48 protein-coding genes are annotated in these 44,429 nt (G+C 65.6%); 22 read left to right on the top strand and 26 right to left on the bottom strand.

The annotated features are described in order from the left end of the window. Positions 1-290 precede the first annotated feature (290 nt). Together AB6M95_RS12100 and rnhB are read right to left on the bottom strand one after the other, a co-directional pair. The gene (locus AB6M95_RS12100) at positions 291-908 is read right to left on the bottom strand and encodes a hypothetical protein (RefSeq protein WP_371387013.1); all 618 of its coding nucleotides are present in this window, start codon (positions 906-908) and stop codon (positions 291-293) included. A 108-nt stretch (positions 909-1,016) separates the two neighbouring features. Beyond that, the gene (gene rnhB, locus AB6M95_RS12095; protein WP_371387012.1) at positions 1,017-1,658 is read right to left on the bottom strand and encodes a ribonuclease HII; all 642 of its coding nucleotides are present in this window, start codon (positions 1,656-1,658) and stop codon (positions 1,017-1,019) included. Between the two features lie 115 nt (positions 1,659-1,773). Between rnhB and AB6M95_RS12090 the strand changes: the two genes are divergently transcribed. Further along, complete coding sequence (locus tag AB6M95_RS12090; RefSeq protein WP_371387011.1) at positions 1,774-2,958, top strand: hypothetical protein; 1,185 nt, start codon at positions 1,774-1,776, stop codon at positions 2,956-2,958. 196 nt (positions 2,959-3,154) lie between these two features. Here the strand turns inward: AB6M95_RS12090 and rplS are convergent, their stop codons facing one another. The 6 genes from rplS to ffh form a co-directional block, all read right to left on the bottom strand. Beyond that, complete coding sequence (rplS, locus tag AB6M95_RS12085; RefSeq protein WP_371387010.1) at positions 3,155-3,505, bottom strand: 50S ribosomal protein L19; 351 nt, start codon at positions 3,503-3,505, stop codon at positions 3,155-3,157. A 58-nt stretch (positions 3,506-3,563) separates the two neighbouring features. Further along, positions 3,564-4,859 carry a tRNA (guanosine(37)-N1)-methyltransferase TrmD gene (trmD, locus tag AB6M95_RS12080; protein WP_371387009.1) on the bottom strand — a complete coding sequence of 432 codons (1,296 nt, stop codon included), beginning with the start codon at positions 4,857-4,859 and terminating at the stop codon, positions 3,564-3,566. Next, a complete protein-coding gene (gene rimM / locus AB6M95_RS12075; protein WP_371387008.1) occupies positions 4,856-5,443 on the bottom strand; it encodes a ribosome maturation factor RimM in 588 nt (195 codons plus the stop codon). The genes trmD and rimM overlap by 4 nt, the downstream gene beginning before the upstream one ends. 145 nt (positions 5,444-5,588) lie before the next feature. After that, positions 5,589-5,822, bottom strand: a complete 234-nt coding sequence (locus AB6M95_RS12070) for a KH domain-containing protein (protein ID WP_015414977.1) — start codon at positions 5,820-5,822, stop codon at positions 5,589-5,591. Between the two features lie 110 nt (positions 5,823-5,932). Beyond that, on the bottom strand, positions 5,933-6,172 hold the full coding sequence (gene rpsP, locus AB6M95_RS12065) for a 30S ribosomal protein S16 (protein ID WP_371387007.1): 240 nt from the start codon (positions 6,170-6,172) through the stop codon (positions 5,933-5,935). Positions 6,173-6,260: 88 nt separating this feature from the next. Further along, positions 6,261-7,778 (bottom strand): signal recognition particle protein, encoded by a 1,518-nt coding sequence (ffh, locus tag AB6M95_RS12060; RefSeq protein ID WP_371387006.1) that lies wholly within the window; start codon positions 7,776-7,778, stop codon positions 6,261-6,263. Positions 7,779-8,063: 285 nt separating this feature from the next. On the opposite strand from ffh, the gene AB6M95_RS12055 reads away from it, so the two are divergent. Both AB6M95_RS12055 and AB6M95_RS12050 read left to right on the top strand, forming a co-directional pair. Beyond that, positions 8,064-8,819 carry a potassium channel family protein gene (locus AB6M95_RS12055; protein WP_371387005.1) on the top strand — a complete coding sequence of 252 codons (756 nt, stop codon included), beginning with the start codon at positions 8,064-8,066 and terminating at the stop codon, positions 8,817-8,819. A gap of 81 nt (positions 8,820-8,900) precedes the next feature. Next, positions 8,901-9,875: a 4Fe-4S binding protein gene (locus tag AB6M95_RS12050; RefSeq protein WP_371387004.1), complete on the top strand. Its 975-nt coding sequence runs from the start codon at positions 8,901-8,903 to the stop codon at positions 9,873-9,875. Between the two features lie 3 nt (positions 9,876-9,878). Here the strand turns inward: AB6M95_RS12050 and AB6M95_RS12045 are convergent, their stop codons facing one another. Continuing rightward, positions 9,879-10,214 (bottom strand): TraR/DksA family transcriptional regulator, encoded by a 336-nt coding sequence (locus tag AB6M95_RS12045; RefSeq protein ID WP_371387003.1) that lies wholly within the window; start codon positions 10,212-10,214, stop codon positions 9,879-9,881. Beyond that, entirely contained in the window at positions 10,211-11,368 is a 1,158-nt protein-coding gene (locus AB6M95_RS12040) for a pyridoxal phosphate-dependent aminotransferase (protein ID WP_371387002.1), read from the bottom strand. Before AB6M95_RS12040 ends, AB6M95_RS12045 begins: the two co-directional genes overlap by 4 nt. A 53-nt stretch (positions 11,369-11,421) precedes the next feature. Between AB6M95_RS12040 and AB6M95_RS12035 the strand changes: the two genes are divergently transcribed. The 4 genes from AB6M95_RS12035 (at position 11,422) to AB6M95_RS12020 (ending at position 15,182) form a co-directional block, all read left to right on the top strand. Then, the gene (locus AB6M95_RS12035; protein WP_371387001.1) at positions 11,422-12,171 is read left to right on the top strand and encodes an SDR family NAD(P)-dependent oxidoreductase; all 750 of its coding nucleotides are present in this window, start codon (positions 11,422-11,424) and stop codon (positions 12,169-12,171) included. Positions 12,172-12,242: 71 nt separating this feature from the next. Continuing rightward, a complete protein-coding gene (locus tag AB6M95_RS12030) occupies positions 12,243-12,788 on the top strand; it encodes a hypothetical protein (protein WP_371387000.1) in 546 nt (181 codons plus the stop codon). 7 nt (positions 12,789-12,795) lie between these two features. Continuing rightward, entirely contained in the window at positions 12,796-13,737 is a 942-nt protein-coding gene (locus tag AB6M95_RS12025; protein WP_371386999.1) for a phosphotransferase enzyme family protein, read from the top strand. Beyond that, complete coding sequence (locus tag AB6M95_RS12020) at positions 13,737-15,182, top strand: protein adenylyltransferase SelO (protein WP_371386998.1); 1,446 nt, start codon at positions 13,737-13,739, stop codon at positions 15,180-15,182. The genes AB6M95_RS12025 and AB6M95_RS12020 overlap by 1 nt, the downstream gene beginning before the upstream one ends. Positions 15,183-15,238: 56 nt before the next feature. Here AB6M95_RS12020 and AB6M95_RS12015 read toward each other — a convergent pair whose 3' ends face one another. The 8 genes from AB6M95_RS12015 to AB6M95_RS11980 form a co-directional block, all read right to left on the bottom strand. Further along, positions 15,239-15,694: an iron-sulfur cluster assembly scaffold protein gene (locus tag AB6M95_RS12015; protein ID WP_371386997.1), complete on the bottom strand. Its 456-nt coding sequence runs from the start codon at positions 15,692-15,694 to the stop codon at positions 15,239-15,241. A 372-nt stretch (positions 15,695-16,066) separates the two neighbouring features. Next, positions 16,067-17,437 carry a hypothetical protein gene (locus AB6M95_RS12010; RefSeq protein ID WP_371386996.1) on the bottom strand — a complete coding sequence of 457 codons (1,371 nt, stop codon included), beginning with the start codon at positions 17,435-17,437 and terminating at the stop codon, positions 16,067-16,069. 69 nt (positions 17,438-17,506) lie between these two features. Continuing rightward, complete coding sequence (locus AB6M95_RS12005) at positions 17,507-17,911, bottom strand: cytochrome c3 family protein (protein ID WP_371386995.1); 405 nt, start codon at positions 17,909-17,911, stop codon at positions 17,507-17,509. Between the two features lie 167 nt (positions 17,912-18,078). After that, entirely contained in the window at positions 18,079-18,825 is a 747-nt protein-coding gene (gene cobJ / locus AB6M95_RS12000; RefSeq protein ID WP_371386994.1) for a precorrin-3B C(17)-methyltransferase, read from the bottom strand. Continuing rightward, on the bottom strand, positions 18,818-19,846 hold the full coding sequence (locus AB6M95_RS11995) for a cobalt-precorrin 5A hydrolase (RefSeq protein ID WP_371386993.1): 1,029 nt from the start codon (positions 19,844-19,846) through the stop codon (positions 18,818-18,820). Before AB6M95_RS11995 ends, cobJ begins: the two co-directional genes overlap by 8 nt. Before the next feature lie 149 nt (positions 19,847-19,995). Beyond that, on the bottom strand, positions 19,996-21,255 hold the full coding sequence (gene hemL / locus AB6M95_RS11990; RefSeq protein ID WP_371386992.1) for a glutamate-1-semialdehyde 2,1-aminomutase: 1,260 nt from the start codon (positions 21,253-21,255) through the stop codon (positions 19,996-19,998). Between the two features lie 10 nt (positions 21,256-21,265). Then, the gene (gene ahbB, locus AB6M95_RS11985; RefSeq protein ID WP_371386991.1) at positions 21,266-21,742 is read right to left on the bottom strand and encodes a siroheme decarboxylase subunit beta; all 477 of its coding nucleotides are present in this window, start codon (positions 21,740-21,742) and stop codon (positions 21,266-21,268) included. A 102-nt stretch (positions 21,743-21,844) separates the two neighbouring features. Further along, positions 21,845-23,788 (bottom strand): methyl-accepting chemotaxis protein, encoded by a 1,944-nt coding sequence (locus AB6M95_RS11980; RefSeq protein WP_371386990.1) that lies wholly within the window; start codon positions 23,786-23,788, stop codon positions 21,845-21,847. 265 nt (positions 23,789-24,053) lie between these two features. On the opposite strand from AB6M95_RS11980, the gene AB6M95_RS11975 reads away from it, so the two are divergent. Genes AB6M95_RS11975 through AB6M95_RS11955 form a run of 5 tightly spaced genes read left to right on the top strand, consistent with a single transcriptional unit; the run spans position 24,054 to position 28,825 of the window. Next, positions 24,054-25,046 (top strand): NAD(P)H-dependent glycerol-3-phosphate dehydrogenase, encoded by a 993-nt coding sequence (locus tag AB6M95_RS11975; RefSeq protein ID WP_371386989.1) that lies wholly within the window; start codon positions 24,054-24,056, stop codon positions 25,044-25,046. A 13-nt stretch (positions 25,047-25,059) separates the two neighbouring features. Beyond that, entirely contained in the window at positions 25,060-25,338 is a 279-nt protein-coding gene (locus AB6M95_RS11970) for a hypothetical protein (protein ID WP_371386988.1), read from the top strand. Positions 25,339-25,350: 12 nt separating this feature from the next. Further along, positions 25,351-26,847: an SDR family oxidoreductase gene (locus AB6M95_RS11965; RefSeq protein ID WP_371386987.1), complete on the top strand. Its 1,497-nt coding sequence runs from the start codon at positions 25,351-25,353 to the stop codon at positions 26,845-26,847. A 2-nt stretch (positions 26,848-26,849) separates the two neighbouring features. After that, the gene (cbiD, locus tag AB6M95_RS11960) at positions 26,850-27,926 is read left to right on the top strand and encodes a cobalt-precorrin-5B (C(1))-methyltransferase CbiD (protein WP_371386986.1); all 1,077 of its coding nucleotides are present in this window, start codon (positions 26,850-26,852) and stop codon (positions 27,924-27,926) included. Between the two features lie 59 nt (positions 27,927-27,985). Then, positions 27,986-28,825 carry a glycosyltransferase family 2 protein gene (locus AB6M95_RS11955; RefSeq protein ID WP_371386985.1) on the top strand — a complete coding sequence of 280 codons (840 nt, stop codon included), beginning with the start codon at positions 27,986-27,988 and terminating at the stop codon, positions 28,823-28,825. A 65-nt stretch (positions 28,826-28,890) separates the two neighbouring features. Here AB6M95_RS11955 and fsa read toward each other — a convergent pair whose 3' ends face one another. Then, a complete protein-coding gene (gene fsa / locus AB6M95_RS11950) occupies positions 28,891-29,541 on the bottom strand; it encodes a fructose-6-phosphate aldolase (protein WP_371386984.1) in 651 nt (216 codons plus the stop codon). A gap of 147 nt (positions 29,542-29,688) precedes the next feature. On the opposite strand from fsa, the gene cbiE reads away from it, so the two are divergent. Beyond that, a complete protein-coding gene (gene cbiE, locus AB6M95_RS11945) occupies positions 29,689-30,933 on the top strand; it encodes a precorrin-6y C5,15-methyltransferase (decarboxylating) subunit CbiE (protein ID WP_371386983.1) in 1,245 nt (414 codons plus the stop codon). On the opposite strand, the gene AB6M95_RS11940 is transcribed toward cbiE, so the two are convergent. Next, positions 30,930-31,739, bottom strand: a complete 810-nt coding sequence (locus AB6M95_RS11940; protein ID WP_371386982.1) for a substrate-binding periplasmic protein — start codon at positions 31,737-31,739, stop codon at positions 30,930-30,932. The two genes, cbiE and AB6M95_RS11940, sit on opposite strands and share 4 nt — an antisense overlap. 92 nt (positions 31,740-31,831) lie before the next feature. On the opposite strand from AB6M95_RS11940, the gene AB6M95_RS11935 reads away from it, so the two are divergent. The 5 genes from AB6M95_RS11935 to AB6M95_RS11915 all read left to right on the top strand — a co-directional run bounded on the left by AB6M95_RS11935 (position 31,832) and on the right by AB6M95_RS11915 (position 36,202). Continuing rightward, positions 31,832-33,133 carry an MFS transporter gene (locus AB6M95_RS11935; protein WP_371386981.1) on the top strand — a complete coding sequence of 434 codons (1,302 nt, stop codon included), beginning with the start codon at positions 31,832-31,834 and terminating at the stop codon, positions 33,131-33,133. 3 nt (positions 33,134-33,136) lie between these two features. Continuing rightward, positions 33,137-33,694 (top strand): AmmeMemoRadiSam system protein A, encoded by a 558-nt coding sequence (amrA, locus tag AB6M95_RS11930; protein ID WP_371386980.1) that lies wholly within the window; start codon positions 33,137-33,139, stop codon positions 33,692-33,694. Between the two features lie 127 nt (positions 33,695-33,821). Then, complete coding sequence (locus AB6M95_RS11925; protein ID WP_371386979.1) at positions 33,822-34,517, top strand: flagellar brake protein; 696 nt, start codon at positions 33,822-33,824, stop codon at positions 34,515-34,517. A 16-nt stretch (positions 34,518-34,533) separates the two neighbouring features. Then, positions 34,534-35,736, top strand: a complete 1,203-nt coding sequence (locus tag AB6M95_RS11920; RefSeq protein ID WP_371386978.1) for an HD-GYP domain-containing protein — start codon at positions 34,534-34,536, stop codon at positions 35,734-35,736. A 22-nt stretch (positions 35,737-35,758) separates the two neighbouring features. Continuing rightward, on the top strand, positions 35,759-36,202 hold the full coding sequence (locus tag AB6M95_RS11915; RefSeq protein WP_371386977.1) for a hypothetical protein: 444 nt from the start codon (positions 35,759-35,761) through the stop codon (positions 36,200-36,202). Between the two features lie 4 nt (positions 36,203-36,206). Here the strand turns inward: AB6M95_RS11915 and AB6M95_RS11910 are convergent, their stop codons facing one another. Next, on the bottom strand, positions 36,207-36,479 hold the full coding sequence (locus AB6M95_RS11910; RefSeq protein ID WP_371386976.1) for a cysteine-rich small domain-containing protein: 273 nt from the start codon (positions 36,477-36,479) through the stop codon (positions 36,207-36,209). A 1-nt stretch (position 36,480) separates the two neighbouring features. After that, positions 36,481-36,798, bottom strand: coding sequence for a DUF4389 domain-containing protein (locus AB6M95_RS11905; protein WP_371386975.1), 318 nt, complete (start codon positions 36,796-36,798; stop codon positions 36,481-36,483). A gap of 185 nt (positions 36,799-36,983) precedes the next feature. Between AB6M95_RS11905 and AB6M95_RS11900 the strand changes: the two genes are divergently transcribed. The 3 genes from AB6M95_RS11900 (at position 36,984) to AB6M95_RS11890 (ending at position 40,461) form a co-directional block, all read left to right on the top strand. After that, on the top strand, positions 36,984-37,184 hold the full coding sequence (locus tag AB6M95_RS11900; protein ID WP_371386974.1) for a hypothetical protein: 201 nt from the start codon (positions 36,984-36,986) through the stop codon (positions 37,182-37,184). A gap of 104 nt (positions 37,185-37,288) precedes the next feature. Further along, a complete protein-coding gene (locus tag AB6M95_RS11895; RefSeq protein ID WP_371386973.1) occupies positions 37,289-38,185 on the top strand; it encodes a mechanosensitive ion channel family protein in 897 nt (298 codons plus the stop codon). Positions 38,186-38,346: 161 nt separating this feature from the next. After that, a complete protein-coding gene (locus tag AB6M95_RS11890) occupies positions 38,347-40,461 on the top strand; it encodes a methyl-accepting chemotaxis protein (protein WP_371386972.1) in 2,115 nt (704 codons plus the stop codon). 102 nt (positions 40,462-40,563) lie between these two features. On the opposite strand, the gene AB6M95_RS11885 is transcribed toward AB6M95_RS11890, so the two are convergent. After that, entirely contained in the window at positions 40,564-40,959 is a 396-nt protein-coding gene (locus AB6M95_RS11885; RefSeq protein ID WP_371386971.1) for a secondary thiamine-phosphate synthase enzyme YjbQ, read from the bottom strand. Between the two features lie 173 nt (positions 40,960-41,132). Between AB6M95_RS11885 and AB6M95_RS11880 the strand changes: the two genes are divergently transcribed. Then, positions 41,133-41,876, top strand: coding sequence for a substrate-binding periplasmic protein (locus tag AB6M95_RS11880; RefSeq protein WP_371386970.1), 744 nt, complete (start codon positions 41,133-41,135; stop codon positions 41,874-41,876). A 91-nt stretch (positions 41,877-41,967) separates the two neighbouring features. On the opposite strand, the gene AB6M95_RS11875 is transcribed toward AB6M95_RS11880, so the two are convergent. The 3 genes from AB6M95_RS11875 to AB6M95_RS11865 form a co-directional block, all read right to left on the bottom strand. After that, positions 41,968-42,978, bottom strand: coding sequence for an endonuclease/exonuclease/phosphatase family protein (locus AB6M95_RS11875; protein WP_371386969.1), 1,011 nt, complete (start codon positions 42,976-42,978; stop codon positions 41,968-41,970). A 97-nt stretch (positions 42,979-43,075) separates the two neighbouring features. Continuing rightward, positions 43,076-43,837 carry a precorrin-4 C(11)-methyltransferase gene (gene cobM / locus AB6M95_RS11870; protein ID WP_371386968.1) on the bottom strand — a complete coding sequence of 254 codons (762 nt, stop codon included), beginning with the start codon at positions 43,835-43,837 and terminating at the stop codon, positions 43,076-43,078. Continuing rightward, positions 43,837-44,373: a 3'-5' exonuclease gene (locus AB6M95_RS11865; RefSeq protein ID WP_371386967.1), complete on the bottom strand. Its 537-nt coding sequence runs from the start codon at positions 44,371-44,373 to the stop codon at positions 43,837-43,839. Before AB6M95_RS11865 ends, cobM begins: the two co-directional genes overlap by 1 nt. Positions 44,374-44,429: the final 56 nt, after the last annotated feature.

Below are 44,429 nucleotides of genomic sequence, written 5' to 3'. Positions count from 1 at the left end.
CACGAACAACCATCGCTGATCCATAGGTTTGACCTCATTCCAGGGCATGGGCACCTCCAGGCTCTCATGCCCAAAGTGTTACCCATGTTCCCGGGCTAATGTGTTACCTATGTACCCGGGCTGTACCTTTTCCTTCCCCTTCCCCCCGGCCCCCCCATCCCCATCCTTTCCGAAACTTTTTGGATACGCATCCGCGTGATTGCGGGTTGCGGGCGGGCGCGCGATTTCGCCCAAGCGGGGTCGATGGCGGCAATGCGGCGGGAAAGGGGCTTTTGTGCCGGGTCCGGCCGCTATTGTCCGGCCTGACCGCCTGTGGCCGCACTGCGGCGGGGGCGGACCGCCCTTCTGGCCGGGCGCTTGCGGACCGTTGGCGCGGGCGTCCTGGGCGCGTCGCCGCGCCCGCTCTCGGCTTGGCTGGTCACGGACCGGATGACCTGGGGCACGAACCGCTCCGAGAACCCGGCCACGAAGCTCCAGAACATGACCTTGGCCATGTCCTGCCCGCTGACCGGGCTGGTGCGCTGCAGGAAGGCGGGCAGGTCCACGGCCCGGTCGTTGGTGAAGGCCGGGATGTAGAATTTGGGGAAGATCGGCAGGTCGAGGATGCCGGTCAGAAAGATGACGTAGAGCACCAGGGCGAAGATGCCGCCGAACAGGGGGATGATCAACACCGAGGCCCAGGACTTGGACAGGACGTCCAGTTCGTCGTCCTCGATGCTCCCCAACCGCTGCTGGATGGACACGAAGCCGCCCATGATCCCGCAGCCGAAGACCACGGCCGTGATGAACACATTTCGGCCAAACAACATCCCTCCCGCGAACAACAGCGAGGTCGCCCCCAGGGCTATCCCGGAATAGATCAGCAATTTCCGGGAGATGAGCATGATATCCTGTCTACGCTCATGCATGATTCCTCCTCACCCGCGCAAGGCCAAACGGCGCACGGATATACGTCACCGCTATCACGAAGAGAGAATCGAAACAACCGGGCCGCCGGAATCGGGCGGCAAGGGGAATCAGAACAGGCTGGCCTGCTGTTGCGGCTTGTCTTCGGGCCTGACCTTCTTAAAGGTCAGCCGGTGCATGCGGCAGGGGCCGAGCGCCCGGATGGCCTCCACGTGGAACTTGGTGCCGTAGCCCATGTGTTTGGACAGCCCGTAGCCGGGGTAGCGTTTGGCGAGACGGACCATGAGATGGTCGCGGAAGGTCTTGGCCAGGATGGAGGCGGCGGAGATGGCCGGGACCTTGCCGTCGCCCTGGATGACGTATTCCTGGGGGATGTCGCGCCCAAGCGCGTGGTTCGGGATGAGCTTGTCGCCGTCGATGCGCAGGAAGCGCGGCTCGCCCTTCATGGCCCGCACGGCCCGGCCCATGGCCCGGAAGGTGGCCTGCAAAATATTGATCTCGTCGATCTCCCACGGCCAGGCCACGCCCAGCCCCCAGGCCACGGCCTGCTCGCGGATGAGCGGATACAACGTCTCCCGTTTCGCGGCCGTCAGCTTCTTGGAGTCGTTCAGCCCAGGCAGGTCATACTCCGCCGGCAGAATGCACGCCCCGGCCACCACCGGCCCGGCCAGGCACCCCCGCCCGGCCTCGTCCACGCCCGCGATCTCGGCAGGGGAATACACTCCCTTCTTATACAACTCCACTCTACGCATGCGTCTCGTTTCCTCCGCCCCAGTTTGTGCCTCAAAGCCACATTTAAACAAAGCACAAAAACAACTCGGCATTTCATCAAGCAACATATACAACCTTTCGAACAAGGAGCGTTAGATGGAACAGCCACGACTCATTCGACTTATTGAAGAACACCTATTACCCATGTTAGGCGCTACAATAATTGGAAATTCAATTCCATCAACAAATCGCGAAAAGTGTGTTTCATTTCTAGATCCTTCTAAAATTGCGATTAAAGCAGATCGAAATGATGAATACAGGGTCGTGATTGCTAGAGGCCAGAACTTTGATACATTTGAAAAGACACTTGTTGATAAAATGGTTAATGAATTTCATTCAATACAACAAGTCGACAATTCATACCGAATAGAAATCGAATCCAACATTTCTAAACGAGTGATTGCATCCTATCTAGATAGTCGTGGCATCCTTGAAACAATTATTGACTCCTTTGAAGCGTGGGCTGCTCGAACATACGAAGGAGGTAGAATATCTGCTTCGGTAGGTATAACTAATAGAGAAAACCCAAGCTCTATAACCGCTATCCATGATTTTTTTAAAGAAGAATTCTCCCCTGTATTGTCAAACGGATACGACACAATTTTAGTATGCGACAGCAATGGAAAAATAGACAAATTTGAGTGCCTAGATGAACCTTTAGAAAGCCATTCTACTCCATACCGTTTAAATAAAATTGCAGGTTGGACTAGGGAAAACAAAATCGCTGTTGTGCTAAATCGACATGGTGAAATAATTATCTACAAAAACTGCAAGTTATTATTTGCAAAGAGGTCTGGGAATTGGGTTTTCTTTTCTCATGAATCTGTCATTAGAAGCATGAAATATCCTCAACATAGAGGACTAAGAAATGCCATCTATGAGTCCTGTTTAGACGTGTCTTTCGCCAGATCTGGTGGTTGCATTGCTGTTGTGCGCCATGATCGCTCAGACGATTTACAGAAGCACGTCAGCACAGATGATATTATTTCAAATCTTAAAAACAACAAAACCCGAGTACTAGCTCGGGCTATCGGTAGTAATTTTCAAAATCTAGATAGACGTATCAGACAAGAGCTACTCTCCCTTGATGGAGCTTTGATAATGAAACACACTGGTCAAATTATAGCGATTGGTGCCATTGTCGAAATCGCCTCTGGGAGTCGAGGAGGAGGTAGATATGCCGCTGCTAGAAGCCTGAGCTCATTAGGGCTTGGTGTTAAAATTTCTGAAGATGGCGGGATTATCGGATTTATGAATCAAATCGGAATATTCAAAATATAGCGTAGGTATGCTAACCCACAAAAGGCCGGAGTGTCGCTAGACACTCCGGGCATATATATCCATGTAACACCGGGTAATTTTTTGGAGAAGTGGGGGGCTGTGCCGACGGGAGGCGAATCCGGGCCCGAAGCGTATCCCAATACGCGAGGGGTTGGATTTGCCGAGCGGCGGTGCAGACGCCCGCTTCTCCGAAAAATTATTCCCAGATCTGCTTGGACTTGATGCGGGCGGCCTTACCGCGCAGATTGCGCAGGTAGTAGATGCGCGAGCGGCGAACCTTGCCCTCGGAGACCACTTCCACGCGGTCGATGAAGGGGGAGTTCATGGGGAACACGCGCTCCACGCCGATGCCGTCGGAAATCTTGCGGACGGTGAAGGTGGAGTTGGTGGTGCCGCGGCGGCGACGCAGGACGGCGCCCTGGAAAACCTGGATGCGCTCTTTCTCGCCCTCGATGATCCGGTAGTGCACCTTGACGGTGTCGCCGGCCTTGAACTCGGGGATATCCAAGCGGATGTGTTCGGCTTCGATTTTCTTGATGATGTCCATGGTATTCTCCTTAAAATTGCAGAGTGCTGGACGATGGGCCCACGGCCGTCATCCGCCTCTAGTACTCATCCGCGATCAGCCGGTCGACGATGATGGCAACCGCGCTTCTGACCGAAAGATGGTTGTAGTCATCCAAATACCTGAGCGGCCGTACAATGCCGTCCGTTTTGGAGAGGACTTCTTCCGCCAGACCGTGTCCGGTACCAAATATCAACAATACCGGAGAGTTGGCGAGCCAGCTTCGCACTTCGCCGAAGGTCAGGGCGGGCTGGGCTTGCTTGCGGCGATCCAGTCTTGCTGACGTGGCCGCGAGGCGGGGACATTGCCCTGTTTGGGCCTTGATGTCAAGGACCGCCCCTTCGATATCGTCAAAAACCTTGACCTTGGAAAAGGCCTCGGACCGGTCCGGGTTGGCCTTGGCCCCCGCGCCCTCGCGCCAGTGTCCGAGCAGCCGTTCGGCCAGGGCTTTCTGGTCCTCGATGGGCGTGGTGGCGTAGAACCCGCCGAGCCCGTAGCTGCGGGCCACGCGGGCCATGTCGTGCAGGTCCAGGTTGGTCACGGACACGGCCACCTTTTCCCCGAACTTGTTGACCACGGGGTAGTGGCACAGGGCGATGTACAGGTTGCGGCCCAGCCGCGTGCGCGGAAGGGTCCGCAGAAAGTCGATGTCCTCCACGGTCAGTCCGGCCGTGGGCAGGACGTCCGGCCTATCGCGCAGGGTGGCGGTCAGGGACTGCTCCCGCCGCCAGGCCGCGATCTTGCCATGGTCGCCGGAGCGCAGGACCTCGGGCACGACGAGCCCGTCGAAGTCCTCGGGCCGGGTGTAGTGCGGGTATTCGAGCAGCCCGGCGGTGAAGGATTCCTCCTCGCCGGAGTCCTCGTGGCCCATGAAGCCGGGCAGGAGCCGGGCCACGGACTCCACCAGGCAGACGGCCGCCGCCTCGCCGCCGTTGAGCACGAAGTCGCCCACCGAGACCAGCTCGATGGGATAGAGGTCGAGCAGCCGCTCGTCAATGCCCTCGTAGCGCCCGCAGATGAGGGTCACGTCGCTTTCGAGGGAGAGCTCGCGGGACAGGGCCTGGTTGAGCGGCTTGCCGCGCGGGGAGAGCATGAGGATGCGCCCCCTGGACTCGATGGAGTCCAGCGCCTTGATCATGGGGTCGAGCTTGAGGAGCATGCCGGGCCCGCCGCCGAAGGGGCGGTCGTCCACGGACTTGTGCACCCCGCCCGCGAACTGCCGGACGTCGACGTAATCCAGGCCGACCAGGCCGGTCTCCACGGCCTTGGACATGAGCCCGCTGCTCAGCGGGGACTCGAAGAATTGCGGGAAGATGGAGACAAGGTGGAAATTCATGAGGCCTGCTTCTCGGGGCGCGGGGGACGGCGCTTCTTCTTTTTGGGCGGCTCGGGGTTGAGGTAGAGGTCCAGCAGCCCCTCGGGCGGCTCGACGACGATGGTCTCCGTGTCCAGGTCCACGTCCAGGACGAACTCGGGCACGGCGGGCAGCAGGATTTCGACGCCCGCGCCGTTCTCGATGACCCAGGTGTCCTGCTCGCCGGTCTCGTAGAACCCCTTGAGCTCGCCCACCTCGGCGCCGTCCGCCAGGACCACCCGGCAGCCGATCATCTGGTAGAGGTAGTGCTCGTCGCCGTCGAGTTCGGGCAGGTCGGCCTCGCGGACCAGAATCTCCCGGCCGCGCAGGGCCTCGGCCTGGTCCCGGTCGGTGATCTGGGGTGAGGTCATCAGGATGAGGTCCTTGTGCTCGCGCCAGGAGGTCACTTCAAGGGGCTTGGGGCGTCCCTTGGGAGCGGACAGGTACAACGGCGCGTCGTCGAAAAGGGTCGGGGAGTCCGCATAACTCTTTATGCCGAACTCCCCTCGAATTCCGTGCGCCTTGACCACCCCGCCCACGGGGATGAAACCGGGCTCTTCTTTCATGGGCCACCGTTTAGTTGCTGCAAAAGACCGGGGCCGCCGCGCGGGGCTTGCCCGCACGCCGGTCCAGGATCGTTCGCGTCTCGCCGCGGGCCGCTTGGGCCCTTACGCGGACGTGCAAATGTCAGCCGTTCGCCAAAGGAGAAGGCTACTCGAGAATCTCCAGGACGGAGCGTTTCCGCGCCTTGGTGGAGGCGGCGCCGAGCAGCGTGCGCATGGCTCTCGCCGTGCGGCCCTGCTTGCCGATCACCTTGCCGAGGTCTTCCTTGGCCACCTTCAGTTCGATAACCGAGGTCTGCTCGCCTTCGACTTCAGAAACGTGCACTTCGTCCGGGTTGTCCACCAGGGACTTGGCAATGTACTCAATCATCTCTTTCAACATGACGTACCTCCGGTGCAGGCGCGTCGCCGCGCGCCATGAATATGAGCTGCCAAACGTGGTCCGGACCCTGCAGGCCGGGCCGACGAGACCCGCCTGTGAAAAAGCGCAAGCTACTTGCCGGCTTTCTTCAGCAGAGAACGAACCGTATTGCTGGGCTCAGCGCCCTTTTCCAGCCACTTCCCGATCTTCTCCATGTCCAGCGCGACTTCGGCCGGCTCGACCATGGGGTTGTAGTGCCCGAGGTATTCGACGGGGCGTCCATCACGGCGCACGGCGCTGTCGAGGGCCACCACGCGGTAGAAGGGACGCTTCTTGGAACCCATCCGGGTCAGTCTGATTTTCATAGCCATGGTTCTTATACTCCCAATAGTTGATTAATACGTTTTTGCCTACTTTATGGCAAGTTTTATCACTTGCAGGACATGAAGTCCCGGTCACTTACTTCTTCCGACTCTTCTTATTCTTCTTTTTGTTCAGCTTTTTCTTCTTGCGCTCTTTGAGCGTCTTCTTGGAGACGGTCCGCTGCGGGCCTTCCTCCTCCATGCCGGGCATACCGGGCATTCCCGGCATGCCGCCGCCCAGCGCGCTCATGTCGGGCATGCCGCCCCCGCCCAGGCCGGGCAGCTTGGGCAGGCCGAACTTGCCCTTCTTCTTGCCGCCGCCCATCATGGACTGCATGACCTTGCTCATCTGCTTGAAATTCTTGATGAGCACGTTGACGTCCGCGACCTTCACACCCGAGCCCCGGGCGATGCGGTCCTTGCGGCTCGCGTTCTTGAGCAGGTCGGGCTGGCGGCGCTCCTTCAGGGTCATGGCGGAGATGATCGCCTCGGTGCGCTTCATCTCGTCCTCGGGCAGGGCGTTGTCGCCGAGCTGCTTCATGATGTTGCCCATGCCGGGGATCATCTTGAGCAGCCCTTCCATGGACCCGAGCTTCTTGAGCTTGCGCATGTGGCCCAGGAAGTCCTCGAAATCGAACTCGGCCTTGGCCATCTTCTCGGCCATGGCCTTGGCCTCTTCCTCGTCGATCTGGCTCTGGGCCTTCTCGATGAGGGTCATCATGTCGCCCATGCCGAGGATGCGCGAGGCGATGCGGTCCGGGTGGAAAAGTTCCAGGTCGGACAGCTTCTCGCCCACTCCCACGAACTTGACCGAACGGCCGGTCACGGTCTTGATGGACAGGGCCGCGCCGCCCCGGGCGTCGCCGTCCATCTTGGTCAGGACCACGCCGGTGATGCCGAGCTTCTCGTTAAAGCTTTCGGCCACGGTCACGGCGTCCTGGCCGGTCATGGCGTCGGCCACGAACAAAATTTCCTGGGGCTCGCACTCGCGCTTGATGTTCTCAAGCTCGTCCATCAACGTCTCGTCGATGTGCAGGCGGCCCGCAGTGTCGAACAGGATCAGGTCGCAGCCGAGTTCCTCGGCCTTGACCAGGGCGTCCTTGCAGATGTCCACCGGGTTCATGTCCGTGGTGGACGGATAGACCGGCACGTCGAGCTGCCGGGCCAGGGTGTTCAACTGGTCGATGGCCGCCGGGCGGTAGACGTCGGCGGGCACCAGGTACGGCTTCTTGCCGTGCTGCTTGCGCAGAAACAGCGCGATCTTGCCCGAGGAGGTCGTCTTGCCCGAGCCCTGCAGGCCGACCATCATCAGCTTCAGCGGCCTGGCCTTGAGGTCCAGGTCCTGCTGCTCGCCGCCGAGCAGCTCGATGAGCTCCTCGTTGACGATCTTGATGAAGTGCTGGCCGGGTTCGAGCCCCTTGAGGACCTCGTCGCCGAGAGCGCGCTCCTTGACCTGGTCGACGAACTGCTTGACCACCTTGAAGTTGACGTCGGCCTCCAGAAGCGCGAGACGCACCTCTCTCAGACCCTCCTTGATATTGTTCTCATCAAGGGTCTTTTTGCCGCCCAACTTGGAGAAGGTGGCGCCGAGTCTTTCTTGCAGGCTCTCGAACAACTGATCAACTCCCTGGAATTACTAAATTTATTCTTTTTACCTGCGCGAAAACCACCGTCCATCGCGGGCAAAGAGGACGTTTGTTAAGCCAGATTCCCCGGATAGTCAAGGGCGGCGGGGGACGGCTCACGGCGGCAGCCCCCTCCCGCGGGGGCGGATTCGCCGCACATCGGGGCGCCGAGCATACCCTGTTGTGCCGCCTTACGCCACCCCGGCCGGATCGCCGGACGATTGTTGCACGCCGACCGGGAATGTGCGAACAATCCATGACAGATGGGAAAACTCATGGATTCGCTCTTCGTCCGGGTCTGGCTGACCCATTTCGTGCCCGCCTTCTTTGTCGGGGCCGTGTTCCTGCTGGCCTTCAAGGACCTGCCCGCGCCCCGGCTCATCCCGACGGGCGGGGCCGGGGATCTGGTCAAGGCCGTGCTCAACGGCGCCGTCGTGAGCCTTGCGGTCCTGCTCTTCCATCGCCTGCGGGACCGGCGCATGCGCCACCTGTGGCCGGACGCCTCGGCCGCCTATGCCGGGTCCCGGCTGCGCTGCGCCGTCCTGGTCGGCTTCCTGGCTGGGGCCGCCGACATCCTCCTGACCCTGAGCGAATGGGGCGTCCTCTTCCTGGCGCTCCTGATCCTGTTCGTCCTCCTCTGGAACCTGCGCGCCTTCACCCGGCGCAGCGTGGCCCTGCTCAGGCCCGGCAGCGAGATCTCCTGGGAAGACGTGAACGAGCTGCTGCGCATCTACCTGGCCACCCTGATCGGCTTCACCCTGGTCAACGCGGCCGTGGACGGGCTGCACGTCCTGGCCGGAAACACCCCGCCGTTCAACTTCACGTCCGGGGGCGGCGAGCCCTTTCTCAACGCCCTGTACTACACGGTGGTGACCATGACCACGCTCGGCTTTGGCGACATCGTGCCCCGCACCTGGGACGGCAAGGTCCTGCTGATCATCCAGAGCCTGACCAGCTATTTCATGTTCGCCTTCATGATCGGCATCATCACCCGGGGCGTGACCGGGGCCGGGAGCAGGGACAGGGGATAGCCCGCCTTGTGCATCCCCTGTGCAAGCGGTTGCCAGCCGCTCGCGATGGGTATAGGGACCCGCCAGACAAGAAAGGTTCCCATGAAAATCACTCCCGACCGTTTCCGGCTGGCCGTCCAGGCGGCCTTCACCCTCTTTTCCCTGTACGCGGGCTACCGCTTCATCCTTTTCCTGAACTGGGCCTCGGGCCGTTCGGAGACGTTCGCGCCCAAGCCCGGCGCGGTGGAGGGGTTCCTGCCCATCAGCGCGCTCCTCGGCTTCCGGCGGCTGTTCTCGTCCGGCTTCTGGGACCGCGCCCACCCGGCCGGGCTGACCATCTTCCTGGCCGCCCTGGTCATGGCCTTCCTGTTCCGCAAGGGGTTCTGCGGCTACGTCTGTCCGGTGGGCTTCCTGTCCGGGCTGCTGGAGCGCGTAGGGCGCAGGCTCGGCATGGCACGAATTCCGCCCCGCCGGGTCGACCTCGCCCTGCACGCCCTCAAATATCTGGGCATGGGCGGGTTCGTGTTCGCGGTCTTCGCCATGAGCCCGCGCTCGCTGGAGTTCTTCCTGCGCAGCCCGTTCAACATGACCTCGGACGCGCACATGCTCGACTTCTTCCTGCATCCGTCCGGCATGGCCCTGGCCGTGCTCGCGGCCCTGGCCCTGCTTAGCGTCATCGTACGCAACTTCTGGTGCCGGTACCTCTGCCCCTACGGCGCGCTGCTCGGGCTGTTCGCCTGGTTCGGGCCGGTCCGGGTGAAGCGCGACGCGGACGCCTGCGTCCACTGCGGCAAATGCTCGGCCAGCTGCCCCTCGGGCATTGCGGTGGAGAAGAAGGACGCGGTGCTCACCCCGGAGTGCATCGGCTGCGGCCAGTGCGTCGGGGCCTGCCCGGTCAAGGGGTGCCTCGGCTTCAAGGCGCTCGGCAGGCGCATCCCGTGGCAGACCGTGGCCGTGGGGGCCGTGCTGGTGCTGCTCATCGCCAGGGTCTGGGCCGGACACGCCGGGGTCTGGGACAACCCCCTGCCGCCGGAGATGCTCAAGCGTGTCTACCAGGCGGGCGCGGGGCTGATGTAGCGCCTACTCGGCGCACTCCACGCAATAGGCGGTCTCGGGCATGGCCTTGAGCCGGGCCATGGGAATGGGCTCGCCGCAGTCCAGGCACAGGCCGAAGTCCTCGTCCTGGTCCACCCTTTTCAGGGCCTCCTCCAGCCGGGCCAGCCGGACCCGGGCCTTGGACAGCTGGGCCTCGGCCACGGACTGGTTGACGATGGTGTCCATGCGCGAGATGCGCCCGATGGCGTTGTCCGGGGCCACGGGTCTGACCTGCTCCGCCAGCCGGGGAATCTCGGCCCGGAGCGCTTGCATTTCCTCTTCGGCGAACCGCTTGAATTCCTTTTTCTGCGCCTCGGTCACGCGAGCCTCCCCAGCCGTTGCATGGCGTCCTCGAGCACGTCCATCTCCTTGGCGAAGCAGAACCGCGCCAGGGTTTCGCCCACCGGGCCGGAATAGAAGGCCGAGCCCGGCACGCAGGCCACGCCGGTCTTTTCCAGCAGGAACAGGGCCCGCTCCTTGGCCGTTTCCCCGGGCAGCCGGGTCACGTCCGCCAGGGTGTAGTACGCCCCGGCCGGGACGTGCGGGGTCAGCCCCACCGAGCGCAGGACGCCGCAAAAGCGGTCCCGCTTCATCTGGTGGTCGTCGGACACGCCCTGGTAGTAGTCCGGGCCGAGTTCCTCCAGCCCCTTGGCCGCGCCGATCTGCAACGGCGCGGGGGCGCAGACGTAGACCAGGTCGCTGAAGTGGCCGATGGCCAGGGCCCACTCCGGGTCGCACAGGGCGTAGCCCAGCCGCCAGCCGGTCACGGCGAAGACCTTGGACAGCCCCGAGATGGTGATGGTCCGCCTGGCCATGCCCGGCAGGGTGGCCGGGGCGATGTGCTCCCGGCCGTCGAAGACGAAATGCTCGTAGATCTCGTCGGTGAAGACGAACAGGTCGTGGGACTGGGCGAAGTCGGCGATGAGCTCCAGCTCCCGGCGGTCGAAGACCTTGCCCGCCGGGTTGGACGGGGTGTTCAGGACGATGGCCCTGGTCCTTTTGGTCACGGCCCGCTCCAGGTCCTCGGCGGCGAAGCCCCACTCGGGCGGCTCCAGGGTGACGTAGACCGGCTTGATGCCCAGCGAGACCATGGTCACGATGTGGTAGCCGTAGTACGGCTCGAAGACCAGGACCTCGTCGCCCTCGTCGAGCAGCGCCAGGCAGGCGGCGTAGAACGCGCCCGTGGCCCCGCAGGACACGACCACCTGGTTGTCCGGGTCCAGGTCCATGCCGGTATACCTGCGCTGCTTGGCCGCGATGGCCCCGCGCAGCCTCGGCAGGCCGTCGAAGCGGGTGTAGATGTTGGTGCCCGCGCGCATGGCTTGCTCCGCGCCCTCGATAACCGGGCCGGGGACGGGCAGGTCGCACACGCCCTGGGCCAGGTTCACGCCGGAAACGCGGGCGCACTCCAGGGTCATGTTGCGGATTTCGGACTGGGCCACAAGCGGTCTGCGCTTGCTCACTTTCAGCGACATGGGGTACTCTCGGGGTGAAAAGGGTGAAACATGACAATAAGGACAGACCATATATGACTTTACTGAGGAATAAAACCCTGGTCCTGACCGGAGCGTCCATGGGCATCGGCGCGGCCCTGACCGAGGAGCTGGCCGGGGAGGGCGTGAACCTCGTTCTGGGAGCGCGCACCAGAGACAAACTGCTGGCGGTGCGCGACCGCTGCCGCGCCCTGGGCGTGCGCGCGGAATGCGTGGCCGGCGACGCGGCCGACGACGCTGTGGCGGCCCAGCTGGTGGACACGGCCAGAGGGTTGGGCGAATTCCACGGCTTCATCCACGTCGCCGGGGTGCTCGCGCCCGGACCGGCCGTGTGGGAGCTCTCCGCCGAGCGCTTCCGCGAGGTGGTGGACGGCTCCCTGATCGCGGCCCACCAGCTCATGCGCCACGCCGTGCCCCTGCTGCTCGAACGCGGCGAGGGGCTGATCGTGTTCTTCGGCTCCGGGGCGGCGGAACGCACCCAGACCGGCATCGGGGCGTACTGCGCGGCCAAGGCGGGCGAGGAGCACCTGGCCCGCCAACTGGCCAACGAGGCCCCGGCGATCACCACCGTTGTCTGGCGGCCCGGCGTGGTGGAGACCCGCATGCAGGCCGACGCCCGCACGGCCGTGGGCTCGGCCGCCGCGCCCCTGCGGGAGCTGTTCGCCTCCTGGTGCCGCGACGGCCTGCTCCTGACCCCGAAGCAGTCCGCGCGCGGCCTGGTGGACTTCCTCCAGTGCGACCCGCGCGCCTACCACGGCAAGGTCGCGGACATCCGGAAGATTTGAGCACAGGTTGACGATGGGCGCGCATCCTCCTATAGCCTGAAATACGGCAACCCCTTTTCAAGGAGAATCCCATGAAGGTCTTCGCTTCCGCTCTGCTGTCCCTGCTGGCCCTGGCCATGCTCGCCGCCTGCTCCGGCGACGACGTGGCCGACGATCCCAAGCTGTCCGACCAGGGCAAGGAGGTGGTCAAGGCCTTGGGCGGTCCCTTTACCGCCGACGAGTTCAGGAAATTTCTCGCCGACCTGCCGAAGATTCCCGGCCTGACCGCGAAGACCGCGCAGGACGCGAGCGACGCGCCGGGCGCGGCAGGGAGGGCCGAGGTCAAGAGCGCGATCAAGTCCCTCGGCTGGGACGAGGATCGTTTCCTGTACATCTACAGCCACGCCATGACCATGGCGAACCTGGACCAGATGCAGCGCATGACCGACCAGATGCGCGACCAGTTCAAGGACATGCCCGACGACCAGCGCAAGGCCATGGAGCAGATGCTGTCCCAACAGCTCGGCGGCCAGATGAGCGCCGTGCGCGCCGATGTGGACAAGCAGATTCCGGCCTCGGAACAGGCCATCGTCCGCGACCACATGGACGAGCTCATGAAGACCTTGGGCATGCGGTAGGCCGGTCATGACCGATCTGCTCTCGCTCTGGGGACTGACCACGGGCCGTCGGCGCACGGATATCGTCCTGCCCGGCAGCCCGGAACGTTGCCTGTCGCGCCGCGCCGAGGAGGACGGGCAGGGACGCGTCTGGATGCTCGAAACCCTGCGGCCGGGCCAGTTTGGACGGCGCGAGCGCATCGGCCGCGCCCTGGACCGGCTGTCCCGGGCCGGGCTGCCCGTGCCCGCCTATCTGGCCGGGCCGGACGGCCGCTATGTGGTCGAATCCGAGGGGCGGTATCTCCAGCTCTCCCCGTACATTCCCGGCGACCCCCTGCCCCAGCCCGAGTTCATCGAGGACGGGGCGCGCGGCGAAAGCCTGGGCAGATTCCTCTGCCGGTTGCGCGAGGTCGCGGGCACGGTCCACGAGTTCGACGACGAGCCGCCCTTCCTGCTGGAGGGCTACGTCAACGAGCTCATGACCGCCATGGCCGAGCGCCGTCCGGACCTGTACCGGGCCCTGGTCCCGGTCCTGCCCGCCCTGGCGCCGCTCTTCGAGGCCTGGGGGAGCCTGCCGTCCGCCTTCTGCCACGGCGACTTCCACCCCCTGAACGTCATCTGGCACGGCCGGTCCGCCGTGGCCGTCATCGACTGGGAGTTCGCGGGCGTCCGGCCCCGCCTGTTCGACGCGGCCAACTGCCTGGGCTGTGTGGGCATCGAGGACCCGCCCGCCCTGGTGCGCGGCCTGGCCCCGGCCCTGCTGCTGGCCCTGCGCCGGGGCATGTGCCTGGACAGGACCTCCCTAGAGCTGCTGCCCGAACTGATCCTCGGCCTGCGCTTCGCCTGGATGTCCGAGTGGCTCCGCCGCAAGGACGAGGAGATGGCCGGGATCGAGGTCAGCTACATGCGCCTGCTGGCCAACTCCCTGGACACCCTGCTCCCGGCCTGGGAAAAACTTCTCGGAGAGTGATGCGCTTCATCAATTCCTACGCCCGGTTGCCCGAGACCTTCTTCGAGCGGATCGCCCCGGAACCCGTGGCCGCCCCGGCCCTGATCCGCCTGAACCGCCCCTTGGCCGCGCGCCTGGAGCTCGACCCGCCGGACGACGATGCGGCGTTGGCCGGTATCTTCACCGGCAACCGGCTTCTGCCCGGCTCCGAGCCCATCGCCCAGGCCTACGCGGGCCACCAGTTCGGCCAGTTCGTGCCCCAGCTCGGCGACGGCCGAGCCCACCTGCTCGGCGAGGTGGAAAACGCGGCGGGCGAGCGCTTCGACATCCAGCTCAAGGGCTCGGGACGGACCCGGTTCTCGCGCGGCGGGGACGGCCGCGCCCCGCTCGGGCCGGTCATCCGCGAGTACGTGGTCAGCGAGGCCATGCACGCGCTGGGCGTGCCGACCACCCGCGCCCTGGCCATGGCCGCCACGGGTCAGCCCGTGTTCCGCGAGGACGAGTTGCCCGGCGCGGTGATCACCCGGGTGGCCTCGGGCTTCGTGCGCGTGGGCACCTTCGAGTATTTCGCGGCCCGGCGCATGGAAGACGAGCTGCGCACCCTGGCCGACCATGTCATCGAGCGCAACCACCCCGCTGCGCGCGAGGCCGACAACCCGTATCGGGCCCTGTTCGAATCCGTGTGCGCGGCCCAGGCCGGGCTGATGGCCCGCTGGCTCTGCCTGGGGTTCGTCCACGGGGTCATGAACACGGACAACACGAGCGTGAGCGGCGAGACCATCGACTACGGCCCGTGCGCCTTCCTGGACCACTACGACCCGGCCATGGTCTTCAGCTCCATCGACCCCATGGGGCGCTACGCCTTCAACCAGCAGCCGACCATCATGGCCTGGAACCTGGCCTGCCTGGGCGGCTGCCTCCTGCCCCTGCTCGACCCGGACGAGACCACGGCCCGCGCAGCGGGCGAGGCGGTCCTGGAGCGGTTCATCCCGGACTTCACCGAGCGGTACCGCGAAGGGCTGTGCCGCAAGATCGGCCTGCCCGGAGACGATGAATCCTTTTCCCTGGCCCGGCGACTGCTGGACCTCATGCGCCGCAGCCGGGCCGACTTCACCAACGCCTTCCGCGCCCTGTGCGACGCCCAGGCGGCCCCGGCCCCGTTCACCATCCAGTTCGCCACGGCCGAGAAGATCGCCACCTGGCTCAACGACTGGCTCGCGCTCCTGGACCGGACCGGCTCGGCCGCCACGGCCCGCGAGACCATGCGCGCGGCCAACCCGGCCTTTATCCCGCGCAACCACCGCATCGAGGCGGCCATCCAGGCGGCCATGGCCGGGGACTTCGCTCCGGCCGACCGGCTGATCGAGGTTCTCGCACGCCCCTTCGATGACCAGCCCGAACACGCCGAACTGGCCGAGCCGCCGCGCCCGGAGGAGCGGGTCACCCGGACCTTCTGCGGCACCTAGCCCGTGCGGGGTTGGTATATATCCGTGAAATTGCGCAAGAGGGGCTCACGGTGCCGTCAGTCCGCTTTGGACTGCGCCGCCATCTGCCTGTAGTAGCTGCCCACGGCCTCGAGCAGGGCGTTGGCGGCCAGCCAGGCGCAGTGCCGGTCGTCCTCGGGCATGCGGTCCGGCCCGCCCAGCCCTTCGAGCACGGCCTCCCCGGTGATGGCGGCCAGGTCCTCGCAGCGCTTGCCCACGGCCAGCTCGGCGGCCATGGAGCCGCTGATGGCGCTGGAGCCGCAACCGTCGGTGGCGAACCCCGCGTCCACCACCGTGTCTCCCTCTATCTGCAGGTAAATCCAGATGGTATCGCCGCACCCGCCGGTGGAAGAGCCCTCGTAGTCGGCCCCTGCGGGCTCCCCCCGATACGGCTGGTCCCGCCAGCGTTCGAATCCCGCCTGGCCGTAGGCCTCGACGGCCTCTTCGTTGATCTTGTCCTGCAGTTCACTCACGATGTCGTCAAAGCTGGGCATCATCCCGTCCATATGCTGAATGGTTGGCCCGCCGGTCCTATCCCAATCCCTCACGGAAACTGTTAACAGCCCGATTGCCATTCGACAACCGATAAGCCCAACCCACCCCCTCGACCCCCCGCGCAAAACGCCATAAAAAAAGACCCCACCAACCCGGTGAGGTCTCCACAAATTTCTTCACTCTCTGGAGCGACTCGGGTGCCAAGGGCACCCGACAGCGGTTCTCCCCCCGCCCCAGGAATAGGCTTGTGAGAGTGGGTCAGCTGTGCATTTTTCGAGGGGCCGTTTCACCGCAACGTAGTAAACCTACGTGAGGAGGAAACGGCCCCTCGAAAAATGTGCAGATGGCCCGCTATCGCAAGCCGCCCCCCGCTAGTCGTCCAGCTCAGCCGCCAAGGCGGCGATCTCCTCGCGGATAATCTTGGCCGCTTCGGCCGGGACGAGCTGGGCGATCTCTTCGCGCAGACGGCGCTCCAGCTCCTCGACGCGGCCTTCGAGCTGGCGGACCGTGGCCTGGAGCGCTTCCAGGGAGGGCTCCTCGCGGGTCTCGGCCAGGAGCAGGTCCACGTCGGCGTCCACGTCCATGCCCGCGTCGGGCGGCATGGCTTCGGCGGCCAGGACATCGTCCAAGGACCCTTCGTCCAGGTCCATGACCATGTCGTCCCCGAGGTCCGCATCCGATTCCTCGGCGTCCATCACCCCGGACACGTCCACCTCGACGTTGTCCAGCAGGCTGTCCACGTCCTCGATGTCGTCGTCCTCGAGCTGTTCCAGCCCGGTCAGTTCGGCGTCCACCGGGGCCTCGACCGCGTCGGTGAACAGGTTGCCCTCGACGATCGCGGCCTCATTGAGCTCGACGGCATCGGGCTCTTCGGCCTCGATTTCGAGCTCGGCTTCAAGCTCGATCTCGGGCTCAGCTTCGGGCTCGTCCATGATGGCCTCGATGTCCTCGGGGGCGACGGCTTCGTCCACCGGCACCTCGGGCGCGGGCTCCTCGGCCATGGCGGCGGCCAGCAGGTCGTCGGTCACGTCGACCGACAGCTCGTCCTCCGGTTCTTCGGCCGGTTCCTCGAGTTCGAGGGAAATTTCTTCTTCGGGTTCGGGGCCGGCCTCCTCCTCGATCAGATCGTCGAGGTCGAGGAGCATCTCGTCCTCGTCGTCGAGGGCTTCGGCCTCGGCCGGTTCCTCCTCCACGAGGTCGTCGAGATCGATGATCTCCTCGTCCTCGTCCAGCGAGTCGGCAAGGTTCTCCTCGGCGATGTCGTCCACCAGGGCCTCGGCCTCGGCGGCGCTTCTTGCCCCGGCTTTCGGGGCGGCGGCTCCGCCATCGGCCTCCTCGACCAGATCGACCACCTCGTCGAGCACGATCAGTTCCTCCCCGGCGGGCTCTTCGGCCAGGTCGTCCAGAATGAGAAGGTCCTCGTCGTCGGATTCGTCCGCGAAGTCATCCTCGGCGGGCTCCTCCACCACATCGTCCAGGAGCAGGAGTTCCTCTTCGGCCACCTCGTCCTCGGCGTCGTCTCCGGCGGGCTCGATCTGATCGTCGAGCACGATGGGGCCGCCGCTCTCGTCCACGACGGGAGCGTCCTCGAGATCGTCGGCGAACAAATCCTCGAGCTCCTGCTCGAAATCCGCGTCCACGGTGTCGGGGTCGAAGCCCTCGCTGTCCGCAACGGGTTCGTTCAGCACATCGCGCACGTCGGCGTCGTCATCTTTGGGAGGAGGCGGTGGAGCCGGGGTCATGGGTACCTCCGGAGAAGTTTAAAAAGGGGGGCCGTTCTGCACAGCCCCCCTTGAATTCACCCTAAAGGCTTATTTGTGGCATTCCTTGCAGCTGACCGGAACGGCCTTGCCGGCCTTCTTCTGCACCTTGTGGCAGCCGAGGCAGGAAGCCTGGGACTTCTTGCTATGGAAGGCGGAGTAGAAGCCGGTGGGCTCCTTCTTGGCGGCCTTGCTGGCGTCGGCGTGACAGCCTTCGGCGGCACAGCTCTTGGCTTCGGCCGGGGACTTGGCCTTGTGGTGACAGACCAGGCAATCCAGGCCGCTGTCCACGTGTTTCTTGTGCGGGAAAACCACGGCCGACTTGGTCGCTTTGGCGCCGGCGGGGACCTCCATGGTGATGCTGTCCGCAGGCGCGTTGGCCGCAATGACCACGGGCAGGCAGAACACGCACACCAGGGCGGCCACCATCAGGCTGATGATGAGAGATTTCTTCATTTACCTAGTTCCTCCTGTTGCATAAAAGATAAACAGTCACACTCTCTACTATGCGGGATAAATAAGTATCCACCCCCTGTCAAGCGGGGGCTGCCATCGTAGACCCTTGCTTTTACCCGATAAAGCCCCTTGAGCGCAAGGGGGGATTTGCACTTTGATCCAGCGGTTTACAGGGCGTATTTGTGGTGATAGCCGCGCGGAGTGAGCATGCGGCCGTCCACCAGGCGGGTGGCCGAGTTGCCGATGAGGAGCACGGTCTGCATGTCCACCTTCTCCACATCCACCCTGCTCAGCGGAACGGCCTCGACGAACTGGCCCACGCGGTAGGCCTTGCGCACGATGCCCACGGGCGTGCCCGGCCTGCGGAACCGGCCGACGATGTCCAGGGCCTCGCGCAGGTGGTCCGAGCGCTTCCGGGAGCGGGGGTTGTAGAGGGCGATGACGAAATCCGCGCTGGCCGCGGCCTGGAGCCGTTGTTCGATGCGCTCCCAGGGGGTCAGCAGGTCGCTCAGGGAGATGGACGCGAAGTCGTGCATGAGCGGCGCGCCGAGCAGGGCCGCCGCCGCGTTGAAGGCGGCCACGCCGGGGATGACCTCGAAGGGCACGGTCTGCAGCAACCCCTCGCTTTCCAGCACCTCCATGAGCAGCCCGGCCATGGCGTAGATGCCCGCGTCGCCCGAGCAGACCATGACGGTCCTGCGCCCGGCCCGGGCGTGCTCCACGGCCTGCCGGGCGCGGTCCAGCTCGCCCATCATGCCCGTGGAGACCACGATCTTGCCTTCGAGCATCTCCTCCGGGACCAGCTCGATATACGCCTTGTACCCGGCCACGACCTCGGCCTCCTCGATGGCCCAGCGGGCCGCCGGGGTGAGCAGGGACAGGTCGCCCGGTCCGAGACTGACCGCCTTAAGCACGGTTGCTCCGGGCCACGGCCAGGGTCACGGTGGGGGTCTTTTCCTTGGTCACGATCAGTTCTCCGCCGTGGGAGGCGAGCATGGCCGAGGCCTCGGCCACGCTGGGCACGCCCATGTGCGCCTGAACCCGGTCGGACGGCGTGGGCGCGTCCACGGCCGCGAGCTGGGTCGTGGAGTAGAAGACCGGATCCACGCCGAACTCCTCGGCCGCTTCCAGCAGCCCGGCCTCGTTGCGCTTGGCCTCCACCGAGCCCACCGAGGCGATGGATTCCATGGAAAAACCGTATTTCTTGAAGACCATGTAGACGTGGTCGAGAATCTCATAGGTGGTGATGTCCCGGCGGCAGCCGATGCCCAGGTGCAGCACCCTGGGGTGCAGGGCCAGGCTCCCTTCCGGGGCGTCGTTGTGCCAGGAGACCCAGATGCCGGGCTTGGAGTCGTTCCAGTCCCCGTACCCGACCTTGCCCTCGAAGCTGGAGTTCCAGGCCAGGCCGAGCCAGTCCTCGGGGTCGTAGAGCTGGACCACGCGGTCCTCGAGCAGGGCCATGTTCACGTCCTTGACCTTGCCGATGGTCCCGATGGCCAACCCCTTGGCCATGGCCAGGCTGTCGATGGACAGGACCCCGGCCGTGTCCGTGGCCGTGGTGATGACCGACTGCCCGCCCATGATGCGCGCGCAGCGGTCGGCGAGTTCGTTGGCCCCGCCCAGGTGCCCGGAGAGCAGGCTGATGGCGAACAGCCCGGTCTGGTCCATGCAGACCACGGCCGGGTCGGTCTCCTTGGATTGCAGGTGGGGCGCGATGCAGCGCACCACGATGCCCGCGGCGGCCACGAAGACGTGCCCGTCAAAGGCGTTGAAAGTGGCCGAGACGAGGTGCTTGAGGGACTCGAACGAGATGGCGTCCTCCGCCTCCAGGTTCTTGGAGGCGTACAGCGTCCCCGGCAGCCTGGCGGCCAACCGCTTGCCCACGGTCAGCCCCTGCGAGGTCAGTGTATAGATGGCGATTTTCTTGGCTGGCATTGCTATTATTTAGCAGCAACCGACCCTTGGGGAAAGAAAAAACCGCACGATGCGGGGTGTTTTTTCCCGGTCCGCCGCACGCTTCAAGAAAAACGGGCCGGGCCCCCGAAGGAATCCCGACCCGGTGCATACGCAGGTTCGACGCGGGACTAGAACTTCACGGAACGGGCCGCGTCCAGCGTCTTTTCGAAGTCCTCGTCCGAGTGGGCGAAGGAGGTGAAGGCGCACTCGAAGCCCGCCGGGGCCAGGTAGATTCCCTGGGCCATCATCTGCTTCCAGTAGACCGCGAAGGTCGCCTGGTCGCATTGGCCGGACTCGATCATGTTGGTCACGGGCCGGTCCGAAAAATACAGGGTGAAGGCCGAGCCCGCCTGGGCCACGTAGACCGGCTTGCCCTTGCCCTCCAGGATCGCGGCCAGTTCGCCGGTGAGCGCCTTGGTCCGGGCCTCCAGGGCCGGGTAGTCGCACTCCTGGAGGCGCTTGAGGGTGGCCAGCCCGGCGGCCATGGCCACGGGGTTGCCGGACAGGGTGCCCGCCTGGAACACGCCGCCCACCGGGGCCATGTGCTCCATGATCTCGCGTTTGCCGCCGTAGCAGCCCACCGGGAACCCGCCGCCGATGATCTTGCCGAGCGTGGTCAGGTCCGGGGTGATGCCGTAGCGCTCCTGTGCGCCGCCGGGGGCCAGCCGGAAGCCGGTGATGACCTCGTCGAAGATGAGCACCGCGCCGTATTCCGTGCACAGGTCGCGCAGCCCCTGGAGGAACCCCTCCTTGGGCAGGACCAGGCCCATGTTGCCCGCGCAGGGCTCGACGATGACGCAGGCGATCTGGTCGCCGGACTCCTCGAAATGCTTCTTCACGGCGTCGAGGTCGTTGTACTGGGCCAGCAGGGTGTGGCTGATGACCTCCTCGGGCACGCCGGGGGTGCCGGGCACGGTGCCCGCCGCCGAACCGGCCGCGGCCAGGAAGGCGTCGGCGTGGCCGTGGTAGTTGCCGATGAACTTCACGAACTTGTTGCGGCCGGTGTAGCCACGCGCCAGACGCAGGGCGGACATGGTCGCCTCGGTGCCGGACGAAACCATGCGCATCATCTCCATGGACGGGATGATCTTCTGGATCTCCTCGGCCAGCAGGACCTCGCCCAGGCAGGGCGCGCCGTAGCTGGAGCCGTGGTCCACGGCGTCGTGGGCGGCCGCGTTCACGACCGGGTCCTGGTGCCCCAGGAGCATGGGTCCCCAGGAGAAGACGTAGTCCACGTATTCCCGGCCCTCCACGTCGAAGAGGTGCGCCCCCTTGGCGTTCCGGATGAAGACCGGCTCGGAGTTGACGTACTTGCAGGCGCGCAGGGGCGAGTTGACGCCGCCGGGCATGAGGGTCTGGGCCTTGGCGAAAAGGGATTTCGAATCCATGTCGTGCTTCCTATTTGAAATAGACCATGGAGGTCTTCTTGAGTTCCTTGAGGGACTTGAGGGTGCAGTGGTCAGTGATGCCCACGGCCTCTTCCAGCTCGGCCACCACCTCGTCGGTCTGGCCGGGGCGCTCGCCGTGGATCATGGTGTAGAAATTGTAGGTCCACTCCGGGTAGGTGCGCCGGATATAGCAGTGGGATATCTCGGGCCGGGCCGAAAAGATGGCCCCGACTTCCTCGCTGCGCTCCACGGGCACCCGCCAGGCGACCATGGCGTTGTGGCTGTAGCCCGCCTTCTGGTGGCGCAGGGTGGCCCCGAAGCGGCGGATGATCCTGCGCTCCTTGAGGTCGCGGATGAGGCCGATGACCGTGTCCTCGTCCACGCCCACGGCGTCGGCTATGGTTTTGAACGGCTGCTCGGTATCCGGCAGGTCCCCGCCCGCCAGGGCGAGTATCCTCTCCTCGGTTTCGCTGAATTGTATTGCCATGGGGGGTCTATACCTTCCGCCGCCCCCGGATGCAACCGGCCCGGACGGGAAAGCCCCGTCCCGGATGGTCCGGGACGGGGCGCAACACACTGGGCCGCGAAGCTAGAAGCGCTCGAATTCTCCGGAGAGTTCCGACGAACGCCCTTCTCCCTTGCCCGGCGCCAGGCCCGGCAGCGGCTGCGCGCGGAATGAGGTTCCGTACCCGCCGCCGTTGTCGCTGTAGCGGAAGTACCCCACGATCTCGATCAATTGCTCGGCCTGGCCGGAGAACTCCTCCGAGGTGGAGGACATTTCCTCGGCGGACGCGGCATTGGCCTGGACCACCTGGTCGAGCTGGTTGACGGCCATCGAGATCTGGTCCGCATTCGAGGAGAGTTCGTCGTTGGCCGCCGCGATCTCGCGGATCATTTCGGATGTATGCCTGATGTCCGGGACCATCTCGCCGAGAAGGTTGCCCGCGTTTTCCGCCACGTCCACGCTGTTCTGGGAAAGGACGGATATCTCCTGGGCCGCTGCGCCGCTGCGTTCGGCCAGCTTGCGCACCTCGGCGGCGACCACGGCGAATCCCTTGCCGTGCTCCCCGGCCCTGGCGGCCTCGATCGCGGCGTTCAGGGCCAGCAGGTTGGTCTGCCGCGCGATTTCCTCGATGATCAATATCTTTTCGGCGATGTCCCGCATGGCCGTGACGGTCTGCTTCACCGCGGCTCCGCCCTTCTCGGCCCGCTGCGCCGTCCGGCCGGCGATCTCGTCGGTCTCCCGGGCGCTCTTCGCGTTGATCTTGAGCGCCTCGGCCATGGTTTCCATGGACGAGGATATCTCCTCCACGGACGCCGCCTGCTCCGTGGCCCCCTGGGACACGGCTTCCGAAGTGCCGGAAAGCTCCTCGCTGCCGCTGGACACGGCCGCAGCCCCTTCCTTGATGGACGCAGCCACCTCGCGCAACTTGTCCCGCATGAACAGCAGCCGTTCGGTCAGCCTTCCGATCTCGTCCCGGGAATCCACGGTCATCTCGGCATCCAGGTCGCCGGAGGCGATCCGGTCAGCAAAGGCCACCCCCTTGAGCAGGGCCCGGACAATGGCCCGGGAGAGAAGCACGAAGGCGGGGAGCAGCAGAACCAGGGCGGCCAGGAATACCCCTATGGAGACCCACAGGGAGCTGTGCAGCGCGGTCCGCATCCCGGAGGTGGCCTCGGCCGACTCCTGCCGGATGGAGTTGGCGATGGTGTCCAGCTCAGCGGTGATCACCTCCCCTTCGGCGTCCAGGGAATCGTCGATCGCGGTGAAAGCCTCTACCGTCTCCTTCTCGGCCTTTTCTCCTCTTTCGATCAGATCCTTGAGATCCACGCTCACCTTTTGTTCGAAACGGGGCAACGCCTCGGCGATTGCGGCCACCGCGTTCCGTTCCGCCGCAGTGGACGCCGAGGCTTCAAGCCCGGACAGATACCGCCGCATCGCCGAGGACTGGTCCGCGATGATCTTGAGCCGCTCGTCGGAGATATGCCCGTCAGCCCGGTCGATGATGGCGTCCATGGCCGCCAGGGTGAGCCTGGTCAGCGACAGCTCCGCCTTCAGGGCCTGCCCCGTAGCCTCCATCTCGCCCCGGCCGGAAAAGCTCCGTTCGAGTTCAACGAGATTCTTTTCCATCAGTTCCCCGGCCTGGTCCAGGACATCGTCCATCTCGGCGAACTCGGCGTCCATCTCCTCCTGGCGCCTGCCCGAGGTCTCAATCAAATTCCTGAGCCGCACCCGGACCGCGTCGGTAAAATGCTGCAGCGAAGCTTCAACCCTGCCGAGCGCCGCCTGCTCCTCGGGCGAATCCATCATCCGCTTCAGCGTCTGCCCATTGTTCAGCAAAAAATCGCTCGTTTCATCGATCTCCTTCATACGCTCCGGCTCGATGGTCCCCGAGTCCTTGTCGACAATGGAGTCCATGGCGGCCAGGAGCAATTTGGAATGGGCCAGGCGCATCGCCTCCACCGTGCTCAATTGCCCCTGGCGTTCGATCAGGAGGTCGGCCCCGCCGGAAACGACGCCGTTACTCCACATAATAACCGCTCCCAACAAAAGCAGCGCCAGGGTCACTCCCGACCCAAGGAAAGCCATTTTCCATTTCAAAGACATGTTTCCCTCACAAGGTTTAATTCAAACGTGTCATATCTTTATCCTAATCGTCACATTTATTTCAACTATTTAATATTATGTTCACGCAATCCACGTAAACGGATTCTCCCTGCCGCCTCCCCGCCCTTGCCTCCGCCGAACGGTACACGTATGCTCTTCCATTCGACAAATCACCCAAGGAGACCACTTGATGAAGATAGCCGTACTGGGCGCGGGCGCATGGGGCACCACGCTGGCCGACATGCTCGCCAAAAACGGACGGGACACCACCCTGTGGGCGCGCGAGCCCGAGGTGGCAGCAGACATCCGAAAACATCGGGAGAACCGGGTCTTCCTGCCCGGCGTGACCCTGTCCGAACACCTTGCGGTCGAGTCCGACCCGCAGACCGCCTTTGACGGGGCGGACTACTTCCTGGTGGTCATCCCCAGCCAGTTCATCCGCCCGGCCCTGGCCGGGTTCCGCGACCTGCTCCCGGAGCGGCCGGTGATCGTCAACGCCTCCAAGGGCATCGAGCTGTCCTCGCTGGCCCCGGTGTCCCGCGTGGTCGCCGAGGCGCTCCAGGGCAAGGCCCCGCGCTACGCGGCCCTGTCCGGCCCGTCCTTCGCCGCCGAGGTGTCCAGGGACATGCCCACCTCGGTCTCGCTGGGTTGCGAGGACCACGACCTGGGCCGCGAGCTCCAGGAGGCCTTCTCCACCCCGTATTTCCGCGTCTACTACACCCCGGACTTCCGGGGCGTGGAGCTGGGCGGCGCGGTCAAGAACGTCATCGCCATCGCGGCGGGCATCGCCGACGGGCTGGGCTTCGGCCACGACGCCAGGGCGGCCCTGATCACGCGCGGCCTGGCCGAGCTGAGCCGTCTGGGCGAGGCCATGGGCGGCCAGGAGCGGACCTTCATGGGTCTGTCCGGCATGGGCGACCTGGTCCTGACCTGCACCGGCGACCTGTCGCGCAACCGCCAGGTGGGCCTGAAGCTCGGCCAGGGCAAGAGCCTGGACGAGATCATCGGCGAGATGAAGGCCGTGGCCGAGGGCGTCAAGACCACCCAGTCCCTGCACGACCTGGCCGCCAAGCTCGAAGTGGAGTTGCCCATTACCGAACAGGTCTATAAGATACTCTATGAAGGCAAGGACCCGGCCGAGGCCACCACGGACCTGATGAGCCGGGATTTGAAGGATGAATAACCGGGGAGCCGCCATGCGGAACATTGTCACCGCCACCATTTTCGCCACGTTGTTCGCGGCCGCCCTGCTTCTCGGCGGCTGCTCCAAGCCCTGGACCCACCCCGACTATTCGGGCGCGACCCTGGACCGCATGTTCAAGGAGGACTCGGTCCGGTGCCAGGTCGTGGCGGGCGAGAAGTACCCGCTGGACAAGCACGGGCAGAACAGGGAATTCCTTCTGTGCATGGCCGACAAGGGCTGGAACTACCACCCGGACGGCGAGGGCATCACCTTCCAGACCAAGCCGCGCTAGGCGGGGGCCGCCATGGCTGACGGACCGATTCTCGTACTCGGCTCCACGGGCTACGTGGGCGGGCGGCTGGTGCCGCAGCTGCTGGCGCGCGGCCATCGCGTGCGGGCGGCGGGGCGCAGCGTGGACAAGATCCGCGCCCGCTCCTGGGGCGACAAGGTCGAGGCCGTGCGCGCGGACATGCACGACCCGGAAAGCCTGAAAAAGGCGGTCGAGGGGTGCAGCGCCTGTTTCTACCTGGTCCACTCCATGGCCCATCCGAACCGCGACTTCGCGGAGCAGGAGCGCGACGCGGCCTACAACATGGTCCAGGCCGCAGGGCACGCGAACCTGTCGAGGATCATCTACTTGGGCGGCCTGGGCGAGGACCGCGAGGACCATCCCCTTTCCAAGCACCTGCGCTCGCGGGCCGAGGTGGGCCGCATCCTGGCCCTGGGCCCGGCCAGGGTGACCATCCTGCGCGCGGCCCAGATCATCGGCTCGGGCTCGTCCTCCTTCGAGCTGGTCCGCTACCTGGCCGACCGGCTGCCGTTCATGATCACCCCGGCCTGGGTGCGCACCAGGACCCAGCCCATCGCCATCCGCAACGTCCTCGGCTACCTGACCGGGTGCCTGGAGAACGAGGCCACGGCCGGGCTGACGCTGGACATCGGCGGGCCGGACGTCATGTCCTACCAGGAACTTTTCCATCTCTACTCCGAGGTGGCGGACATCCCCCGACGGCGGCTGCTGCCCCTGCCCTTCGTCACCCCCCGGCTGTCCTCCTTCTGGGTCTCCCTGATCACCCCGGTGCCCATGGCCCTGTCCCGCGCGCTCATCGAGGGGCTCAGGAACGAGGTCGTCTGCCGGGACGACCGCATCCGCGAGCTCGTGCCCCAGGAGCTGCTCTCCTGCCGCGAGGCCATCCGCCGCGCCCTGGAAAAGACCAAACAACAGGCCGTGGAGACCTGCCTGTTCGACGTGGGCTCGGCCTGCATGCCCGAGTGGGCCTCGGCCGACGACCCGCTCTACGCGGGCGGCACCCGGTTCGAGATGGGCTACAGGGCCCGGCTCCAGGGCGACCCGGACAAGGTCTGGGAACAGGTGGCCCGCATCGGCGGGGAACAGGGCTGGTATTTCGGCGACCCGCTGTGGCGGCTGCGCGGCTTCATCGACCGGCTCCTGGCCGGGCCGGGCATGAAGCGGGGCCGCCCGCGCGGCGACGCGCCCCCGCGCGTGGGGGACGCCCTGGACTTCTGGCGGGTGCTGGCCTCGGACAAGGGACGGCGGCTCCTGCTCCTGGCCGAGATGCGCCTGCCCGGCGAGGCGCTCCTGGAATTCAAGATGGATGCGCAGTGGGAGAACGCCGTGGACCTGTCCATGACCGCCAAGTTCCTGCCGCGCGGCCTGACCGGCATCCTCTACTGGTACGCCATGTATCCCTTCCACGTGGTGCTCTTCAAGAACATCATCGAGAACATCTCCGACCTGGCGGGCACCACCCTGTACGAGCCCGCCCGGAGGGTGCGCTAGCTGTGACCAAACCGCTCAGAACGGGCCGGACCACCGGCTCCTGCGCCTCGGCCGCAGCCATGGCCGGGGTGCGCTTTCTGCTGACCGGCGAACGCCCGGAGACCGTGGACGTGCCCCTGCCGCCCGGCGGCGTCCTGGCCGTGCCCATCGAACGCTTCGAGCTCGAGGACGGCGGGGTGCGCGTGACCGTGGTCAAGGACGGCGGCGACGACCCGGACGTGACCCACGGCCACGACATCCAGGCCGTGGTCCGCCTGGAGCCCGGCGAGGCCGCCCCGCCCATCGTCGTCCTCGACGGCGGCCGGGGCGTGGGCCGCGTGACCCTGCCCGGCCTGCCCGTGGCCGTGGGCGAGCCCGCCATCAACCCCGAGCCGCGCAGGCAGATCGAAATGGCGGTCCGCCTGGCCGCCGGCGGATTTGCGGGCCGCATCCTGGTGACCGTCGAGGTTCCGGAGGGCGAGACCATCGCCCGGGCGACCATGAACCCACGCCTGGGCATCGTCGGCGGCATCTCCATCCTCGGCACCCAGGGCATCGTCAAGCCGTACTCCCACGACTCCTGGAAGGCGACCATCGAGGAGGGGTTGAGCGTGGCCCGCGCCCTGGGGCTCGACCGCGCGGTCTTCACCACGGGACGGCGCAGCGAGCGGTTCTACCTGGACAACTTTCCCGAAACCCCGGAGACGGCCCTGATCCAGGCCGCCGACTTTTTCGCCTTCTCCATGCGGGCCGCGGCACGGCACGGCTTCTCCGAGGTCGTCTGGGCCGTGTTCTTCGGCAAGCTGGTCAAGCAGGCCCAGGGGCTGGAATACACCCACGCCCGGACGCACCCCGTGGACTTCAACCTGCTGGCGAAACGGTGCCTGGAGGCCGGGATGGACCCGGCACGCGTCCCGGAGGTGCGCGGGGCCAACACGGCGGTCCAGGCGCTCGGCTCGCTGGAGGGCGATCCGGCCCGTGACAACCTCCTCAAGTTGCTGATAAGGGAAGCCGCAGGCCATGCCGAATGGTACGCAGGCAGGCATTGTACGGTTTCCTATACGGTGTTCGACTTCGACGGCCGCGCCCTTGGAGACTAGGCCCGGAGCACGGCTCATGCCGCGCCCGGCCGGAACCAAAACAGGATGAAGGGGCGCATATGCCGGTTCTTTCCGTCGTGATCCCGAGCCATGACTATGGCCGGTTCAGCGACAGGCTCTTCGGTTCCCTCGCGGCGCAGACCACGGGGCTGGGCGACGTGGAAATCATTTTCGTGGACGACGCGAGCGGCGACGACTCCGTGGCCCGGGCCGAGGGCTGGGCCGGGCGGCTCGACTGCGAGCGGTTCGTCGTCGAGCGGCTCGACCGCGTGGGCAGGCCCGGTCCGGTGCGCAACCACGGCCTGGCCCTGGCCCGGGGGCGCTACCTGTTCTGCCTGGACCCGGACGACGCCCTGCTGCCGGACTTCATGGCCCGGTGCATCAAGGCGCTCGACGCCAACCCCGGCATCTCCGGGGTCTATCCCGACTATTTCGAGTGCACCCCGGAGGAGCGGCGCGAGACGCGGCTGCCCGACTTCAACCAGGGGCTGCTGCGCATGCAGAACATCCTGCCGCCCCCGACCGTGTACCGCCGCGAACTGTGGGAGGCGGGGGCGCGCTACCCGGCCAACACCGACTACGAGGACTGGGACTACTGGGTGCAGTGCGTGGCCGCCGGAGCGCGGTTCCTGCACATCCCCGCCCCCCTCTACGAATACCATTTCCACGGGGACAACTTCTCCTACCAGGCCCGGGAGCACGACGGCCCGGCCAAGGCCGCCATCGTCCTGAACAACCCCGGCTTCTTCCACCCCGTGGTCGTCCAGTGGGCCGAGGATTTCGGGCGCGGCCGCCTCTACGCCCAGCCCTTCACCCGAGGCCACATCCCCGGCCCCGACGACGTCCGCGAACTGCTCAAGACGGTCGAGGGCAAGGTCCTGACCGTCCCGGGGTTCTAGCGCGCGGCCCGGCCGCACGGACAAAAAAAGGCCGCCCCTCGGGGCGGCCTTTCGTTTCTCGCCGTTTATTCGCCTTTCTGGAAGGCCTCCCAGTCGGCCAGGAACGTGGCCAGACCCTGGTCGGTCAGGGGGTGGTGCATGAGCTGGGTGATCGTGGAGTACGGCAGGGTGATGACGTCCGCGCCGATCAGCCCGGCCTCGAGCACGTGCAGGGGGTGGCGCACCGAGGCCACCAGGATCTTGGTGTCGAAGGCGTAGTTGTCGAACAGGGTCCGCATCTGGTCCACGCCCTCCATGCCGGACTGGCTCAGGCCGTCCAGCCTGCCCACGAAGGGCGAGACGTAGGTGGCCCCGAGCTTGGCCGCCAGCAGGGCCTGGGTGGGCGAGAAGACCAGGGTCACGTTGGTCTTGATGCCCCGTTCGGTCAGTTCGCGCAGGGCCTTGAGCCCCTCGGGGATCATCGGGATCTTGACCACCACGTTGGTGCCGAAGGAGACCAGGTCCTTGGCCTCCTTGATCATCTGCTCGTGGCTGGTGCCGATGACTTCCAGGGAGACCGGGCCGTCCACCATCTCGCAGATGAGCGCGGCCTGCTTGCGCCAGTCGCCGCCCTCGCGGGACATGAGCGTCGGATTGGTGGTCACGCCGTCGAGCAGGCCGAGTTCACCCACTTCGCGGATCTGGTCCAGGTTGGCGGTATCGAGAAAGAATTGCATGGTTCCTCCTAAGTGGTGGGGCAGGACGCTCCGGGGTTTGCTGGGGAGTGATAACATAAACAAAATAAAGTGGAAAGCTTCTGCAAACGTTTTCGCCCCCTGCGCATTGTCCTTCCCCCCCGGCCCGGTTTCGTTTACATTGGCACAATGACCAAGATGGAACCCGTCCGCATCATCGGGCTGCCCCCCGGCTCCCTCACCCCCACCGGTACCGCCGCCAAGGCCCTGGCCGAGGCCGACCTGGTGGTCGGCGGCACGCGCCTGCTCGCGGCCTGCCCGGACACGCTGATCCCGGAAGGCGCCCACCGCCTGGCCATCGCCGGGCCGCTCAAGCCGATCATCGAGGCCGTGCGCAAGAACGCCCACAAGGGACGCAAGGTCGTGGTCCTGGCCGACGGCGACCCGCTCTTCTTCGGCATCGGCAAGCGGCTGGGCGAGGAACTGGGCCGGGAGAACCTGCTGGTCGAGCCGAGCCTGTCCACGGTGCAGCTGGCCGCAGCCCGGCTGGCCCTACCGTGGCAGGACATGGACTTCGTCTCCCTGCACGGGCGCGACGACTTTTCCCCGCTGTACGCCGCCCTGGTCCGGGCGGACCTGATCGCGGTCTTCACCGACGCGGTGAACACGCCCGCCGAGGTGGCCCGCGCCCTGCTCGAACGCGGCGCGGACTGCTTCTCCATGACCGTGCTCGAAAATTTGGGCGCGGCGGACGAGCGCATCCGGCCCCTGGCCCTGCCCGAGACCTGGGGCATGGACTTCTCGCCGCTCAACCTGGTCATCCTGGAGCGCCAGTATCCGCCGGAGATCGCCCTGTCGCTGGGCATCCCGGACCATTTCTACCTGCACCAGAAGAACCTGATCACCAAGCTGCCCGTGCGCGCGGCCGGGCTGGCCCATCTGGGCGTGGCCCCGGACTCCACGGTCTGGGACCTCGGCGCGGGCTGCGGCTCCGTGTCCATCGAGGCCTCGCACCTGGCGCGGCGCGGCCGGGTCTTCGCGGTGGAGCGCAACAAGACCCGCGCGGCCATGATCCGCGAGAACATCCGGCGCACCGGGGCATGGCTGGTGGACGTGGTCCTCGGCAGCATGCCCGAGGCGCTGGACGGGCTGCCCGAGCCGGACCGCATCTTCATCGGCGGCGGGCTGGGCGGGGAAGCCAACCAGGACACCGCCCTGCTCGAAACCGCCTGCCGTCGGCTTGCGCCGCGAGGGCGGGTGGTGATCCACTGCATCCTGCTCGACTCGCTGCACGCGGCCAAGGACCATTTCCAGTCCCTGGGCTGGTACTTCGGCGTGACCCAGCTCCAGGCCTCGGCCACGGATTCCCTGGCCGGGGACCTGCGCTTCAAGGCGCAGAATCCGGTCTTCGTGCTCTGGGCCGAAAAGCCCTAGCGGATCTCCACGCCCGATTCCTCCAGGAACGTCCGGACCTGGCGGCAATACTTGTCCACCAGCCGATCGTAGGTGCCGTCCCGGCGGATGGCCGCGAGGCCCTTGTCGAAACGGGCCAGGAGTTCGCTCGCGCCGGGGTAGGCCCTGGAGACCATGAGGTGCTGCGGGTTGAGGTTCCAGGGAGTGGGGGTGGACCCGAAAAGATCCGCGCGGCTGGGGAAGATGCGGTTGATCAGGGTCCAGCCCACCAGTTCGTCCTCGGCGAACAGGGCGGCGCGCAGCTCCCACAGCCTGCGCACGCCCGAGGCCTCGCCCGGGGCGTAGTCCACGGCGAGCCCCTTTTTCTTGAAGATTTCCTCGTAGTAATGGCCCGAGGTCCCGGCGATGGTGTAGTCGCGCAGGGCCTCCAGGGAGGTGTAGTCGAAGTCGCCCATCCGCCCCTTCATGTAGAAGAAGACGTTGCGGCAGACCCAGATGGACTCGCTGAACCAGGCGTACTCGGCGCGCTTGTCCGTGCGGGCGTAGGGGTAGGCCCCGAAGGCGTCGCCCTCCCGGACCATCAGGGCGCACCGCCGCCAGGGGCGGTACAGGATCTTCGTCTCCACCCCGGCCTCGGCAAAGGCGGCCTGGACGATCTCGGTCAGCAGGCCGGGCCATGCCCCCTTGGACAGGACGTAGGGCGGGTACTCGTCGGTCACGAGGACCACCGGCCCCTGCGCCCGGGCCGGAGCCGCGCCCGGGAGGGGCAGGATCAGGCTCAGGCAGGCGAGGAGGACGAAGAGGGATATCCGGGACATGCTGCACATTAACACGCTCCCACCTGCTTTGCCTCTATTTTTTTGCCCCGGCCCGCAGCTAGGTGTGGCGCACCCGGAGCGCATATATTACCCTGCGGACCATGCCCGAAACCCGTAGCCCATCCGACCCGCTTCGCTCTTCGGCGCGCCCGGTCCGCTCCCTGTTCTCCTGGGCCCTGTACGACTGGGCCAACTCCGGGTTCGCGGCCCTCGTCCAGACCTTCGTGTTCGCGGCCTACTTCGCCCGCGCCGTGGCCGAGGACGAGACCCTGGGCACGGCCTGGTGGGGTAACATGATGGGCGTGGCCGGGCTGGTCATCGGCCTGGGCGGCCCCCTGCTCGGGGCCGTGGCCGACCGCACCGGACGGCGCAAGCCGTGGCTGGCGGCCTTCACCGGCCTGTGCATCGCGGCCACCGGGCTGCTCTGGTTCGTCCGGCCCGACCCGGCCTGGACCTGGCCCGCCCTGCTCCTGGCCGGGGCCGGAACCCTGGGCAGCGAGTACGCCATGATCTTCTACAACGCCATGCTCCCGGACCTGGCCGACAAGACGCGCATCGGACGCTGGTCGGGCTGGGGCTGGGGGCTGGGCTACGCAGGCGGGCTGGTCCTGCTGCTCGTCGCCCTCTACGGCCTGGTCCAGCCGCCGGGCTGGTTCGGCGTGCCGCGCACGGACGCCCTGAACGTGCGCGCGGTCATGCCCCTGACCGCCCTGTGGTACCTGGTCTTCTGCCTGCCGCTTTTCCTGTTCACCCCGGACGCGCAAAGCGCGCGCATCCCGCTTGCACGCGCCGTGGCCGAGGGCGCGGCCCAGCTGCGCCGCTCCCTTCGCAACCTGCGCGGCCACCGGCCCATCGCCCTGTTCCTGCTGGCGCGCATGTTCTACAACGACGGGCTGACGACCATGTTCGCCTTTGGCGGCATCTACGCGGCTGCGGCCTTCGGCATGACCCCGAGCGAGGTCATCGTCTTCGGCATCGGCCTGAACGTGACCGCCGGACTGGGCGCGGCCTCCTTCGCCTGGCTGGACGACCGCCTGGGGCCCCGGCCGACCATCATCCTCTCCCTGATCGGGCTGACCGTGCCCGGCGCGGCCATCCTGCTGGTGAAAAGCAAGACCCTGTTCTGGATTTTCGGGCTGGCAATCGGTATATTCGTGGGGCCGGTCCAGGCATCGAGCCGGTCCTGGCTGGCCCACGCGGCCCCGCCCGAGGTGCGCACCGAGATGTTCGGACTCATGGCCCTGTCCGGCAAGCTGACCTCGTTCCTCGGGCCGTTCCTGGTGGGCTGGCTGACCCTGGCCACCGGCAGCCAGCGGCTGGGCATGTCCGCCGTGGTCGTGCTCTTCGTCCTCGGCCTGGTCGGCATGCTCTTCGTGCCCGCCGCCAACCGCAATCAGGAGTGAATCATGTCCGACTTCCGCTTCGAACTGACCGACGGGGAAAAACGGTACCTCAAGGATCTGGTGGTCCGGTCCATTTCGTCGGGCCTGGGCATCGGCGACGGCCCGAACCGGCCGCCCGAGCCGCCCACGGACAAGCTGCGCGAGCACCTGGGGGCGTTCGTGACCCTCAAGATCGACGGCAACCTGCGCGGCTGCATCGGCAACGTCCAGGGTTCGGACGCGCTGTACCGCACGATCTGGGACATGGCCCGGTCCGCCGCCTTCCGCGACCCGCGCTTCCCGCCGCTGGACGAGGACGAGTTCCGGCGCATCGAGTACGAGATCTCCATCCTCAGCCCCATCGAACCGTGCCCGGACCCGGAGCTGGTGGAGGTCGGCCGCCACGGGCTGATCATGAGCGCCCACGGCCGCTCGGGCCTGCTCCTGCCCCAGGTCCCGGTGGAGTGGCATTGGGACCGCGAGACCTTTCTGGCCCAGACCTGCCACAAGGCCGGGCTGCCGCGCGACGCCTGGAAGGACCCGGACACGACCATCTTCTGGTTCGAGGCCGAGGTCTTCTGACGTTCAAAGCAACCGGGAATTCTCCTATCGACAGTGGTAGTTGTTCCTGTGTATAGATTCCTCAAGAAATGGATGACCGGCGATCCCGCCGATCCGCCGTGCAGACCGCCCGCAGGCAAGGTGCTCCATGGCCGTGAAGCCCGGAAAGGAAATCAACATGATCGCCCCGGCCGAGACCAAGGTCTTGAAGATGCCGGGCGTGCAGCTGCGCGTTTCCCTGGGCAAAAACGTGGTCATCCGGGTCCCCGGCGCGGACCACTCCTACCGGGGACGCATCGTGGGCTTCGACCCCTACGACTACCTCATCGTCTCGGTCCGGCTGCCGGGCCGCATCCGCGACCAGCTGGTCCTGGGCGGCGAGATCGTCGTCAAGTACATCCACCAGGGCACGGTCTACGGGTTCAAGACCACGACGTACAACGCGGTCACCTCCCCCACCTCGCTGGTTTTCTTCGCCTACCCGACGGTCATCGAGAAGGTGGAGCTGCGGCGGGACACCCGGACCCGGTGCAACATCGACGGCAGGCTTCAGGCCGAGGACGCCGAGTACGAGTGCCTGATCGTCAACATCAGCGCCACGGGCTGCAAGGCCACGGTCCGCGCGGGGGCGCGGGACCCCATCACCCGGCTCGAAGTGGGCGACACCCTGCTGGCCATCGTCAACCTGGGGACCGAGGGCACGCTCAAGCTGCCCATCGTGGTCCGGAACATCCAGCGGGAGCAGGGCCTGCACACCATTGGGGCCATGTTCCTCGATCTGAACGACGTGGAAGAGGAGCGTATCGGAACGTACCTGGAGAGAATGCGCAGACTGACCCGCTAACCCACCGGACGCCGGCATGATAAAGAAAATTCCCATAGAAGCCCTGAAACCCGGCATGGAAGTGGTCCAGGTGCCCGGAGAGCTCTGGCAGCACCTGCCCTATCTGTACACCGACCCCGGCATCATCGAATCCGAGGCCGAGGTGGCCCGCCTCATGGAGCTGGGCTACAGGGAGGTCTTCGTGGCCACTGAGGAACCGGACGGGTTGTCCGACGAGACCCACCTGGACCGGCTCATCTCCGGCTGCGGGCTCGGCCGCGAAATGCCCGTGCGCACGCCCTTCGACCAGGCCATCTCCTCGGCCAGGGTCACCTACGAGGACGCCATGGTCCACGCCATGCAGATCGTCCAGGGCGCCAAGCTCGGGCGCAAGATGGACTACGCAACCTCGCTCAAGACGGCCAGCGCCATCGTGGAGTCGGCCGTGTCCAACCCCGACACCCTGGTCTGCCTGGCCAAGCTGTCCCAGTTCGACGACTACACCTACACCCACTGCATCAACGTGGCCGCCATCAGCGTGGTCTTCGGCGAATTCATCGGCATGTCCCGCGACGAGCTGACCCTGCTCGGCGTGGCCGGGATGATGCACGACCTGGGCAAGACCACGGTCCCGGCCCGGATCATCAACAAGCCCGGCCCCCTGACCGGCCCCGAGCGCGACGAGGTCCGTCGCCATCCCCAGTTCGGCTGCGACATCCTGCGGCACAACGGCGACATCCCGGACCGCGTCCTGCAGGCCGTCATGCACCACCACGAGCGGTACAACGGCTCGGGCTATCCCGACGGGCTGACGCGCAAGGACATCCCGGCCTTCGCCCGCATCCTCTGCCTGGCCGACGTGTACGACGCCCTGACCTCGGACCGCTGCTACAAGAACGCCATCCTGCCCAACAAGGCGCTGGGCATCATGTACGGCATGCGCGACCAGGACTTCGACCCCACCGAGGTCCAGCTGTTCATCAAGTGTCTGGGCATCTTCCCGGCGGGCAGCTTCGTGCGCCTGAACACCGGCCAGTACGCCCTGGTCTTCGAGACCAACTCGCGCGAGCCGCTGAACCCGAAGATCCGTATCGTCATGGACGAGGAAATGAAGCCCATCCATACCCGCGACGTGGACCTGACCGACCAGCCCGAAGGCGCCGGGGCCATCGAGATACTGGAGTGCGCCGACCCCTCGGCCTATCGCAAGAACCTCATGAACTACCTGACCAGGAACTGACCCGCCCCTCCGGAGACTCCCGATGCTGGACAAGAACATATGGCTTGGCGTGATCGTGCTGACGGTCCTGCTCTACGGTTTCAAGTGGTGGCTCGGACGCAGCCGGAAGGTGAAGGTCTACCGGGTCTCGCCCCAGTCCCTGAAGCGGGCCAAGGAGGTCGTGGTCGGCGTCCTGCCCCTGGTGGAGGACGGCGAGAGCTTTCCCCTGGACGAGCGGCGGCTCGTCTACTCCAAGGAAGACATCAAGAGCGCGGCCAAGATCATGGCCTATTATTTCTGGAAGAAACGGCAGCACGACGAGTTGTCCCGGGTCAAGAACTGCTTCGTGTCCCTGGCCCGGTTCCAGGACAACGGGCTGGACCTGGAGTCCCAGGAACGGCGGGCGTCCCGCGAGCGTGCCCGGCTGGAGCGCGAGCTCAACTACTACATGACCCACTCGCCCTTCAACGCCCGGCGCGGCGTCTAGGCGCTCAGTCCTCTTCCAACCCGGCCTTGCGGATCTCGGCGAAGCGCGCCTTCAACCGGCCCAGGATGTGGTCGTACCCCTCGGGCGTGTGCGGGATCAGGCAGGTGGTGCAGTCCTTGACCCCGGAGTCGAGGATCACGTAGTTGCCGCCGCACTCCTCGAAGAAGTAGAGCGGGCAGAAACAGAACAGGCAGTTGAACCGCTCCGGCCGCCTGGTCTTGTGGCAGGGAAAGTACTCGCAGTCCGTGTTGCTGAAAAACCGATGGCTGTTTTGCATGTCAACGGAACTGTACCTGCTTGACGGGCGGCTCGCAATCCTCGTCCGAGGGGAACTCGGCAAAGGGGAAGGGCCGCCGGTTGTCGTTCAGGGTGGCGTAGCGCATGATGCGGTAGCCGTATTGAGCCAGTCCGTTGCAAAACCGCCTGAGCGGCTCGCTGCGTTTTTTGGCCACGAGCAGGTAGGCGTACTGGAACAGGGTGGCCACCTCGATGATCAGGGTCAGGACCTCGAAGAAGATGAGGCAGACCAGGGTGACGATGAGGCGCTTCAGGATCTCGCCCCGGTTCACTGTGGTCGCGCGCGTTTCCGTGGACATGGGATACCCTCCGGTTGTCGTTTGCTCGTACCCAACCTACCCCATCCCGTCCGTCCTGTACAATCGCTTCCCCTTCCCTGGCCGGTTTCCCGCCCGGGCATGCCATCTTAACAGGGCCGTCACGCCGCCGTGACGCCCCCTTGCCTCCACGGCGCTACCCTGCCTCCGGCCACCCCGGAGTCCCCATGAGCATACTGCAAATCCGATACTGCGCCCGGTGCGGCGGCAAGACCTACCACCGCTTCCTGAGCCGCCTGCGCTGCCGGTTCACGCCCCAGGCCCGCTGGCTGTGCGTGTCCTGCGACAAGCGCGACCGCGAGCTGCGCCGCCGGGCGACGTCCCTCGGCCTGGACGGGGGGCTCGCCGTCGAGCCGGACCGTGCGTAACCCCCGCCGTGCGGGCCTTTCCGGGTCGGCTGCGCGCTTCCCTTTTCAAAACCTCGGTTTACCCGTAGGCTTGGGAGCGCAACCCCAACCGCAAAAGGAGCCCCATGATCGAAGACGTGAACCTGGCCGTGTACATTTCGGGCATCACCCTGTTGGCCCTGGTGGCCTACCTCTGGCTGCACGTCAGAGTGACCTCTTTCAAGGAAAGCCGCGTCCGGCGCATCAAGCATCTGCTCAAGGACCCGGAAACGCGGTCGGCCATGCCCACCGACGTGCTGTCCGACAAGGAGGAGCGGCAGGACCGGCACGACATCATCAAGGGCGTCCAGTCCCGGTTCACCATCATCCGCCGGGCGCTGACCCTGTGCGTGTTCGCGGCCTGGGCCGTGGCCCTGACCTTCCCGTTCATCGGCAAGCTGCCGAGCACCATGCTGTCCATCCTCATCGCCGTGACCACGGCCGTGGTCGGCATCGCGGCCCGGCCCCTGGTGGAGAACATGATCTCCGGCATCGTCATCAGCTTCTCCAAGCAGCTGCGCGTGGGCGACACCCTGATGATGGACGGCCAGTACGGCACGGTGGAGGACATCTCCATTACCCACACCAAGATCAAGACCTGGGACTGGAAGCGGTACGTCATCCCCAACAGCCGCATGCTCAACAAGGAGTTCGTCAACCTGACCCTGAACGACTCCCTGCTCTGGGCCTATCTCGAATTCTCGGTGTCCTACGACGCGGACCTGGAGGAGGTCAGCGACATCGCCACGCGCGTGGCCGGGCAGAGCCGGCACCACAACGCCCAGGAACCACCGCAGTTCTGGGTCATGCGCATGGACAAGGAGAGCGTGACCTGCTGGGTGGCCGCCTGGGCGGACTCTCCGGCCGAGGCCTGGAACCTCAAGAGCGACATCGCCGTCCGCCTCATCCGCGAATTCCGCGAGCGCGGCATCCCCACCCACATGAATCAGGTCCACCTGAACGGGAGTCCGGCCCCGGCCTGATCCGGGTCCCACGAACCGCGCCGCGCGACGCCCGGCCCCCGACTCTGGACATTTCGCCTATTCTCCCGCACAGTTCCGCAGACAGACGTATGATCACTCGTTGAACACAGTAACAACACAAACTCTCTCCGCGTTGCAGCCTGCAAAGGATAACGACAGCCATGCGCTTCAACAACCTGTCGGTGAAAACCCGGCTCTCCATCGGCTTTTCCCTCCTGTCCCTGATCTTCATCGGATTCGCGATCTTCCAGAACCGGGCGGTGGACGAACTGTCCGAGCTCGAGCAAACCCAGGGCAAGGCCGCCGACGAGCTGTCCGCCCTGCTCGAAATCGATTCCCGGCTGGAATCCATCAACGGCTATTTCTCCCGCGCACTGCTCCGGCAGAACGCTGCGGAAGCGGAAAAAAAGGTGGCGGACATGCGTTCGCATGCCGAGGAGGACCTCGGCCTGATCAAGACCCTGGGCGGCCAGCTGGGCATGGAGGAGAACGTGGACCAGTTCGCCAAGGCCTACAACAACCTCCTCGACCTCATGGGCAAGGACCTGCTCAACATGCTGAACGACTACGGCACCAGCCGACTGCGGCTGGCGTCCATGAGCGACCGCATGGACAAGTATTTTCAGGCGGCAATGACCCAGGTAGACGCCCTCCAGGCCAGCCTGAAGGAGCGCATCGACCGGCAGCAGGCCGAATTCCGGCAGACACGGGACGAGCTGCTGCGGACCACGGCCATCCTCACCGCCGCGTGCGTGCTGGCCTCGATCCTCCTGTCCGTGCTCATCGCCCTGGGCATCTCGCGCCCGGCCAAAAAGGCCCTGGTCTTCGCCAGGGAGATCGCCAAGGGGAATTTCCAGGCCAGGCTCGACGTCCGTCAGAAGGATGAGATCGGGCAGTTGTGCGCCTCCCTGGTCGCCGTCACCGACGCGCTCAAGGGCATGTCCGACCGGTTCGAGGAGACCGCCGAGGCCATCATGGTCGGCAAGCTGCGGACCACGGCCCCGGCCGACGGGCTCGAGGGCGAGTTCGCCCGCATTCTCGGCCGGAGCAACGAGATCGCCCAGGCCCTGGTCCGATACCTGGATACCATCCCCCTGCCGGTCATGACCGTGGACACGGATCTCAACGTCCTGTTCCTGAACGAGACCGGCCGGACCCTGGGCGGATTCGAGGACCATGACGTCTACCGCGCCCTCCGCTGCCACGACATCTTCAGGACCTCGGACTGCCGCACCGAGAACTGCGCCTGCACCACCAGCATGCGCACGGGCAAGATGGAGACCTCGGAGACCGACGCCCACCCGGGGGGCAAGGACCTGGACATCAAGTACACGGGCAAGCCCATCCTCGACGCCAAGGGGAACGTGGTCGGCGCGGTGGAGATCGTGGTGGACCAGACAGGGATCATGACTCTGCAGCGCAAGAACGCCCACCTGGCCCAGCAGGCGGCGGACATCTCCCGCATCCTGGCCGACTCGTCCTCGGCCCTCGCGGTGCAGGTGGAGCAGGCCAGCCAGGGCACCCGGGTCCAGAACGAACGGACCGCCGAGACGGCAACAGCCATGGTGGAGATGAACGCCACGGTCCTGGAAGTGGCCCGCAACGCCGGACGGGCGGCCGACAACACCAGCCAGACCCGGCTCAAGGCCGGGGAGGGCGCGGAGGTGGTCAACCACGTGGTCAAGGCCATCCGCGAGGTGCAGTCCCACGCCGACCGGCTCAAGGAGGACATGACCGGCCTGGGCAAACAGGCCGACTCCATCGGGAACATCATCGAGGTCATCTCGGACATCGCGGACCAGACCAACCTGCTGGCGCTCAACGCGGCCATCGAGGCGGCCCGCGCGGGCGAGGCGGGCCGGGGCTTCGCCGTGGTGGCCGACGAGGTCCGCAAGCTGGCCGAAAAGACCATGGCCGCCACCACCGAGGTGAACAACGCCATCCACGCCATCCAGCAGGCCAGCCGGACGAACATCGCCTCCACGGACACGGCCGCCCGCGCCGTGGGCGAGAGCACCAAGCTGGCCGACCGGGCCCTGGCCATGCTCGACGAGATCGTGGCCTACTCGGACGACTCCTCGGAACAGGTCCAGTCCATCGCCGCCGCCTCGGAACAGCAGTCCGCCTCGGCCGAGGAGATCAACCGGGCCACCGAAGACATCAGCCGGGTCTCCGTGGAGACCAGCCAATCCATGGCCAAGGCCGCCGAATCCGTGGGCGACCTGCAACGCATGGTCATCGAGCTGGACAACCTCATCCAGCAGATGGTCGCCTAGCCGCTAGAAAACAACACCCCCGCCGACAATGGCGAGGGTGTTTGTTTGCGCCATCCGGCCGACGCCCCCGCCAGCGGCAAAGCGCGGGCGGCCCGGCCGCCCCTATGCGCCCAGCCACTTGACCCACAGCTTGCGGGTTCTGGGCCCGTGGAATTCGCAGAAATAGATCTTCTGCCAGGTACCGAGCCGGATGTCCCCGCCCTCGACGATGACCATCTGGTCGCAGCCGAACAGGGAGGACTTGATGTGCGCGTCGGAATTCCCCTCGGCGTGGCGGTAATCGCCGCTGCGCGGCACCAGCTTGCACATGTTCACGAGGATGTCCCGGACCACGTCCGGATCGGCCCCTTCGTTGATGGTGACGGCCCCGGTGGTGTGCGGGCAATACAACAAGAGCGCCCCGTCGGACCATCCGTTCCCGCTGATCACGCGCCGTACGGCGGAGGTGATGTCCACCATCTCTTCGCGTTCGCGCGTCCGGATACTGAGTGTTTCCATACTGTCCGTTCCGGTTGAAGTTAATCATATCGTTCAGATAAAGAGTGCTGCCATCATGCACGAGTCGGCGACGGCGGACAACCTCGCCAAAGGAAGCTTGTCTTCCGGTGCCGGGTCTGTGCACAATGAAGCCTGGGACGCCGTTGCCCTGAACATTTATACTGAGTCATTGCATGAAACGTACATTGGTTTTGATCGCGCTCCTTGTGTTTCTGACCGGCCCGGCGAGACCGGCATCCGCGGAACGCCTCGTCACGGTAGCCTTCCCTCTTTTTGCGCCGTATCGGACACTGGAAAATGGCCGACCCGCCGGGCTCGTGGTGGCCTTGCTGGACGATGTCGCGAAGCGGATGGGATTCAAGGTCAAATTTGTGGAAGTGAGTTTTCATCGGGCAATGTACATGCTCGACAATGGCGACGTGGACATCATGCCGGGCTTGTTCAAGCGAAAGGACAGGGAAGAGCGGTATCTTTATGTCGAGACGCCGTACCGTTACGAAAGAACGAGCTTTTTTGTCCTGAGAGACGGCCCGAGGATCGATTCGTACGACGACCTGCGCGGGCTGACCATAGGGACCTTGGAAGAGGTGAAATATTTCGATCGGTTTGACAATGACGATACGCTGACCAAGAAACCGGTTCTTTCCGACATGCTCAATATCAGGAAGCTCCTGGAGGGACGCATCGACTGTTTCGCCATGGCCGGAGAGGTCGCCAAACAGAAGATCGTCATGGCCGGGGCCGAAAAGAGCATCGTCCAGGCCGCCTTCCGGCCCGCCCAAAAGGATGGCGTTTATCTGGTCTTCTCTCGCCGCTCCCCCAACAAGGACCTGGTGGAAAAACTGAATGAAACGCTTTCCGCCATGGAAAAGGAGGGAGAATTGAGCAGGCTCTACCAACGGTATTTCGGGTATTAGGCGCCGATCGTCTTGATCGCCACACCGGCGGCATGCGTCGGACCAGCCGTTCCCGGCAAGGCCCGGCGGGCGCGGCCCCAACGGTTTCGTCCTACTCCGCCGGGGGCAGGGCCACGTCGGCGATGATCGGGCGATGGTCCGAATAGATATCCGGACCGACCATGAAATCCCGAGGCGTCGCGCCGTTGCGGGTCACAACGTGGTCGATGGACAGCGGCACGGGGATGCCCCGGTACTCGTCGTAAAAGGTCCAGCCGTAGCCGCTCGCCGTTTCTTCGAAGACATCGTGGAACCCGCCCCAGGCCTCCCTGAAAATCCGGCTCTGCCGGGGCATGTTGAAGTCCCCGGCAACCACTACCGGCAGGTGAGAGAATTCCACCAGGGACGCCACCAGCATGGAGGCATGCTCGCGCCCCGAGGTCTCGCCCTTGAGCATGGCCGCCTTGGCCGGGTCCACGCCCACGTCTCGGCTGATGACGTTCTGCAGGCCGTACCGGGCGCTGGGGAGATGCACCGCGCAAAAGAGGAACTTGCCCTGCGGCGCGTCGACCACCGCGCTCAGCCCGCTCAACCGCTTGTTCAGATGCGGCGGGTGGGCGGCCCAAACGGCCTTGCCCCGCTCAAGAGGGTATCGGGAATAGATGGCCACCCCGTGTTCCCTGTAGGCGTGCCACCCCGGGAGGATGGGCAGGGCGAACCACTTGGGCAGCTCCTGCAGGGCCACCACATCGACGCTCAGGTTCGTGATCAGCGCGGCGAGGGCATCCCGGTTGATATGCCCGTCCTTGGTATTGCAGGACAACACCCGTATGCTCGCTCCTGGCGCGGCCGAGGGGGAGCCGAGGACCACGTTCCAGCCGAGAAGCGGCCACAGAAAGACGACCAGGGACAAGCCCAGGGGAAGAAGCAGGAACCGCCTGCGGAACAAGGCCAGGGGGATGAGCGCGACCAGCGGCAGCCCCAGCATCCACCGGGGCCCGAAGAGCAGCAGGGTGGCCGGCCACCAGCGGTCGCCCAGCGCCCACATCAGGAGGGTGGCCGCAACGATGCAAACCAGATAGAGCCAGACCAGTGACGAAAGGATGGGCTTGGATGTCTGCATGAGTCCGGGGGGGGATTCAGCGGTCGCCTGTCGCATGTTCTCGGGACATGCCCGACCTATAGCGCACCGCACATCCGGGAGACAACCCCCATTCCCGTCAGGCGCGGTACATATGCCGGAAATCCTTGTCGTACAGCAGCGAACGGGCCTTGCCCGCGTCCTCGCGCCCCTGTCCGGGCAGGACCAGGAACACGGTCTGGCGGGTGAAGCCGTTTTCGCGCGCCGCACGCGCCAGCTCAGCCAGTTCGGTCTCCACGACCTTCTCCTCGGGCCAGCCCACCCGGTAGGCCATGACCACCAGGGTCGAAGCGGCCAGGCCGCCCGCCAACAGCTCCCGCTGCACGCCCTCGGGGTCGCCCGCCGACAGATAGATGCACATGGCCGAGCCGTGGGCCGCCAACTTGCGCAGCCCCTCGCCCTCGGGCACCGGCGTCTTGCCTTCCAGCCGGGTGAAAATCAGCGTCTGGGTCACCTCGGGCACGGTGTACGACCGCCTGGCCGCAGCCGCGGCCGCGAACCCGGCGGTCACGCCCGGCACCACCGCATACGTGATCCCGGCCGCGTCCAGCAGGGCCATCTGCTCGCGGACGGCCCCGTACAGCGACGGGTCGCCGGTGTGCACGCGGGCGACCATCCCGCCCGAGGCCACGGTCTCGGCCATGAGCGCGTGGGTCTCCTCCAGGCTCATGGGCGCGGAGTCGGCCACCTGCGCCCCGTCCCTGGCCCCGGCCACCACCTCGGCGGGCACCAGGGACCCGGCGTAGAGCACCAGGTCCGCCTCGCCGATGAGCCGCCGTCCCTTAACCGTCAACAGCTCCGGGTCGCCCGGTCCGGCCCCGATGAAATACACGTCCGCCATCACAGCACCTTGCGCATGAAGTCAGGGTTGATCCGCAGTCCGTTGACCGCGATGAGGGCGCACGCCTCGGCGTCCGAGGCCGCGTTGTGGTGGTTCAGTTCGATGCCCAGGTGCGCGCACACGCTCGGCAGCTTGTTCGAGGCCAGCTCCCACGTCTTGCGGGCCAGCTGCACCGTGCACAAAAACGGCTGCTCCGGCGCGGTCCGGCCCGATTCGCGGCAGCAGGTGTGCAGCACCGACTTGTCGAAGGCCGCATTGTGCGCCACCAGGAAGTCCGCGCCCTGGAAATAGACCTCCAACTCGGGCCACAAATCCCCGAAGCTCGGCTCGTCGCACACGTCCGACCAGTGGATGCCGTGCACGCGCACGCAAAAAGGATTGAACTTGGCCCTGGGCGGGCGGATCAAACGGTAGTCCCGGGCCACGATCTCGCCCCGTTCCACCACCACGATACCCAACGCGCACGCCGAATCCCGCTTCGGGTCCGCCGTCTCGAAATCAATCGCCACAAACCGCACGTCGTCCAATGTGGGCATAGGGAGCCTCCGGCGGCCGGGGGAAGGGGAGGGAAAACCCTTTGAAAAGGGTTCTT

The sequence above is a fragment of the Pseudodesulfovibrio karagichevae genome, assembly GCF_041414475.1.
GTDB classification, from domain to species: domain Bacteria; phylum Desulfobacterota; class Desulfovibrionia; order Desulfovibrionales; family Desulfovibrionaceae; genus Pseudodesulfovibrio; species Pseudodesulfovibrio karagichevae.
Note: the sequence above shows the minus strand (reverse complement) of the source record. Positions and strands in the feature narration are given on the sequence as shown.

Bases quoted from the DNA above. Each gene is read 5' to 3' on its own strand.
- AB6M95_RS12100 (WP_371387013.1), bottom strand. From the start codon at position 908: ATGCATGAGCGTAGACAGGATATCATGCTCATCTCCCGGAAATTGCTG.
- rnhB (WP_371387012.1), bottom strand. From the start codon at position 1,658: ATGCGTAGAGTGGAGTTGTATAAGAAGGGAGTGTATTCCCCTGCCGAG.
- AB6M95_RS12090 (WP_371387011.1), top strand. From the start codon at position 1,774: ATGGAACAGCCACGACTCATTCGACTTATTGAAGAACACCTATTACCC.
- rplS (WP_371387010.1), bottom strand. From the start codon at position 3,505: ATGGACATCATCAAGAAAATCGAAGCCGAACACATCCGCTTGGATATC.
- trmD (WP_371387009.1), bottom strand. From the start codon at position 4,859: ATGAATTTCCACCTTGTCTCCATCTTCCCGCAATTCTTCGAGTCCCCG.
- rimM (WP_371387008.1), bottom strand. From the start codon at position 5,443: ATGAAAGAAGAGCCCGGTTTCATCCCCGTGGGCGGGGTGGTCAAGGCG.
- AB6M95_RS12070 (WP_015414977.1), bottom strand. From the start codon at position 5,822: ATGTTGAAAGAGATGATTGAGTACATTGCCAAGTCCCTGGTGGACAAC.
- rpsP (WP_371387007.1), bottom strand. From the start codon at position 6,172: ATGGCTATGAAAATCAGACTGACCCGGATGGGTTCCAAGAAGCGTCCC.
- AB6M95_RS12055 (WP_371387005.1), top strand. From the start codon at position 8,064: ATGGATTCGCTCTTCGTCCGGGTCTGGCTGACCCATTTCGTGCCCGCC.
- AB6M95_RS12050 (WP_371387004.1), top strand. From the start codon at position 8,901: ATGAAAATCACTCCCGACCGTTTCCGGCTGGCCGTCCAGGCGGCCTTC.
- AB6M95_RS12040 (WP_371387002.1), bottom strand. From the start codon at position 11,368: ATGTCGCTGAAAGTGAGCAAGCGCAGACCGCTTGTGGCCCAGTCCGAA.
- AB6M95_RS12035 (WP_371387001.1), top strand. From the start codon at position 11,422: ATGACTTTACTGAGGAATAAAACCCTGGTCCTGACCGGAGCGTCCATG.
- AB6M95_RS12030 (WP_371387000.1), top strand. From the start codon at position 12,243: ATGAAGGTCTTCGCTTCCGCTCTGCTGTCCCTGCTGGCCCTGGCCATG.
- AB6M95_RS12025 (WP_371386999.1), top strand. From the start codon at position 12,796: ATGACCGATCTGCTCTCGCTCTGGGGACTGACCACGGGCCGTCGGCGC.
- AB6M95_RS12020 (WP_371386998.1), top strand. From the start codon at position 13,737: ATGCGCTTCATCAATTCCTACGCCCGGTTGCCCGAGACCTTCTTCGAG.
- AB6M95_RS12015 (WP_371386997.1), bottom strand. From the start codon at position 15,694: ATGCCCAGCTTTGACGACATCGTGAGTGAACTGCAGGACAAGATCAAC.
- AB6M95_RS12010 (WP_371386996.1), bottom strand. From the start codon at position 17,437: ATGACCCCGGCTCCACCGCCTCCTCCCAAAGATGACGACGCCGACGTG.
- AB6M95_RS12005 (WP_371386995.1), bottom strand. From the start codon at position 17,911: ATGAAGAAATCTCTCATCATCAGCCTGATGGTGGCCGCCCTGGTGTGC.
- AB6M95_RS11995 (WP_371386993.1), bottom strand. From the start codon at position 19,846: ATGCCAGCCAAGAAAATCGCCATCTATACACTGACCTCGCAGGGGCTG.
- hemL (WP_371386992.1), bottom strand. From the start codon at position 21,255: ATGGATTCGAAATCCCTTTTCGCCAAGGCCCAGACCCTCATGCCCGGC.
- ahbB (WP_371386991.1), bottom strand. From the start codon at position 21,742: ATGGCAATACAATTCAGCGAAACCGAGGAGAGGATACTCGCCCTGGCG.
- AB6M95_RS11980 (WP_371386990.1), bottom strand. From the start codon at position 23,788: ATGTGGAGTAACGGCGTCGTTTCCGGCGGGGCCGACCTCCTGATCGAA.
- AB6M95_RS11975 (WP_371386989.1), top strand. From the start codon at position 24,054: ATGAAGATAGCCGTACTGGGCGCGGGCGCATGGGGCACCACGCTGGCC.
- AB6M95_RS11970 (WP_371386988.1), top strand. From the start codon at position 25,060: ATGCGGAACATTGTCACCGCCACCATTTTCGCCACGTTGTTCGCGGCC.
- AB6M95_RS11965 (WP_371386987.1), top strand. From the start codon at position 25,351: ATGGCTGACGGACCGATTCTCGTACTCGGCTCCACGGGCTACGTGGGC.
- AB6M95_RS11955 (WP_371386985.1), top strand. From the start codon at position 27,986: ATGCCGGTTCTTTCCGTCGTGATCCCGAGCCATGACTATGGCCGGTTC.
- fsa (WP_371386984.1), bottom strand. From the start codon at position 29,541: ATGCAATTCTTTCTCGATACCGCCAACCTGGACCAGATCCGCGAAGTG.
- cbiE (WP_371386983.1), top strand. From the start codon at position 29,689: ATGACCAAGATGGAACCCGTCCGCATCATCGGGCTGCCCCCCGGCTCC.
- AB6M95_RS11940 (WP_371386982.1), bottom strand. From the start codon at position 31,739: ATGTGCAGCATGTCCCGGATATCCCTCTTCGTCCTCCTCGCCTGCCTG.
- AB6M95_RS11935 (WP_371386981.1), top strand. From the start codon at position 31,832: ATGCCCGAAACCCGTAGCCCATCCGACCCGCTTCGCTCTTCGGCGCGC.
- amrA (WP_371386980.1), top strand. From the start codon at position 33,137: ATGTCCGACTTCCGCTTCGAACTGACCGACGGGGAAAAACGGTACCTC.
- AB6M95_RS11925 (WP_371386979.1), top strand. From the start codon at position 33,822: ATGGCCGTGAAGCCCGGAAAGGAAATCAACATGATCGCCCCGGCCGAG.
- AB6M95_RS11920 (WP_371386978.1), top strand. From the start codon at position 34,534: ATGATAAAGAAAATTCCCATAGAAGCCCTGAAACCCGGCATGGAAGTG.
- AB6M95_RS11915 (WP_371386977.1), top strand. From the start codon at position 35,759: ATGCTGGACAAGAACATATGGCTTGGCGTGATCGTGCTGACGGTCCTG.
- AB6M95_RS11910 (WP_371386976.1), bottom strand. From the start codon at position 36,479: ATGCAAAACAGCCATCGGTTTTTCAGCAACACGGACTGCGAGTACTTT.
- AB6M95_RS11905 (WP_371386975.1), bottom strand. From the start codon at position 36,798: ATGTCCACGGAAACGCGCGCGACCACAGTGAACCGGGGCGAGATCCTG.
- AB6M95_RS11900 (WP_371386974.1), top strand. From the start codon at position 36,984: ATGAGCATACTGCAAATCCGATACTGCGCCCGGTGCGGCGGCAAGACC.
- AB6M95_RS11895 (WP_371386973.1), top strand. From the start codon at position 37,289: ATGATCGAAGACGTGAACCTGGCCGTGTACATTTCGGGCATCACCCTG.
- AB6M95_RS11890 (WP_371386972.1), top strand. From the start codon at position 38,347: ATGCGCTTCAACAACCTGTCGGTGAAAACCCGGCTCTCCATCGGCTTT.
- AB6M95_RS11885 (WP_371386971.1), bottom strand. From the start codon at position 40,959: ATGGAAACACTCAGTATCCGGACGCGCGAACGCGAAGAGATGGTGGAC.
- AB6M95_RS11880 (WP_371386970.1), top strand. From the start codon at position 41,133: ATGAAACGTACATTGGTTTTGATCGCGCTCCTTGTGTTTCTGACCGGC.
- AB6M95_RS11875 (WP_371386969.1), bottom strand. From the start codon at position 42,978: ATGCAGACATCCAAGCCCATCCTTTCGTCACTGGTCTGGCTCTATCTG.
- cobM (WP_371386968.1), bottom strand. From the start codon at position 43,837: ATGGCGGACGTGTATTTCATCGGGGCCGGACCGGGCGACCCGGAGCTG.
- AB6M95_RS11865 (WP_371386967.1), bottom strand. From the start codon at position 44,373: ATGCCCACATTGGACGACGTGCGGTTTGTGGCGATTGATTTCGAGACG.